The sequence below is a fragment of the Collinsella sp. AM20-15AC genome, assembly GCF_003471405.1.
Taxonomy (GTDB): Bacteria; Actinomycetota; Coriobacteriia; order Coriobacteriales; family Coriobacteriaceae; genus Collinsella.
This window is the reverse complement of the sequence record NZ_QRJA01000006.1, coordinates 1-57,671: the sequence shown is the minus strand read 5'-3', so window position 1 is coordinate 57,671 and position 57,671 is coordinate 1. Positions and strand designations below refer to the sequence as shown.

Below are 57,671 nucleotides of genomic sequence, written 5' to 3'. Positions count from 1 at the left end.
AGCAAGCGTCACGGTCTTGGTGCCGGGCTTTTGCACGCCACGCATCGTCATGCACATATGCTCGGCCTCCATCAACACAATCGCTCCCTGGGGAGCGAGATAATCCATGAGGGCATCGGCAACCTGTGCGCACAGTTGCTCCTGCAGCTGAAGACGGCGGGCATAAACCTCAACCGTGCGGGCGAGCTTGGAAAGCCCAGCCACCCGACCGTTAGGGATATAACCAATGGCGGCCTTGCCGTAAAACGGCAGCAGATGATGTTCGCACAGCGAGTAGAACGTGATGTCGCGCTCGATAACCAAATCGTTCGAAGCGACGGCAAAGGTTTTGGACAGGTGCTCCTCGGCACTCTGGTCCATGCCGCCGGCGATCTCACCATACATACGGGCAACGCGCGCCGGGGTCTCCAGCAGGCCCTCACGAGTTGGGTCCTCGCCTATGCCCTCAAGCAACAGCTTAATGGCGGCCTCGACTTTTTCCTGATCGACCATCTGGGCCTCACTTTTCCGATTTCACGTTCGCGCTATGGTACCACGCCCTCCGGCATCGACCACAAGCTACATAGTATGGGTCGAATAGACCGGATCATCACGCCAAAGTTCAACCGCATCACAAAGCGCAACGCCCTCGCGCTCAGCACGGGCGCGCGTGGCGTTCATATCGATCACGCGCTGGTTACTCGAGCCCCTAAAACGCAACGAGATATCGTACAGATCTTGAACAAACGGGCCGTCCACCAACATATCAAGACAGGTAAGGATACGGTCCGTGACCTCGGTATGGTGGCGTCCTCCCGGCATAAGCTCCTCGAGCACATCGCCGGTAAAACACCAAATGGTCTTTCCTGACCCCGCAGGATAAGCGGCACGAACACGCTCGACAAACTCAACGAGTCCCGCCTGATTCTCAGGTTCCATAGGCTCGCCGCCCAAAATCGTCAGACCATCGATAAAGGGATGGTCGAGGCTCTCGATAATCTTGTCCTCGACGGCGCGATCAAAGGGCTCGCCCGCGGCAAAGTCCCACGCGACAGAGTTAAAGCAATTCTTGCACCCACGACGGCACCCACTCACAAACAGAGAAGTACGAACGCCTTCCCCATCAGCAATGTCGAAATATTTAATGTTCGCGTAGTTCATAGGTAACTCTCCCGGGAGGCCGGGACATATCATCCCGTCCTCAAACATTCTCGGCCTTCGGCCTGCGAAACTGCGGGCGGGACGATATGTCCCGGCCTCATGCAAAGGGTAACTCAATGAACGAAGCGAACATCGAGTATAGGGTTCGAGGTCCAATAAAAACTGGGTTGCGGCTCAACCGCCATCGCAAGTAAATCGCAGCTGCAGCTCGAATTATTTCCGCTAAGAACTTCGAGGAGTGAGCAGACCGCGAGCCGCATCTCAGCTACGTCAACTTGGCTGAGCCGAGAGGGCCGCTTGGGCTTTTGCTCGATATGAGTTCCGCACGCAAAGAAGGCCACTTAATGTGGCCTTCGTCTTGCGCAGGACTGTCCGAAATAGCGAGCAAAAGCCCAAGCGGCCCTCTCGGCTCAGCCCCGGAGCGGTATTAGAGATGCAGCACGCGGTCGCGGATCTCCTCGGTTCGGCCCTGGTTCCAGAACTGGGTACCGATGTAGCCGCACGTACGACGGGCGACATTCATCTTCTCCTGGTCGCGGTTGCCGCAGTTGGGGCACTCCCACACCAGCTTACCGTCGTCCTCGACAATCTTGATCTCGCCATCGTAGCCGCACACCTGGCAGTAGTCGCTCTTGGTGTTGAGCTCGGCGTACATGATGTTGTCGTAGATGTACTGCATCACGCGGATGACAGCCTTGAGGTTGTCCTGCATGTTGGGAACCTCGACGTAGGAAATGGCACCGCCCGGCGAAAGCTGCTGGAACATGCCCTCGAACTTGAGCTTGTCGAATGCGTCGATCTCCTCGGACACGTGGACGTGGTAGCTGTTGGTGATGTAGCCCTTGTCCGTCACGCCCGGGATGATGCCAAAACGACGCTGCAGGCACTTGGCGAACTTGTAGGTCGTCGACTCAAGCGGGGTACCGTACAGCGAGAAGTCAATATCGCTTTCGGCCTTCCACTCGGCGCACTTGTCGTTCATGCGCTGCATGACGGCCATGGCAAAGGGCGTGCCCTCCTTCTCGGTGTGGCTGTGGCCCGTCATGTACTTGACGCACTCATACAGGCCGGCATACCCCAGGCTGATGGTGGAATAGCCGCCCACGAGCAGCTTATCGATCGTCTCGCCCTTCTTCAGACGCGCCAGGGCGCCGTACTGCCAAAGAATCGGCGCGGCATCCGAAAGCGTGCCCATCAGGCGCTCATGACGGCACAGCAGGGCACGATGGCACAGCTCAAGGCGCTCATCGAAGATCTTCCAGAACTTGTCCATGTCCTGATGCGAGCTCAGCGCGACATCGGGCAGGTTGATGGTCACAACACCTTGGTTGAAGCGACCATAGTACTTAGGCTTGGTCGGGTCATAGTTCAGCGCGTTGGCGACATTGTTAAAGCCGTTGCCCGAACGGTCGGGCGTCAGGAAACTACGGCAACCCATGCAGGTGTAGCAATCGCCGTTGCCGGCGGTCTCGCCCTTAGACAGCTTGAGCTCGCGCATCTTCTTCTCGGAGATGTAGTCGGGCACCATGCGCTTGGCGGTGCACTTGGCAGCCAGCTGGGTCAGGTAGAAGTACGGGGAGTTCTCGTGAACGTTATCGTCCTCGAGTACATAGATAAGCTTGGGGAATGCCGGGGTAATCCACACACCGGCTTCGTTCTTAACGCCCTCATAGCGCTGACGAAGCGTCTCCTCCACAATCATGGCAAGGTCGTGCTTCTCCTGCGCTGAGCGAGCCTCGTTGAGATACATAAAGACCGTCACAAACGGCGCCTGGCCGTTTGTGGTCATAAGGGTCACGACCTGATACTGAATCGTCTGGACGCCGCGACGGATCTCGTCACGCAGACGGTCCTCAACGACCTCACGGACCTTTTCGGCAGATGCCGAAACACCGAGCTCCTCGAGCTCGCGGGCAACCTCGCCGCGAATCTTTTGACGGCTCACCTCAACAAAGGGGGCGAGATGGGTCAGCGAAATAGACTGGCCGCCGTACTGGGAGGAAGCAACCTGGGCGATAATCTGCGTCGCGATGTTGCAGGCAGTCGAGAAGCTGTGCGGCTTCTCGATCAGCGTGCCCGAGATAACGGTGCCGTTCTGGAGCATGTCCTCCAGGTTCACCAGGTCGCAGTTATGCATGTGCTGGGCAAAGTAGTCAGAATCGTGGAAGTGGATCAGGCCCTCATTGTGGGCATCCACGATCTCCTGGGGCAGCAGCACACGCTGAGTCAGGTCCTTGGAAATCTCGCCGGCCATATAGTCACGCTGGACGGAATTGACGGTCGGGTTCTTGTTAGAGTTCTCCTGCTTGACCTCTTCGTTATTGCACTCGATCAGCGACAAAATCTTGTCGTCGGTCGTGTTCTTCTGGCGCTTCAGGCTCTGAACATAGCGATAGATGATGTAGTGGCGAGCAACCTCGTAGCAGTCGAGACGCATGATCTCGTCCTCGACCAAATCCTGGATCTCCTCGACCGAAACGGTGTGGCCCGCGTTCTCGCATGCCTCGGCGACGTTTTGTGCCGCGTAAACCACCTGGCGGTCGGTTAGACGAGAGCTCTCCTCGACCTCCAAGTTGGCGGCGCGGATGGCATTGACGATCTTATCGATGTCAAAGACAACCTCGGTGCCGCTGCGCTTGATGATCTTCATCCTCTTGCCTCTTTCGCGTCGTAGTCTCATTGCGCTTCAGAGCCAAACGATGCCCGGCAGGGCCTGTCCCTGTCTTGCGGCGCCGTCGCGCAATCTGTGTTCTCGATAAACCATAAGCCTCCATGCGGACATTCCCAGGAGCCGATCAAGCGGTTCAAGGACACGTTCAAAAGAGGCAGTTAAGGTCTTCGTTCTCTGTCCGCCATCTATCATACGACAAAGAGGCATCTATATCCTGTATTCTTTTTTTAGGTCAAACACAACATATAGTGTTTCAGCAGGTCAAAGCAATTGGTCATTTTGCAGACGCATTAAAAATGAGGGGTATTTGACAAGTCGGTAAAACGTTACCAACACGGCTACCTGCATGGCAGTTATAAAACCCCCTTAGTCAAGCCGCTGACAAATCCTACCAAAACCAAGCCGCTCACGCCAAAAGAATCCAAAAGATTATGCTTGACCAACATGTTGCGGTCGTGCCTTGCCGAGCCTCATGCAACCGCGGCACGAATCCTTGAAAGATATGTGTATGCAAACGGAGAAGACGAGAGTTTCCTCGGATGACTACTGAGAAGCATCCCGGAAGATCAAAAACTCGAAATTTGGTGACGTATTTGGCGACCCATTTGGCGACCAAAACAAAACAGCCCAGAGGCGATGCCTCTGAGCTGCGAACATTTGGTGGGCGTTAGAAGATTTGAACTTCTGACCTCTTCCGTGTCAGGGAAGCGCTCTCCCCCTGAGCTAAACGCCCAAATGGAGCGGACAACGGGGCTCGAACCCGCGACCCCAACCTTGGCAAGGTTGTGCTCTACCAACTGAGCCATGTCCGCCTGCGAGGATTTAATATACGGGATGATCCACCCAAATGCAAGAACTTTTTTTGAAAAGTTTTGCGACGCCCTCGCGAACCTCGCGAAGACATCAGCCGCCGCGGAAGGCGCAGGCAAACGCAAGCTCGCCGCAAGAGACCCCTACAACTCAGCGAGCATGATCCAGGCAGAGCTGTCCTGCGCGAGCTTACCGTCTGCAAGCGGTGATGAGGCGAGCAGGACCCTGCCCGCAGGCAGCTCCACGGGCGCTGCACCGAAGTTCGTCACACACGCCCAGCCGTTGTCGCGGCGATAGGCGATGACGCCGCCCTCAGCGCCCTCGGCACCATCCGCAAGGCCGGTGCGCCCGTCAAGATCGAGCCACGCAAGATCGTTGGCGCACCCGCGCAGCTTGCGCCGCAGCCAGAGGGCGTCACGATAGAGCGCAAGCATCGATGTCGGGTCCGCTTCTTCCCTATCGGCAGCGTAATCGGAAAACCATGCAGGCTGCGGCAGATGGGGCGCCGCATCGGCGTCCGCCGGTGAAAACCCAAACGATCCGCCCTGCGCGGGATCGTCCGCCGCCACCCACGGCAGGGGCACACGGCAGCCGTCGCGCCCCTTCTCGCGCTTCGGTCCGTGCGTATTGGTCGCAGTAGGATCTTCGAGTGCGGCCCACGGAATGTCAGCCACCTCAAAAAGGCCGAGCTCCTCACCCTGATACACGTATGCCGAGCCCGGAAGCGCCAGCTCGAGCAAAAGGGCCGCCCGCGCGCGGCGCTCGCCGAGTTCACGTTCCTCGTCATAAGACGACCCGTCGCGTAAGAGCCAGTCGAGCGCAATCTGGTGGTAGCGCGTCGCCTTGATCTGCGGCAGGGCATAGCGCGTCGCCACGCGCGGCACGTCGTGGTTGGAGAGCACCCAGGTCGAGGCGGAATCGGATTCTATAGCTGCCTTCAAGCCCTCCTCGATTGCAGCGTGCATGTCATCATAGGTCCAAGTGGCCTTGGCAAACTCAAAGTTGAATGTCTGGCCAAGCTCGCTGGGATGCGCGTAGAGATACTGGCGCTCGGGCAGCACCCACGCCTCGGCAACGGCGCTGCGTGGCGGATCATAGCGGTCGAACACGCGGCGCCACTCGCGATAGATCTCGTGGACCTCGTTGCGGTCCCACAGCGGATGGGTGCCGTCCTCAACCATGTCATCGCCCTCGGCGAGATGCCACCGGTCGAGGTCATCGCGGTCGAGATCCTTGGCGAGACCGTGCGCCACATCAATGCGAAAGCCATCGACGCCTCGATCGCTCCAAAACGCCAGGACGTCACAAAAGAACGCGTGAACCTCGGGGCACGACCAGTCAAAGTCCGGCTGCTCGGGCGTAAACATGTGCAGATACCACTGACCGTCCGCGACGCGCGTCCAGGCGGGGCCGCCAAAGTTGGCATTCCAATTGGTGGGAGGCAGCTCGCCGTGCTCGCCGCGACCATCGCGGAAGATATAACGGGCGCGCTCGGGCGATCCGGGGCCGGCGGCAAGAGCGGCTTTGAACCAGGGGTGCTGGTTGGACGAATGGTTGGGCACGATGTCGACGATGACCTTGATGTCGCGCGCATGAGCCGCAGCGATCATGTCATCGAAGTCATCAAGCGAGCCGAGACGTGGGTCGACATCGCAGTAGTCCGCCACATCATAGCCGCCATCGACAAGAGGCGAAGGGTAAAACGGGCTCAGCCAGATGGCCTCGATGCCCAGCTGCTCAAGATAGTCCATCTGCTGGGTAATGCCCGCGATATCGCCCAGACCCGAACCAGTCGAATCCTTAAACGAGCGCGGGTAGATCTGATAGATCGCGGCGTCGGACATCCATGAGCGCGACGAGGACTTTTCTGTAGCCATGGGATGAGTCTCCCTTGCAACGAGGTTTTGCGAGATGCCCACGATGATACGCCCAAAGCGGACATTCGCGGCAAACAACGCCACAGACACGCCCCAAAACGCTCGCTCCCCCTCGGGTTCGAGCCCAAGCGACGGGTACGAAAAAGCCCGGCTACCGTAGTAGTCGGGCTGCTGCGTTTGGAGCGGACAACGGGGCGTCTGCGTATTCGCTTCGCGGATCCGCACCGGCTTCGGCCGCCTGCCGGCGTCCTCGCCAGCTCGCTACAAACGCTCCGCGTTTGCTTAACGCTCGCTCCCTCTCGGGTTCGAGCCCAAGCGATGGGTACGAAAAAGCCCGGCTACCGTAGTAGTCGGGCTGCTGCGTTTGGAGCGGACAACGGGGCTCGAACCCGCGACCCCAACCTTGGCAAGGTTGTGCTCTACCAACTGAGCCATGTCCGCATATGTAAAACAAAACGGGCGCCGGAGCGCCCGGATGTTGCCTGGAGGCGAAGCCCGGATTCGAACCGGGGGTAAAGGCTTTGCAGGCCTCTGCCTTACCACTTGGCCACTTCGCCGAAAAAGGACCGCCTAAACGGTCCGGAAATGCAATGGAGCGGACAACGGGGCTCGAACCCGCGACCCCAACCTTGGCAAGGTTGTGCTCTACCAACTGAGCCATGTCCGCTTGCGGGTTATTAATTTACGCGAGTTGTCCAAAAGACGCAAGTACTTTTTTCAAAAAACTTGTCTGCCGCATGTTCTTAGTAGCTAAACGCGCTAAAGCGATTGGCTAGGCACACGATTCCAGCGCTCCGCTAAACAGCTTCACCATCTGCACGCGCGTGCCGGCGCCGTCCGTACGACGAGCAACCTCCACGTTATCGACGAGCATACGCATAAGCTTGATACCACGGCCGCGTTCCTCAGATGCAACCGGCTCGCTCGTTTCATCGATAGAATAGCCGGCACCTCGATCAAGCACCTCAACCACAACGCGATCGCCATAGGCCTGAACCGTCAGGACGCACCCGATACCGCCCGCATGGTCATAGGCATTACCCAGCGCCTCCCCCGACGCCAATGCGACATCGTAGCGCTCGTCACGGCGCAACGGAAGCGATTCAAGGAGTTCGGCGATGCGATGTCGGTAGTACGGAAGGTTCTCGATACCCTGACGGACCTCGACGCTCTTACTCCAGCGAGGCAGCTCCCCCACCGGAATAGCGGGAATAGACTCCCGTGCCGGCCCCGCGACATGAAGGATATCGACAAGACGAGCAATCTCCAAAAAGCGAACAACTTCACCTGATGCATTGACGAGCGAAAGCAAGCCTTCTCGCCTCATGAGCTCACGAGCGCGCGTAAGCAGGAATGCCAAGCCCGTCGAATCGATAAAGCTAACAGCCTGACAGTTGATGACGACGCGGCGCACGCCGCGGCCAATCAAAGCATCCAACCGCCGGCGCAGCGTAGGCACCGTGGCGATGTCGATATCGCCTGGTGGCGTCAAAACCGCTATGTCATTCCACTCATTCATACGACCATGGTTCCCCAAAAAAGCCCACTCGATGCATTCGTTTCCCCAACCGTGCGGATTCAGCCCGCCCAGCGTCGTCTATGAACGACCCCGTAAAAACTCAAGGGACACCAATGCAATGTCATCGTCCAGCGCCGATTCGGTAAATCGGTCAAGCTCGCCCAAGACCTTGCTGCAAATGCCCGACACGCCCTCACCCGAGACAGAGAGCAGAAGGTCGCGAAGGCGCTGCTCGCCAAAGAAAGCACCCGAGCGGTCACGTGCTTCGATTGTTCCGTCGGTGTACATAAATAGCATGTCACCAGGAGCGAACGTAAACACGCCTGTCTCGTACACCATGCTCTCAAAGGCACCGATTACCCCCGATTGGCATCCAAGCAGCTCGACCTCTCCCCCACGGGCCTCGTCGCCACCCAGCGGCATCGACTCTGGCCTGATGACCATGGTCGGAGGATGGCCCGCCGAACAATACGTTGCGCGTCCGGCTTTAAGGTCAATCTTGGCGATAAAGGCCGTCACGAACGTCTCGACCCTCGAAAAGCCCATGAGCATGCTGTTAAGGGAGCGTGCCATGCGGGCCGGTCCAGCGCCCTCCCAGGCATATGCCGTCAGGGCCGTCTTGACGAGCGCGGACATCGATGCAGCCTCAATGCCTTTGCCAGACACATCGCCCAGAATCATGACGGCGCAATCGTCGGGAAGACGGATGAGCGTATAGAAATCGCCGCCGACCAACGCCGAGTTCGTGGCCGACAGGTACACCGAATCGGCGGCGATTCCCGGAACATCCCCCAGTGAATTTCTCATGCCAATCTGGAGGGTCTGAGCGATATGGCGCTCCTCACGCTTTTGAGATTCGCCTTCATAGATCAGTTCAAAGTCATGAGCCAAGTGCACCAAGTAGTCATATTCAAGGTCATCAATCGGCTCTTGGCTACCATCACGAAGCAGCAGCGCACGCGTCGTCGGCCCCTTCGCAACAGAAGCAGGAACAATCGCGTCGTTACTGTGCTTGCCATCGCCCTCAGGGCGTGGGCGCCCCGCCTCGATGCCGGCGTCGACGTAGAGACCCTGGCAAGGCAGGCCATGCGCTCTAAGCCAGCCTCCCATAGGCATCGATTCGTCAACGCGAGTTATACGGACGTGTTTAAGGTCCTCGGCACTCGTGCCGCCCAAAACAGATGCCTCAAAGCCATCAGGGGCAGCCCCCAGACGTGCCGCTGGCGCCGTCGTGGAAAAGAAAAGCTTCTCGGGATCGTCCGGCAAAGCAACGCGACTGCCGCCTTCAAAATCTATGACGTAGGAATCCAGACTGGCGTCATACTCAACAGGGCAAAAATGGCAGTTGAGCATATTGCAGATCTCGGACGACACCGCCTGGGTAGCCGCGGCGGAATCGTCTAGAAAGGTAAACAACTCATCACGCAGCACATTGAGGGAACGACCAAGCTCGGCCGTGCGACGGGAGCGAAGGCTCGATGCCATGCCGACCAGCTGGATAGACAGGTAATCGCAAATGACCTCGAGCACATTAACGTCATAGGCGAGCGGTGCCTGGGGGCGTTTCCAACCAACTTCCAGCACGCCGAGGATCTGCGTACCGTAAAAAACGGGAAGACAGATTTCACTGCGGTACGGAGGCATATCCTGCATGCGCAACAGGTGCTTTGAACGATTATCCAGGTCCATGAACATACCGGAGGCGGCCTTATCGCCCTCAAGGTCCTGTTGGATCGACAAGCGACAGGCGCGCGACTCGCGAAGAACATACGTCGGAATGCCAGCGCCATACGGCAAAAACTCGGGCAGGTAGCTGTCGTACAGCTCCTTGGAAACACCGCGAAGCTTAAAGCCGCCGCTCTCAGAAAAATAGATAGCGGCACCCGAAGCATCGAGCGTTCCTACAAGCTGGTTCAAAACGGTATCAAGCAGGCTGGGTAACTCATCGGAGCCCACAGTGCTCATAATGACCGAGAGCGTCCCAGAGAGACGCTTGTTCGCCACTCTAAGCTCCGATAACGCACGCTTGAGCTGACGGTCGTGAGAATACTGTTCCTCGATACTGTGAAGCGCCACCAGGACACGTGGTGCGCGGCGCCCAAAGATGCGTGGAGGCGTTACGGAGCCCGCACGAACCAAGACGGGAATAAAAGAGCCGTCACTTAGCTTGAGCATCAGTTCGTTCTCGGAGCCATCAGTATCAAATGGCAGACGATGTTCCGTCGCACGTTCAAAAGCGGACGAGTACAGGACGTCTTTAACATCTCCACCGATGACGTCGGCGCGTTCCTCGCACATCAAACCAAGTAAGCGGTTATTCACATGCAGAATGGTTCCGTCGAGCTCGCAGATGATGACAGCATCGCTCGTGATCTCGACTAGTTGGGCAACGTCTGCCCACTCGTTGCGTTCAAGCGTTTCCATCGTGGACCCCACCGTCTATCGGTAACAAAAAAGCCTCCGAAGAGGCTTCTCAAATGCGATGGTGTCGGAGGCGGGACTTGAACCCGCATGACCAAAAAGCGGTCACTAGCACCTCAAGCTAGCGCGTCTGCCAATTCCGCCACTCCGACATGCTATGTTGTTGATCCGCGGTTCGCTTTGTTAGACCCGCGCGTTCAACGAGGAAGATAATAACCTATGATTCGAGAACTGTGCAAGCACTTTTTTCAAAAAAGTTTACGAATTTGTAAATGCGCAGGTAGATCTGTATGTCCGGTTCGGAATGGGGGCAGCTTCCCAGCGCGTCCTCGGGCATGCGGTACATTTTGATCCGCGCTTCGCGCTACAAAATGTACCGCCCCCTGCGGAATGCGCTGGGAAGCTGCCCCCATTCCGAACCTGCGTTAACATGCTCCAGGCAAAGTTCCTAAACATATTCTGGGGCTGATAAGAATTTAGTGGCTCGGCTTTGCCGAGCCCTTGTATAAGGAGGCCGGAGCTAAAGCTCCGGCCTCGCTCAATTTCCTATTAGATTAAGTGAGCGATCGAGGAATCGCACTCCCCTGCCGAGTTGCCGCAGGGCCCGCCCTGGCGTTGCTTTTCAGAACATCCCGCAGGACGCAAGAAACCCCCGCCGCGCGAAGTGCGCAGCGGGGGTTTCTTGCATGTCCGAGGACGTTCTGAAAAGCAACGCCAGGGCGGGCCCGGACAAACAACCGACTACAGGTCGATGTGCGATTCCTTGATCGGGAACGGCTCCGCGAAGTGGCACGCGCAGCAGTGGCCCGGCGCGACTTCCTTAAACTCAGGCAGCTTCTCGGAGCAGATACCCTGCGCGATCGGGCAGCGCGTGTGGAAACGGCAGCCGGTCGGCGGATCCAGCGGCGACGGCGGATCGCCGGCAAGGATGATGCGCTTACGAGTCTTTTGGATATCAGGATCGGGAACCGGCACGGCAGACAGCAGCGACTGCGTGTACGGATGGTGAGGCTCGCTATAGAGCGTCTTCCAGTCCGAAACCTCGACCATCTTACCCAGATACATAACGGCAACGCGATCAGAGATGTGCTGCACGACGGACAAGTCGTGGGCGATAAACAGATATGCGGTACCGAACTTGTCCTGGAGCTCCTTAAGAAGGTTCAGAACCTGGGCCTGAATGGATACGTCAAGTGCAGAGACGGGCTCGTCGCAGATGATCAGCTTGGGCTTCAACGCAAAAGCGCGGGCAATACCGACACGCTGACGCTGGCCGCCCGAGAACTCGTGCGGATAGCGGTTGATGTGCTCGGGGTTCAGACCGACAACGTCGAGAAGCTCGCGGACGCGCTCGATACGCTCTTCCTTGGTACCCACACCATGAATGGTCATGGGCTCGGAAACGATCTCGCCGATGGTCATACGAGGGTTCAGCGATGCATAAGGATCCTGGAAGATAAACTGCATCTCACGACGCATGTCCTTGATCTCATGCTTGCTCATCTCGGCAACATCTTTGCCCTGGAAGAACACCTTACCGGCAGTCGGCTTGGTCAGACGCATGATGGTGCGGCCCGTGGTGGACTTACCGCAACCAGACTCGCCGACCAGGCCAAAGGTCTCGCCCGGATAAATCTCGAACGAAATGTCATTCACAGCAGAGACGACACGCTTGGAAAAACGCTTGGCGAACATGCCGGACTCAGCGGGAAACTCCTTAGAGAGGTGCTCGACCTTCAGCAGCGGAGTACGCTCGTTGGTATCTGCCATTACGCCTCGCCTCCCTTCTTGGAATCCTTACGCGTGCGGGACGTCTCAGGAGCGTTCTTGAGGAACTCGGGGTCACCGGAGTAGTGGCAAGCAGAGTAATGACCAGACTCGGTGACAACGCGCTCGGGGCGCTGCTTGCGGCACTTGTCCGTCGCATAGGGGCAGCGAGGAGAGAAGACGCAGCCCTCAGGCAGGTTCATGAGCGAAGGCGGGTTGCCGTGAATCGGCGTCAGCGGCTTCTTCTCTTCAATGGCCTGCTCCGGGATGGAGCGGATAAGGCCCCAGGTGTAGGGGTGGCGGCTCTCGTAGAAGATTTCCTCAGCAGTACCGAACTCGACGGGACGGCCGGCGTACATAACCATGATCTTATCGGCCATATCGGCGACGACGCCCAGGTCATGGGTAATCATGATGATGGCGTTGCCGTTCTTCTCCTGCATCTCCTGCATGAGCTCGATAATCTGAGCCTGAATGGTAACGTCCAGAGCCGTCGTGGGCTCGTCGGCAATCAGAATATCGGGGTCGCAGGCAAGAGCCATAGCGATCATGACACGCTGACGCATACCGCCGGAGAACTGGTGCGGATACTCGTTGACGCGCTTCTCGGGCTCGGGGATACCAACAAGGTCCAAAAGCTCGGTGGCGCGCTTGAGCGCCTCCTGCTTGGAGTAGCCACGGTGCAGACGAAGGCCCTCGCCCACCTGCTTACCGATCTTATAGACCGGGTTAAGGGAGGTCATAGGATCCTGGAAAATCATCGCGATATCGTTGCCGCGAATGTGTTGCATCTCTTCCTCGGTCATCTCGAGGATGGAACGACCGCGATAGCGAACGTCACCGTCCTCAATCTTTCCCGGAGGCATCGAGATAAGGCCCATGATGGTCATGGCGGTCACGGACTTACCAGAGCCGGACTCACCGACGACACCCAGGGTCTCACCGCGATCGAGCGTGTACGACACACCATCGACGGCGCGAACGACGCCATCCTCGGTGTGGAAATACATCTTAAGGTCATCGACCTCGAGCAGATGCTGGCCCTCGGGAACCGGCTGGTCCTTCAGGTCCACATAGTTCTTGTTCTTCTTCATCCTTATGCGTCCTTCATCTTGACGTCGAGGGCGTCGCGCAGACCGTCACCCAGCAGGGTGAAGGCGAGCACCGTCGAGAGAATTGCCAGACCGGGCATGATCATCATCCAGGGAGCAGTCAGAAGATACTGCTGGCCGTCCTGAATCATGGAGCCCCACGAAGGCGTGGGCGGGATAACGCCCATGCCGAGGAAGGACAGAGCGGACTCGGTCAGAATAGCGCCACCAATGTTCATGGTCGCATAGACCACGATAGAAGCAACGGAGTTCGGGAAGATATGGCGCATAACGATACGCGCATCGGATGCACCCATAGCGCGAGCGGCGTCAACATAGTCGTTCTCTTTGACCGTCAGGATCGCGGATCGGAAGACGCGCGCAATCGAAGGCCAGCCGAGAATGCCGATGGCGATAAAGACATTCTGAAGACCACGACCGATAACGGCAATCATGGCAACAACGAACAGCACGTACGGGAACGCCAGGAAGATGTCCGCACAGCGCATGATGATCGTATCCCAGATGCCGCCATAGAAACCGGCCAGGGCGCCCATGACCAGACCGATCACCGTGGAGATGGCGGTGGCCATAATACCGACGGAAAGCGAAACGCGCGCGCCGTAGATAACACGGACGAGAATGTCACGACCAAGAGAGTCGGTGCCAAACGGGTGCTCGGCACACGGAGCCAGCAGCGACGTCTGGGCCATGGTGGTCGAGTCAGAAGCCGTAGGAGAGCCGAGCCAGGGCTTAGCCCACAGATCGGCGGTCAGGGCGACCACAACAACGATGATGATCCAGCAGACACCGATAACGGCGAGCTTGTTCTTACGAAGACGCTTAAAAGCGTCGCCCCACAGCGTGCGGGACTTGGCGGGAGCAGATGCGGCCTTGGTGGCGGTAGCCTGCTCCTGAGACTGAGAATCAGTTTCCTGCATGAGACGTACCTCCCTTAGGCCTTATCCGACGGACCGCCAAGGCGGATGCGCGGGTCGAGGAATGCATAGCTAATGTCGACGAGCAGGTTGATCACCATAACGACGACAACAATGAGCGTAACGCCGCCCATAACGATGGGCCAGTCGCGCATGCTAATGGCGCGGTAGACCTCGAAGCCGATGCCGGGCCAGTTAAAGACCGTCTCGGTCAGGATGGCGCCCGAAAGCATGCCGCCGAAGTCGACACCAATATAGGTAACGACGGGGATGAGTGCATTCTTAAGCGCATGCTTGATAATGATCGCGCGATTGGAGAGACCCTTGGCCTTTGCCGTACGGATGTAATCCTGGTTCATGACGTCAAGCAGCTGCGAGCGCATAATGCGGGCGGCATAAGCGGTCGAAACCGAAGCCAGCGTAATGGTCGGAAGCACATAGTGCATCCAATCCTGATACTGAGAGCTGGAACCGCCGGCACCCGAGATCGGCATGGAGAATGCACCGCCCGTGGCGTCCTTGAGAATGACGCCAAAGAACAGCTGCAGCAACATACCGAGCCAGAAGGCCGGGACGGCAACGAGAATCGACGTGGTGAGCGTTACCAATATATCCCAGAAGGAATAACGCTTAACCGCCGAAATGATACCCGCACCGATACCCATGATTGCCTCGAGCACGATGGCGCACGCGGCAAGTTTGACCGTATACGGATACTTCTGGGCAAAGATTTCCGTAACCGGCAGCTTGCGCTGGTACGAATTGCCCAGATCGCCATGAAGCAGGCCGTTCATGTAATACAAGTAACGGTCCACGAGCGACGTTTGAACGGGGTCGCCGTTCTCGTCAAGGATCGCGTTGCCGTCCTCGTCCGTCTGGACCAGGTGATAGCGAACGCGAAGCTGAAGCTCCACCTCGGGGGACAGAGCCTTGTCTCCACCGATCAGCTTGATCGGATCTCCCGGCACGATATTCTGGAGGGCGAACAGAATCAGCGTAACGCCCAAAAACACCGGGATGAACTGAAGCACACGTTTAACGATGTACTTACCCATACCACTCCCCTATCTAGGGATTAACCTAAATGGGATGCCGATCGCCAGACCGGCATCCCAAAATTACCATCAGCCAGTTTACCCCAGGTTAGGGAGAACTGTATGTTTCCCATGAGGTCTACGTAAATACTTGACCCTCACGGAAGCTGCAAAACCCTTAGGCGAGCTCGGCGGTACCCAGATCGGCGTGCTTCTGCGGATCAACATAGAGATGCTTGACGCGGTCAGAGCCAGCGATGGTGTGCGTGTAGAACATCACCGGGATAACCGGGCAGTCAGCAGCGACCATGGCGTCGGCCTCCCGCATCTTGGCGATGCGCTCCTCGTCATCAACCGTGGTGCGGGCCTCGTCGACCTTGGCATCGAACTCGGGGTTGCTGTAACCGGAGCGGTTGTCGCCACCGAGGGAGTCGGAGTGGAACAGCGGGTACAGGAAGTTGTCCATGATCGGGTAATCGGCGATCCAGCCCAGACGGCCGAACTGATAGTTGAAGTTCTGATACTGCTCGAGCAGGGCAGACCACTCAGGGGTATCGGAGACAGCGGTAACGCCAACCTTGGCGAGGTCGCCGATGATGGACTCCATGATCTCCTTGTGACCACCGTCCTGGTTGTAGGAAAGGGTCACGCTAATGCCACGATCGCCGTTAGCGCCAGCGGGAGCGACCTTGTCGAGGTACTCGTTAGCCTTGTCGACGTCATAGGCGCAGAACTCCCATGCGCCCTCCTTGTAGCCGGCGATTCCCGGAGGAACAATACCGTCGGCGGGGGTACGGGTACCCTTGAAGATGGTCTTGCAGATGGCCTCACGGTTGATGGCCAGGGAGATGCCCTTGCGCAGGTCAGCGTTATTGAACGGCTCGGCCGTGGTGTTGCAGGTCAGATAGTACGTGGAAGGCTCGGCACCGAGCAGCATATGCTCGCCGTCACCCATGGTGTAGCCGTCCTTGGACTCGCCACGGTCCTTCTTGGCGGCGTCGATCTGAGCAACGGGAACGTCGCAGACATCGAGGTTACCGGCCTGGAACTCCTTGTAAGCGGTCTCCATGTCCTTGATGACCTGGAAGTGGATGCCATCGATCTTGGCCTTGTCGCCATAGTAATCGTCAAACTTCTTGAGGTTGATCTCCTGGCCATCCTCCCACTTACCGTCCATCATGAACGGGCCGTTACCGACCGGGGCAAGGTAGAAGCTCTTGACATCGGACTCGGCGCACTCGGGAACCGGGGACAGAGCCGGGTGAGAGGCGACGAAGGGGAAGTCGGCGTAAGCGGAAGACAGCTTGACGACGAGGGTCTCATCGTCGGGGCAAGTAACACCGCTGAGCTCGGTAGCGTTGCCGGCAAGCAGATCGTCATAGCCCTCAACCATGGAAAGGTGATAGGAGACCTCGGAAGGACCATACTCGGTGGCGATGGCCGACTTGGTGTTGACTAGACGCTCCCAACCGAGCTTGAAGGACTTGGAGGTAACGTCGTCACCGTTGTGGAACTTAGCCTTCTTGATCTTGAAGGTGAACTCGGTGGCGTCGTCGTTAGCCTCAAAGGACTCGCAAGCCAGCGGAACGATCTCGCCCTTCTCGGGGTCGTACTCCGTCAGAGCGTCGAAGAGCTGGTACTCGACCTGAGTGCCCTGATCCTCCTGGACGTTGTAGGGGTCGATGCAGACCGGGTTGTTGATGTAGAAGTTCAGCGTCGAACCGGAGTCAGATCCGGAAGCGTCGCCGCCCTTCTTGCCGCATGCGGCAAGAAAAGCCATGGAGCTCGCAGCGAGGGTGCCGCCAACAAAGGCGCGACGACCCATAACGGGCTGGTGGAACATAGAATCAGCCATGCCATCCTCCTTATGAGATAGGACAAAGTGAATTCGGCCGGGCAACGTCGAGACAGCCCGATCGAACCATTCAAACGCGGTCCGCCGTTATGGCTGGTTATGCAGTGCGGACCAACGTTTCGCAATACAGTAGCGCATTTTATGCACAATATGGCGCTAATTCCGGTTAACGGTCGAGAATTTCTTTAGTTAGGCGAAGTATGTGGGGATATTTTGACTCTATTACAAGTCTGTAAACAAAAAGGGCCCCGCACATGCGGGACCCTTTACAAACGTATATACGCCGATGCTTAGTAGCCGACGATGCCCTGCGGGAAGAAGAACATGCACAGAACGACACACACAGCAAAAACGACGGCCATAATTACCGTCAGGCGATCGAGGTTCTGCTCCATGACGCCCGTGGCAGAGCTGGAGTTATACAGCGAGCTAGCGATCATATCCGAAACGCCGGTACCCTTACCGGAGTGCATCAGGACGAGAATCGTCAGCGCCACGGCAGAGATAGCCCAAACGACAAACAGAAGAATCTGGAACGGACCCATAGATAAGCTCCTTAATAGAACAATTCAAACTCCAGTACTGTACCACAACCCCCAACACTCCCCCGTCTGCCATTTGGGGACGGGGTAGAAATGGCAGAAATACCAAAAAGGGGGTTGCCCGAATTTGGGCAACCCCCTCGCATGAAAACGCTTGGAGTTTTCACTTAGGCCTCGGTGGCGAGCACGCGGCCCGTCATCTCGGCGGAAGGCTCAATACCAGCCATGGTGAGCATGGTCGGAGCGATATCGGAGAGACGGCCGTCCTCGATACCGGTGAGCTGTGCCTTCTCATTAACGATGATGAACGGCACGCGGTTGGTGGTATGGGCCGTAAACGGATGCTTGGAACCGTCGGAAGCAACGTCAAACATGTGATCGGCGTTGCCATGGTCGGCGGTAATCAGCGCAAAGCCGCCCTTAGCGAGAATCGCCGGGACAACCTTGGACAGGGCATCGTCAACAGCCTCGACGGCCTTAACGGCGGCGTCGAACACGCCGGTGTGACCAACCATGTCGCAGTTCGCGAAGTTCACGATGTAGAAATCAGCGCGATCCTCGTTAATAGCGGCGACGAGCTTCTCGGTAACCTCGGGAGCACTCATCTCGGGCTGCAGATCGTAGGTAGCAACCTTGGGGGAAGCGACGAGCACGCGCTCCTCGCCCTCCTTGGGCTCCTCGATGCCGCCGTTGAGGAAGAACGTCACATGGGCGTACTTCTCGGTCTCGGCGGTGTGCAGCTGCTTCAGGCCATTGGCGGCGATAACGTCGGCCAGAACGTTCTCGGGGAACGTCTTGGGGAAGGCGACCTCGACGTCAAACGTCGGATCGTACTCGGTCATCGTCACAAAGTGCGAAAGCTTAATCTGCTCGCGCTCAAAGCCGTCGAACTCCTTGTCCGTGAACACGCGAGTCATCTGACGAGCGCGGTCGGGACGGAAGTTGAAGAAGATGGCCGCGTCGCCCTCGTGAATGCCCTCGTTGTGGGCAGCGAAGGGCTCGACGAACTCGTCGCCGCGCGGATCCTTCTCGTAGTAGGCCTTGATACCGGCAACGGGGTCGGTATCGGCATCGGACGCGTTGACCATGACGTCGTAGGCACGCTGGATGCGCTCCCAGCGGTTGTCGCGGTCCATGGCCCAATAGCGGCCCGAAACGGTGGCAACGCGAGCGTCGCAACCGGTCTCCTCGGAGATCTTAGCCAGGAAAGCGCAGAACTCGCTCATGTAGCCGGCACCGGACTGCGGGTCGACGTCGCGGCCATCCATGAAGGCGTGGACGCGAACGGTCTTGACGCCATGCTGGGCAGCCATCTTGACCAGAGCCTCGACGTGGTTCATGTGAGAATGAACACCGCCAGGGCTCATAAGGCCCATGAGGTGCAGGGTCTTGCCTTCGGCCTTGACGTCGTCCATAGCCTTGACGAAGACCTCGTTCTTGGCGATGGAGCCGTCCTTGATGGCGTTGTTGATGCGCGAAAGCTCCTGGAACACGATGCGGCCGGCACCGATGTTGAGGTGACCCACCTCGGAGTTGCCCATCTGGCCGTCGGGAAGGCCCACGTCCTCGCCCGAAGCACCGAGCGTGGTGTGAGGATACTTCTCGTACAGGCTATCAAGGAAGGGCGTCTTGGCAGCGGCGACGGCGTTCTCGCCATCAGCCGGAGCAAGGCCGCAGCCATCCATGATGATCAGGAGTGCAGGAAGATGACGCTGTGCCATATGTCCTACTCGCCTGCCTTGACGACCATAGAGGCGAAGTCGGCAGCCTTGAGCGAAGCGCCGCCCACGAGGGCGCCGTCAACGTCGGGCTTGGCGACGAGCTCGGCAATGTTGCCGGGCTTAGCGGAACCACCGTACAGGACGCGGATACCGTCGGCGAGCTCCTCGCCAAACATCTCCTTGAGGGTCTCACGGATAGCGCCGCAGACCTCCTGGGCGTCCTCAGCGGTAGCGGTCTTTCCGGTGCCGATGGCCCAGATGGGCTCGTAGGCGACGACGACCTGCTTGGGGCAGGTGATCTCAAGACCAGCAAGGCCAGCCTTGACCTGGTTCACGACGTGCTCGACATAGGTGCCAGCCTCGCGGACCTCGAGGGACTCGCCGCAGCAGAAGACGGGAACAAGACCGGCGGCAACGAGGGCCTTGGCCTTCTTGTTCTGGTCCTCGTCGGTCTCGTGGAAATAGTCGCGACGCTCGGAGTGGCCGATGATGCAGTAGGTGCAGCCAGCGGACTTGAGCATGTCGCAAGAGGACTCACCGGTGAAGGCACCCTTGGCCTCCCAGTACACGTTCTGTGCACCGAGGGCGATGGGGGCAGCCTGAATGCGGTCATGAACCGTGGTGATGTCAATGGTCGGAGGGCAGACGAGCACCTCGACGCCAGCCGGAACCTCGGGCAGAGCCTGAGCCAGCTCGTCGGCGAGCTTGGCGGCCTCGGCGACGTCGTTGTTCATCTTCCAGTTACCAGCGATGAGAAGGGTGCGATTAGGCATCGAGAAGCGCCTCCACTCCGGGCAGGGCCTTACCCTCGACGAGCTCCATGGAAGCGCCACCACCGGTGGAGATCCAGCTCATCTTGTCGGCCAGGTTGAACTTGTTGACAGCTGCGACAGAGTCGCCACCGCCGATGATCGAGGTGCAGTCGGCCTCGGCAACAGCCTCGGCGATAGCCTGGGTGCCGTGAGCGAAGTTATCGAACTCGAAGACGCCCATGGGGCCGTTCCAGAACACGGTCTTGGCGCCCTTGACAGCCTCGGCGTAGAGCTCCTCGGTCTTGGGGCCGATGTCCATGCCCTCACGATCGTCGGGGATAGCGTCGGAAGCGACAACCTCGGGGACAGCGTCCTCGCCAAAGTGATCGGCAACGCGGTTGTCGATGGGGAGCAGGATCTTGACGCCCTTCTCCTCGGCCTTCTTGAGCATCTCGCCGGCGCGCTCGACCCAGTCCTCTTCCTTGAGGGACTGACCGACGGTCAGGCCCTGAGCCAGGAAGAAGGTGTAGGCCATGCCGCCACCGATGATCAGGGTGTCAGCGGAGTCGATGAGGTGATCGAGAACGCCGATCTTGGAGGAAACCTTGGAACCGCCGACGATAGCGACGAAGGGGCGCTCGGGCTCGGCGAAGATGCCGGTCAGCGTGTCGACCTCCTTCTCGAGCAGGAAGCCGGCGACGGCAGGCAGGTAAGCGGCGGGGCCCACGACGGAACCCTGGGCGCGGTGAGCGGTGCCGAAAGCATCGAGAACGAAGACGTCACCATAGGAAGCGAGCTTCTTGGCGATCTCGGGATCGTTCTTCTTCTCACGCTTGTCGAAACGGACGTTCTCGAGAACGAGGACCTTGCCCGGCTCGACGGAGGCAACAGCCTCGGCGGCCTTCTCGCCGTAGGTGTCGGCGACAAAGGCAACATCGAGACCAGAGAGCTCAGCGAGCTTCTTGGCGACAGGCTCAAGGGAGAGCTCGGGCTGGAAGCCGGTGCCATCGGGACGGCCGAGGTGGCTCATGAGGATGACGCGAGCGTTGTGCTCAACGAGGTAGTTGATGGTGGGCAGGGCAGCCTTGATGCGGGTGGTGTCGCCAACGACGCCATCCTTGATAGGCACGTTGAAGTCAACGCGGACGAGAACGCGCTTGCCGTCGACATCGATGTCGCGGACGGTCTTCTTGGTAAAGGCCATGTTTGCTTCTACCTTTCGTACGTGTCTGCCTCCCATTACGGCAGACGATTTCCTATAAAAAGGGCGCGACCCTAGGGTGTAAGCCCTATGAGGCCGCGCCCTTCTTTAGACGCTCAACGAGCTATTCGCTAAAAGCTAAATTAAGCAACGAACTTCTCGAAGTACTTGATGGTGCGGACCATCTGAGAGGTGTAGGAGTTCTCGTTGTCGTACCAAGAGGTGACCTGAACGAGGGTCTGGCCGTTGCCGAGGTCAGAGCACATGGTCTGAGTGGCGTCGAAGATGGAGCCGTGGGTCTCGCCGATGATGTCGGTGGAGACGATGTCGTCCTCGTTGTAACCGAAGGTCTCGGAGATGGTGGAAGCGTAGGCCTTCATAGCGGCGTTGACCTCGTCGACGGTGACCTTCTTGTCAACGACAGCGTAGAGGTTGGTGATGGAGCCGGTCGGCGTCGGGACGCGCTGGGCGGCACCGATGAGCTTACCGTTGAGCTCGGGGAGAACCAGGCCGATAGCCTTGGCAGCACCGGTGGTGTTGGGGACGATGTTGACGGCGCAGGCGCGGCTACGACGCTTGTTGCCCTTGCGCTGCGGGCCGTCGAGCGGCATCTGGTCGCCGGTCCAGGCGTGAATGGTGGTCATGATGCCGGACACGATGGGAGCGAAGTCGTTCAGACCCTTGGCCATCGGGGCGAGGCAGTTGGTGGTGCAGGAAGCAGCAGAGATGATGTTGTCCTCAGCGGTCAGCGTCTCGTGGTTGACGTTGTACACGATGGTGGGCAGATCGCTGCCGGCCGGAGCGGAGATGACGACCTTCTTGGCGCCAGCGTTGATGTGGGCCTGAGCCTTAGCCTTGCTGGTGTAGAAGCCGGTGCACTCGAGAACGACGTCGACGTCGAGGTCGCCCCAAGGCAGGTTGTTGGCGTCGGCCTCCTTGTAGATCTTGATCTCCTTGCCGTCAACGGTGATGGAATCCTCGCCAGCAACGACCTCGTGATCGCGAGCGTAGTTGCCCTGCGTGGAGTCGTACTTCAGCAGGTAAGCGAGCATATCGGGAGAGGTGAGGTCGTTGATAGCGACGATCTCGGAGCCCTCATGACCGAACATCTGACGGAAAGCCAGACGACCGATGCGACCGAAGCCGTTAATAGCAACCTTTACTGCCATTGTGTCTCCTTTCGTAAGGCCCCCGCAAGCTACAGCGCCTGCCGTTGAGGCCCACAAACTAACCACTCGCCTAATATACCTTTTTTTGGACTTGAATTTCACGAGAATGCTCGAAATTGAAAATCAAATTTACGTTAAAACGTTTTAAAGAATAAAACAGCAGTTAAATCCGTATATACGCCGATACTTTAAACTACCTGTTTGCTTCAATGAGCTTTTCAAGCCTCAAAACTCGATGGTAGAGGGCCGACTTTGACAAGGGAGGGTCAGCCATCTCCCCCAAATCACGCAGCGACAGATCGGGATAGCGCTCGCGCAGGTCGCAAAAGACCGCCAAGGCATCCGGAAGCGCATCGCGAAGGCCACGCTGCTCGAGCTCATCGATAAGCGCAAGCTGATGCTGGGCGGCACCCGCACTTCTGGTCTGGTTGGCGAGCTCGGCATTCACGCGACGGTTCACATCGTTCTTAACCAACTTGACCGCGCGCGCCTCCTCAATCTCGGCAACGCTGCGCTTGGCACCAATCAGCTTTAAAAGATGTTCGATCTCCTCGGCGCTCTTAATGTAGACAGCAAAGGACCCGCGCCGCGCGTTAACGCGCGCATGGACCCCAATCTGCTCCAATAGATCGCAAAGTCCCCGGGCATACTGCTCGCCCTGCACCGCGATCTCCAAATGAAAGTCGCCGCGGGGATCGGCCACGAAACCGCCCGCAATGAGCGCGCCGCGGATGTAGGCAAGCCTGCAGCAGGGACGGGCAACGATGTGCCGGGGAACACCGGCGACGAGCCCTCCCCTGCGGTCGAGAATGCCCAGCAGCACCAGAGCCTTGTCCAGGTCAGGTTGATCGGGCAGGGTAATGAGATAGTTACGGACCTTATGCAAGACCGATTTGCGGACGGTGAATTCCGTTTTGAGCTTAAGGATGCGATGCGTCAGCGTGATCATCGTGCGCGCGACGGCGCCCGTCTCGGTCGCCACCGTCAAACGATACCGCCCGGAGCCGGCCAGCGAAAGTGTACCGCTCACACGCGTCAGGGCGGCAAGCGTCGACAAATCGCAGTATTCACATTCGGGTTCGCAGCGCGCGAGCTCGTCACGCACCTCGGCGGTAAACGACATGCAGGCCTATGCTTTCGTGTTCGCGCGTGACAGGTCGCGATGGGAAATGCTCACGTGATACTGGGCACCTTCCAAATAACGTGCCGTGGCCTCGGCGATGGCAACGCTGCGGTGTTGACCGCCCGTGCAACCGATGGCAATAGAAAGTTGCGGCTTGCCCTCCGCGATATAGCCGGGCATGACCGTATCGAGCAGCTGCGTCCAGGCCTTCCAGAACTCCTGGGTCTTGGGATGGTCTAAGACAAAATCGGAGACCTTCTTATCGAGGCCGGTCATCGTGCGCATCTCGGGATCGTAGAACGGATTAGGCAGGAAGCGGACGTCGATCATAATGTCCGCCTCGACGGGCATGCCGTGCTTAAAGCCAAACGAGAACACGTGAACGTCCATGAGCTGCTGGTCGGACAGCTCGGAAAATGCCATACGTAGCTTGTTGCGCAGCGCAGAGGTGCGCAGACGGCTCGTGTCGATAATCATATCGGCTCGGTCGCGCACACCCTGCAGCTGAAGGCGCTCGCGCTGAATGGCATCGGCCGTAGTCTCCCCCGGCTTGGCAATGGGATGACGGCGGCGATTTTCGCTATAACGACGGATCAGCACCTCGTCAGAAGCCTCCAGGAACACGATGTCGCAGCTCATCTCGCGCTCTTCGAGCGCGGCGACCGCATCGAGCAACTCGTCAAACAGTCCCTGGCTACGCAAATCGCAGGTAACGGCGAGATGCCTGCCCACGCCCGTATTGATGCCGACGAGCTCGGCAAGCTGGGCGATGAGACGCGGAGGCAGGTTATCGATGCAAAAATAGCCCATGTCCTCGAACACGTGCATGGCCTGTGTGCGGCCCGATCCGGACATTCCGGTGATGATGACGATATCGGGGATGCGCTCCGAGCGCTCCGCCGCATCCATGGCATCTCCCTTTTGCATGTGCTGCCTCCCGAAAACAAGCGCGGGACCCAGCAACCCGGATCCCGCGCGGTCAATTGCCTATATTGAGTATACCGCCCCGAGCGGATACGAGGTCTGTCTTACGCCTCAAGCGCAGCCTTGAACCAACTTGTAATACTCGTGGGGTGCGTGATGGCGGTGCCGACGACAACGGCCCAGGCGCCAGCATCGATCGCGGCGCGAGCCTCCTCGGGCGTATGCACGCGACCCTCACAAATGATGGGAAGGCCGGGGAATTCCTCAGTCGCCTGACGCAGGAGCGGCAGGTCGGGGCCATCGGCCATGGTGCAGTCGATGGCGGCGACGCCGTGAGAAAGCGTGGTGGATACCAGGTCAAAGCCCATATCAACAGCACGGCGAATATCCTCGATGGTGGCACAATCCGCCATCAGGAGCACACCCTCCTCGTGCAGCGGACGGAAGGTATCCTCGACCGTCTTGCCATCGGGGCGCGGACGATCGGTGGCGTCGATCGCCACGATATCGGCACCGGCAGCGACGCAGGCGCGAGCGTGACGCAGCGTCGGCGTGATGTAAACGCCCTCGTGCCCATCCTTCCACAGGCCGATGACGGGAACCTCACAGCGACCCTTAATGGCGGCAATGTCGGCAAGGCCCTGGCAGCGAATGGCGGCAGCGCCGCCGAGTTCGCAAGCGCGAGATATTTGAGCCATGGTCTCGGGCGTACGGAGCGGCTCGCCCATATACGCCTGAACGCTCACGACGAGCTTGCCCTTCAGGGATTGAATCAATGGATCGACGGTCATAAGGCTGCAACCTTTCTCAGAACAGCCTCCCGAGGCGTGTTGTCTCGGGAGGCTCCTACAGCAGATACGTTTACTTTAACGAGGCAAGAAGATGCTCAGCGGCACCGATGAGCGGAGCATCGCCCTCCAGAGAACCGATGAGGATCGGTGTGTTCTGAAGCGGATCGAGCGCCTGGCTGGCATAGCCCTCGTGCACCGAATCCTTCCACGTCTGCGAACGCCAATCGGGACCTTGGTGAATCACGCCGCCCGAAAGCACGATGACCTCTGGATCCAGAATGTTGGCAAGCGAGCCCAAGCTGGCGCCCAGCGCAAAGCCGGCGTCATGGATGACCTCGGTCGCCTTTGCGTCGCCCGCGCGGCACAGGTCGTTCACATCGCGACCGACCGAAGGACGGCTGGGGTCGACGCGGCCAAAGCGCTCATCGTACATACGACCAATGGAAGTGCCCGAAGCAACAGACTCAAGATGGCCGGAACGCCCGCAGGCGCAGGGAATGCCGGCGGCAGCCGAGCACTCGATGTGGCCCATATGACCGGCAGCACCATGGAAGCCCTGCATCACGCGGCCGTTCTCGACATATGCGCCGCCGATGCCCGTACCGATTCCCAGGCACAAGACGGAGAACTTGCCCTTGCCGACGCCCCAGTGGGCCTCGCCCAGAGCATGAGCCTGCACGTCGCCCACAACGGCAACGGGAAGACCAAGGTCCTCGCGCAGACGCGGCCCCAACTGAACGCCAGACCAGCCGGGCATAATCTCGTTGGCATACGCGATGGCGCCCGTCTTGGGGTCGACGACGCCTGCGGCGCCAATGCCGACACCAAGAACCTCGACATCGGGGTTCGCTTCGATGGCGGCCTTAATAGACGCCTCGATGCGCTGGAAAACTGCCTCGCCGCCTTCTTGGGCCTCGGTGGGAACCTCGGCTTCAAAGACCGGATGGGGCACGCTGCCATCAGCCGGGTACTCCATGATGGCAGTCGCAATTTTAGTTCCGCCGATATCGACAGAGCAGACGTACTTGTTCTCCATGTCGCTCTCCTTCGGAGATAAAAACAACTACAGGAAATGCGCCGTCAGGCTAGCCGTCACAGCGCAGTAAAGGTTTTCCAGGTGTCTGAGATCGCCGAGAAACCGTGTGGCCATTGACCTAATGGGTCATGGCCACACGGTTGAACGGCGAGGTCGGGTGCCTGGGGAAGCTTTACAGGAGACCGTTGTCCTGGAGGACCTTCCTAATCGCCTCGACGTTCTCGCCGGTCATGGCCTTCACCGGGCGCGGCATGGTCGGGCTGTCGAAGATACCCATGAGGTTCATAGCGGTCTTGAAGGCGCCGACGCCACCGGCATAGCCCTGGACGCCCGAGGTGACGTCCCAGATGTGCGAAATCTCATTGAGGCGATCCTGCTCGGCCTTGACGGTAGCCCAGTCGCCGGCCTGAGCGGCCTTCCACTGGCGCACGTAGCCCTCGGGCTCAACGTTGGCAAGGCCCGGGACAGAGCCGTCGGCGCCACCGAGGTAAGCGCCGTCGACAACGACCTCGTGACCGGTGAGGATGCTCATCGAATGGCCATTCTTCTCGTTCTCCTGAACGAGGTAGCGGAACGAGATGTCATCACCCGAGGAATCCTTGACGCCAGCAAGGACGCCCTCGGCGCCGAGCTTGGCAAGGAGCTTCCAGGGGAGCTTGGTGTGAACGCACACGGGAATGTCATAGGCAAAGATGGGCAGATCGAGCTCCTCGTGCAGAATGCGGAAGTGCTCCTCGACCTCGGTCATGCCCTGCAGGGCATAGAACGGGCAGGTGGCGACGAGGGCATCGGCACCCAGCTCCTGAGCGACCTTACCGTGCTCAATCATGCGCTCGGTCTCGGTATCGATGATGCCGACCAGAACAGGCACGCGGTGATCGACGATGCGCACGGCCTCGGCGATAATCTGGCGACGGCGCTCGTCGGTGGAGAAGACGACCTCGCCCGAGGATCCCAGGAAGAACAGGCCATCGACGCCGGCATCGATCATGCGGTTGATGCTGCGCTCAAAGGAGACAACATCGAGCTGGTGATCTTCGGTATCGGGAACAACGACGGGAGGGATAACGCCGGTGAATTTCTGAGTTGCCACAAGAATCTCCTTAGTTGTCTGGCGGGCGGCCCTATGCCACCCACTCTTGTTGGCAGTGTCCAGGCCGTCTAGGCCAAAGAACACGGGTAGAACGTTTGGTTAAAAAAGTCGATGACTTCGTTTTCGAACGCATTGATGCGCTCATGAGCGTATTTGGCATAGATGATATGCCTCCGGTCACACTCAAGACCGTTGAATACGGCAAACTGGCCCTTGGGATCGCTCACGGCATCCATGAGCGATGTGCCCATGAGCACCGATCCACGCACCCGAGACGACAACGCCTCGAGGCCACCGGGAATTGGATTGGCAACCGCCGTGCAGGCGAGGCCCCGCTCGTCCAGAGCAGAAACCGCCAGCGCGACTCCGCCGCCAAGGCCCTCGCCCCATGCAAAGATGCGGTCGGGGTCCACGCCATCAAGATTGCGCGCCACCTTCGCCATCGCGCAACCCCAACGGACGCGCTTGACAAAAGCAGGAGAGGCAATCCCCTGCTGCAGCTCGGTGGATCCAATCGCCTCATCGTCCAGCGCTAAAACGGCATATCCCATGGCGGCAAACCTCGTCATGTGATGCCATCCCCGCACGGGTCGGTCGATGTCGTGAAACATCAGACATAGCGGCACAAGCTCGGATGCTCGGGCGCGACCGGCAGGCTCGATCAAACGCGCGTGGACCACATCGCCACTAAGCTCAAAGGAAACCTCGGAGTAGCGGGCATACGGATTGGCGAAATCGATCGCCGTAATACTCGGCCCGCAAACCTCAAGGTCCGAAGCGGCTATCTCTAATTCGGAAACATCCGCAGAAGCATCACCGCGCCAATCCCGGAAATCAGCGAGCCTTGACGAGACCGTTCCGGGAATCCCCACAAGGTCGGAGACAATCAGCTCATTGACATTGCTCTCGCACTTAGACATGAGCCTCCCCTCCCTTGCAGAAAAACGGAATGATCAGATCGTCAAAATCCTGAATCTCCTCGTGGCCAAAGCCTTCAAAGAACTCATGACGCTTTTCACAGGTCAGGTTGTTATAGACCGCAAACTGCGTCGCTGGCGGACAGACGGTATCGGCTGTGCCGGTGCCAAACAGCACGGGGCATTTGACCATAGGGGCAAAGTTCTTGGAATCGAAGTACGCCAGCTTGGCATAGGCTTCGTCGATACGAGTCGAGTCCTCGTCAAACCAGCGAGACCAATAGCGCAGGCCCTCGTAGGCAATGTCGTCGGCATCCAAATCCCAGACCAGGCGGAAATCCGACAGGAAGGGATAGAGGATGGCGGCGCGATTGATAAGCTCGCTGTTAAGTGCACAGGTCGCAATGCCCAAACCGCCGCCCTGCGACGCGCCGTTCACAAACACACGGGCAAGATCGATGCCCTCGAGCTCGCGAACGATGCGGCACAGGATGCGAATATCTTGGTGCAAGCGGACATAGTAGAGGTTGGCCGGATCGCCGTCGATACCGGCGACGATATGGCCCGCGACCGTTGTGCCCTCAAATCCACCAATGTCCTCGGAGGGACCTCCTTGGCCGGGGCAGTCGAGGGCGATGAGTGCCATGCCCATGCCCGCAAACGACGCCTGCTCAAACCAGCTGCGGCTTGCACCCGGATACCCATGGAACTGAAGTACCAATGGCACGGGCTCGTCCGAGACGGGTTTAAGGTACTTGGCATGCAGGCGAGCGCCACACATGCCGGTATACCAGAGGTCGAAAAGCTGGCAGGTCACGGCATCGGTGACCGACGCCGTCTCGATCGCATAGTCAAGCCCGACGGCGTCGGCCTCGGCCATGCGGTCCTTCCAAAAGAGATCGAAATCTGATGGACGGGGCATGGCGCCCCGATACCCACCAAATTGCTGTTGTAGCTCCTGAGCACTTGGCATGGCTCGTGAACCCAACCTTTCGAAATCGCAACGGAGGTGCGCCCGGCAAGGGAACGGGGCGCACGGGAGGGAAAGCGAGACTACTCGCCGAGCTTGGGATGCAGCAGCGACGGCGCAGCGCCGAGCAGCATCTTGGTGTAGGGGTCCTGGGGGTGCTGGAAGACCTGCTTGGCCTCGCCCTGCTCGACGATCTTGCCGCCATTCATAACGATGATGTCGTCAGAGATATAGCGGACCGTCTGGATGTCATGGCTGATGAACACCATGGCCAGGCCGAGCTCCTTCTTAAGGTCGGTCAGCAGGTTCAGAATCTGCGCGCGGACCGAAACGTCCAGAGCCGAGGTGGGCTCGTCGGCGATGATGGCATCGGGGTTCAGCGACAGGGCGCGGGCAATTGCGACGCGCTGGCGCTGGCCGCCCGAAAGCTGGCCGGGAAGAACCTCGGCGGCGGAGCTGGGCAGACCGGTGAGCTCCAGGAGCTCCTTGACGCGCTTCTCCTGCTCGGCCTCGGTACCCAGGTTGTGGACGCGCATGGGGTCGAGCAGCTGCTCGCGAACGACCATGCGGGGGTTGAGCGCCGTGGCCGGGTTCTGGAACACGACCGAGATGACGCGACCCATGTGGCGACGGTCCTCGGCGGTACGTTTGGTAACGTCCTTGCCCTTAAAGTAGACCTTGCCGCTCGTGGGGGCCTGCAGGCCGCACATGACGTTGGCGGTGGTGGACTTACCGCAACCGGACTCGCCAACGATGCCGATCGTCTGGCCGGGCATGAGCTTAATCGTTACACCCTGGACGGCGTGAACCAGGTTGGGGTGCAGAATCGAGCCGGTACGGGTCCTAAAGGTGACGTGGACGTCATCAAGGAAGATGATCGGCTCGACGCCGTTGACTGCGGTCTCGCTCATCTACATCACCTCCGCGTGAGGGGTCAAACCATTTGCCTTGAGCACCTCGTCGGGGAGCTCGGAATAGAAGTGCTCGGTGCCGGGCACGCGCTTGAAGACCGGACGGGTGTCCAGGCCAATGCGCGGATGGCTCGAGCGGGGCGCGAAGCGATCGCCCTTGGGGAAATCGCGCGGGCTCGGAACGGCGCCGGGCACCTGGTGCAGACGGCCCGAACCGCTCTCGATGGACAGAACGGAGCCCAGAAGACCGCGGGTGTACTCGTGGATCGGGTTAGTGAGCAGCTCCTTGGTGGGTGCCTGCTCGATGACCTGACCGGCGTACATAACCGTGATGTTATGGGCGACCTCGGCGACCAGCGCCAGGTCATGCGAGACGAAGATCATGGCAAAGCCGAGCTTGGCCTGAAGGTCGTTGAGCAGCTTGATGACCTGCTTCTGGACGGTAACGTCCAGAGCGGTCGTGGGCTCGTCGCAGATGACCAGCTTGGGGTCGCGGGTAAGGGCCATAGCGATCAGAACACGCTGACGCTGGCCACCAGAAAGCTCATGCGGATAGCTCTCGAGCGTACGCTTGGGATCAAGGCCGACGAGCTCCAGGAGCTCCTCGGCGCTGCGGGTGCCGCCGCGCTTGGTGAGCTGCTTCATCTGGGCAGAGATGAGCATGGAGGGGTTGAGCGAGGACAGGGCGTCCTGATAGACCATAGCGATATCGGTACCGCGCAGGCCGAACCACTCCTTCTTGCTCATCTTGAGCAGGTCGCGGCCCTCCCAGAGGACCTGGCCGGAAAGGTGCTCGTCATCGTCGGTCAGGCCCATGATGGCCAGCGTGGTGATGGACTTACCGCAACCGGACTCGCCCACCAGGCCCATGGTCTGACCAGGACGGACGTCAAAGCTGACATGGTCGACGACGTTGATATCGCCGTGATGCTCAAACTGAATGCAGAAGTCACGGACCGAGAGAATCGGTTCGACAGACTCGTCGGGCACATGGCGATCGTCACGCTTGAGCTCGACATCGCGCAGGGCGCCAAGGCGAGCGGAGAGGGACTGGGCCTGCTCCTTGTAGGCGCGAACGGGGTCGGAGACCAGCAGGTCGGCCTCGCGACGCTTGGAGGAATCGGTCGGATCCAGGGCGGCGGAGGGAGCAGCGGCCATGGCGTCGGTAATGCCCTCGGAGAGGATGTTGAGCGCCAGGCAGGTGATCATGATGGCCAGGCCCGGGAACAGCGCCTGCCACCAACGGCCGGCGAGCACGCCGCCGCGGGCGTCGGCGAGGATGTTGCCCCAGGTAGCGGTGGGCTCCTGGATACCAGCGCCGATGAAGGTCAGCGAGGCCTCGAAGATGATGGCGTCGGCGACCAGGGTAACGGTGAAGACCATGATCGGGGCGATGCAGTTACGCAGAACATGCTTGATCAAAATCCACGGAGCCTTGGCGCCGGAAACGATGACCGCGCGGACATAGTCCTCGCCGTACTCGGACACGATGTTGGCGCGCACGATACGGGCAATCTGCGGAGTGTACATAAAGCCGATGGCGAAGATGATCGACGGCACGGAGTTGCCCAGGATGGAGACGAAGACGGCCGCGAGGGCGATGCCCGGGATGGACATGATGATGTCCAGGATACGCATGATCGTCTCGGAAACGGCCTTGCGCGAAACCGCCGCAAGGGCGCCCACGACCGAGCCGCAGACCAGAGCCATGGCAGTGGCGCCAAAGCCGATAATCAGCGAGTAACGACCACCGTAGAGCATGCGCGACAGAATGTCGCGACCCTTATCGTCGGTACCGAAGATAAATCCGTTGCCGGGAGCCTGGCGAGCCGTAAAAATCTCGACCGGGCTATAGGGGGCAAGAAGGGGCGCCAGAATCGCAGTCAGGGCGACCAGCACCAACACGACGGCGGCAATCTTAGAAGACAGCGTCATCTTCTTCCAGCCACCGAGCTTGAGCCCCTTGGAGGCAGCCTTCTCGAGCTGCTCGGTTTGCTTCTCTCGAATCTTTACCATAATCTACACCGTCCTGATGCGCGGGTTGATGAGCAGGTAGAGCATGTCAACCACGATGTTGATGATGATGAAGGCAAGAGCAACGACGATAACGACGCCCTGAACCAGGTTCGCCTCGTTGCCCTGAACGCCCTGCAGAATCGCGGTGCCCATGCCGGGGAGGTTGAAGATAACCTCGATGACGACGGCGCCGCCCATGAGGTAACCGATCTTAAGACCGAGGGTGGTGACCGGGGTGATCAGCGCATTGCGAAGAACGTTGATGCCGACGACGACCTTCTCGGGAACGCCGGCGCCGCGAGCCATACGGACATAATCCTTATCGAGCTCCTCGACCATGGCGGTACGCACGATACGAGTCATCTGGCCCGTCAGCGGAAATGCCAAGGCGATAGCGGGCATGATCATACGTCCCAGATAGCCAGCCGGATTCGTGGTGAAGTGAGGCAGAGCACCCGATGCCGGAAGCACCTTAAGGTAGGAAGAGAACAGCAGGATCAACAGAACGGCAAGCCAGAACGACGGGGTTGCCAAGCCGGCGATGGAAAAGACGCGGATCACTTGGTCCGGCCATTTGTCGCGATACAGTGCCGCGATGACGCCGAGTAAAAACGAAACGACCGCACCGATGGCAAGGCCGATGAAGGTCAGCTGCATCGTGACGGGCAGGGCCGTGGAGATGCGCTTGGCAACGGAGTTGCGAGCAGCACCATAGGTGCCCATGTCGCCATGGATCAAATCGCCCATATAGCGCACGTAGCGCACAGGCCAGGGGTCGTCCAGACCATACTTCTCATGGTACTCGGCAACCGCCTCGGGCGAGGCACCGTCACCCAACGCCGTGTAGGCGGGGTCGGTCTTGGAGAACGACATAAGGAAGAACACCAGGACGGTGACGCCCAATGCCATGATCGGCAGCGCCACAAGACGCCTTCCAATCAAACGTAGCAAGTTGTTCACGTTCTCTCCCCTTTCTTTTGTCGGTAGGACCAACTGGTATATGAGTACGGATACTCATTACAAGACCCGAGCGACATCGAGGTCGCCCGGGTCTTTGTTTCAACTATGAGGATACGGTCCCAACGACCGACATCCTGCATACAGACTCAAGCGAGTCTTACGCCTTGACGGTCGCAACGCCCCTGAAGGACATGCTCGTCGTACCGATGCCCTTGAAGCCATCGAGGGCCTCGCCGTTGGGCGCAGTGGACGGATCGTCCCAGGAAGCGGAGACGGTCTTGACGTGGACAACGGGGTACAGAACGGCATTGTCGGCAATGATGTCGAAGCACTCGTTCCACTTCTTCTGCTGCTCGTCGCCCTCGGCGGCAAGAGCCTCGTCCATGAGACCGTGGAGCTTCTGCCACTCAGCGGACTCCTTCCACGGGCAACGGGTCTGCATCCAGACGTTGTCGCCGTACCACCAGTTGAGCAGCAGGTCGGGGTCGGCGCCGAAGCAGGAAGGATCGCCAGGGGCAAGGAGGATATCGTAGGCCTCGCCGCCGTCGATGGCAGCGTAGGTGGCCGGCGAGGTATCGGTCTGGATGGTGACATCGAAGCCGAGAGCGTCGAGGTCGTTCTTGACCTGGGCGGCCATACCCTTAATCTGCTCGTTGTCGGTGGTGCGCAGGGTGATGGCACCCGGGGTGATGCCAGACTCCTCGATGAGCTTCTTAGCCTTCTTGGCGTCGGTCTTGTACACCGTGGAAGCCTCATGATAGTTGGTGAAGCTCTTGGGCAGGTAGCAGCTGGCAGCGGTGGCAAGGCCGGCGAAGGTGTTGCTGACCATCTTCTCGGTGTCGAGCGCATACATGACAGCCTGACGGACCTTGACGTTGTTCCAAGGCTCCTTGGCGACGTTGAACATGATGAAGCGGGTGCCGAAACCCTGAACGTTATCGATCTTGCAGCCGGCACTCTCGAGCTGGTCGACGGCGTCAGCGGTAACGAGCTCCATAACGAGCGTGGAGCCCTCCTGCTGAGCGGTAACGCGAGCGGTGGGGTCGGTCAGGATGCTGTACTGGATCTTCTTATCCTCGGCAGCATACTCACCGTTGTACTCGGGGTTGGGAACCAGGGTGATCTCAGTATCGGAGATAGAGTCGTACATCCAGGGGCCGGAGCCGATCGGCTGCTTGGCGCGATCCTCCTCGGTCTGGGTGGCCGGGGTAACGCGGACGATGGCCAGACGATCCTTGAGCAGGGAGAAGTTGGGGACCTTGGTCTTGACCGTCACGGTGCTGGCGTCCTTGGCCTCGATGGACTCGAAGGGCTGGAAGAACGGAGCATAGGTAGCGGAAGCGGCGCAAGCGGTGTAGGAGGCAACGACATCGTCAGCGGTGACCTCGGTGCCATCGGAAAACTTGGCGCCCTTGCGGATGGTGACCTCGAAAGTGGTGTCGTCCACAGACTTGGGATCGTCGGTGGCGAGCTCGTTGAAGGTGCTGTAGTCGTGGTAATCGATGCCGTAGAGGCCCTCGACGACGTGCCAGTTAGCACCCAGGCCCACAGCGGAGCCGGTGCTGGCGGGATCGAAGCTGGACGGAGCGTAAGCGGAACCAGCGGTGATCACGCCGCCGCCACGGTTGGCGGAATCGGTGGAACCGGAAGCGGAACCCTCGTCGCTAGAGCTGCCACCGCAGCCGGTGAGACCAAGCCCTGCGACAGCAGCGACGCTGCCGGTGAGGCCGAGGAACGAACGCCTGGACATACCCTTGTTGATGATGGCCATGTCTTCTCCTATCAATAGAGAATCTTACCCGGGAGCGCCTAGACGTGCCCCCGCGCAACTTGCGGACGATATATACCTTACCTACCGACGAACCCAACTGAGGTGCCGCGCTCGGCGACCGATACATACATACGCTTGAACGGTATTTGCTACCGTTCACCGAATTCATTGACAAACGATTCGCCAGACAGTATGTATCGACGAGGTGAGATATCAGTCTTCGTCAACCCGCAGGATAGCAGGGTTGTTCACCATGGCTAGTCAAACGTTTTAGCGTTAATTAAACCCGAAATCGGCTGGTAATCGCCGTGAAATAAATGATTGAAAATCACGCAATCATGTATATCAGTTGTTTAGAGGCGTGTTTAGTTTTCGGATTGCTTTGCCGCCGCCTCGGCGCGCTCGGCATTCCATGCAACGAGCGCCTCGTGAACCGCTTTGGCGACATCGGCAGGAATGCCTCGAACTTCCGCGATCTCTTGCTCGCTCGCCGCGCGCAAACGCTTCATCGAGCCAAAATGGCGCATAAGGGCACGTTTTCTGGTGGGTCCCACGCCTGGAACGTCATCGAGTACCGAAACCGTCATGGCTTTATCGCGCAATTCGCGATGGAACGTGATGGCAAAACGGTGCGATTCATCGCGCACCTGTTTAATTAGATAGAGCGACGCGGACCCGGTCGGCAGCACGACGGGAGTCTCGTCCCAAGGCACGAAAACCTCCTCATCGGCCTTTGCCAAGCCACAAACTGGTATATCGAGCCCAAGAGCCTCAAGTTGCTTGATCGCAGCGGTCAATTGCGGCTTACCGCCATCGACAACGAGCAAATCGGGGCGCGAGCCAAAGCGCTCGTCGGCCATGCGCTCGGGAGCATAACGTCGTCCCAAAACCTCGGACATCGACACGAAGTCGTTTGCCTCGTCCAATTCGGCCTGAATTTTAAAACGACGATACTGACTCTTGTCGGCGCGCCCGTTGGTAAACACCACCATCGAGGCGACCGTGAAGGTGCCATGCAGTGTAGAGATATCGAAGCACTCGATACGCAACGGCGGCGATGGCAGCGCCAACGCACTTTCGAGCTCCAGGAGCGCTTGATTGGTGCGGTCGTCAGCGTACCCCGTTCGCATCATGTAGCGCATGAGAGCATGGCGCGCATTTTTGGATGCCATATCGAGCAGACGGTGCTTTTCGCCACGCTGCGGCCTATGGAGATGGCAGGAACGCTCACGCTTGCCCGCAAGCCACTCCCCCAGCGCCTCCGCATCCTCAAGCTCGACGGAAAGGTTGACCTCAGCTGGAATATCAGCCGTCTCGTCGTAATAGCGCTTAAGAAAGCCCGACTGGAGCTCTTCCTCGTCAACATCAAGACCCTTGTCGAGAATGAACTCGCAGGTGCGAACTGTTCGGCCCTCGCGAACGACGAAGACGCAAGCGGCGGAGATGGTCTCCTCGCGATAGAAACCGATGACATCTATATCGACACTGGAGGGAAAAACGACTTGCTGACGATCGTCCAGACCCCTGATGACCTCCAAACGACGTTTGACGCGTGCCGCGCGCTCAAAGTCGAGCGCCTCAGCGGCATCCATCATCTCGGAGGTCAGCTCATCGACGACATCCTTGCGATGGCCCGACAAAAAGCGCTCGACACGCTTGACGTTCTTGGCATAGTCTGCCGGGGAAATCGCGCCGACACACGCACCCGGGCCGCGCTCGACATGGTAGTCAAAGCAGGGGCGCCCGTTTTGCGCGCAAATCATATTGACGATGTCTTCCTCGCCCTTGTGGGACTCGACGATACGGCGACAACGACGCCACTCCGCACAGGATGCGGAGCAGATGGGGATAACCTTGCGCAGCGTATCTATCGTCTCACGTGCCGCGCGGCTATCGGTATAAGGTCCAAAATAGCGCGTTCCCGGCTTATGACGCTCACGCGTGTATTTGATAGCGGGATACAGGTCGCCCTTTGTAATGGCGATAAAGGGGTAGCTCTTGTCATCCTTGAGGTCGACGTTAAAGTACGGATGGTACTGACCAATCAAATTGCGCTCGAGCACCAACGCCTCGTGCTCGGTCTCCACCACGATATAGTCAAAGCTCGCCACCAGCTGCATCATAAGCGGGATCTTCTGGCGCTCGTCCTGCAGCGTCACGTACTGACGCATACGGGCGCGCAGGTTTTTCGCCTTGCCCACGTAGATGACATCGCCCTTGGCGTCTTTCCAAAGGTAGCAGCCGGGCTGCGTGGGAACGCGCGAAACCTGCTCGGCAAGCGTTGGAATGTTGTCGTGACCGGCCACGCGCACCTACTTGCGACGAATCAGCGCCGAGACCTCGGGCATCTTAAGGACGACGGCAAGGCCAAAGGTAACAGCAAGCGAGACGACACCCGCAACGCAAACGTAGCCAAGAGTAATCAGAATCGAGCCGCCAAGTGCCCCGACAAAGTGCTCAAGCGCCCACATGACGCCGGCGCCTGCGGCAGCACCCAGGCCACCGAACAAAAGGCCAAAGAAACCGCCATGCAGGATAGATTTAACCTGAAGACCACGCAGACGACGACGCAGCCACCACAGCGAGCAACCGACCAAGATCACGTAGTCGACGACATACGAAAGCGCGATTGCCGGCATACCGAAGCCCAGCACAACGCCAAACAGCAGAACCGAGCCGGCCTGGCCGATGGCGGAATACAGACAATAGCGGCTATAGGGCTTCATGTCGAGCAAGGCAGAGAAGCTCTTCTGCATCAGCACGACCACGCCGTAGAGCGGCAGGGAAAGTGCCAGGTAGATAAGAAACTCCGACACCAGCGCCACACCGGACTCATCGAACTTGCCAGCGCAGTAGATCATGTTGAGCGGACGCGCGAAGACAATCAGGTACAGCGCGAATGGAATCAGGAAGAACAGCATCTGGGCGACGCCACGCGAAATGCCCGTGCGGACGCTGTCGTAATCCTTCTCCTGTGCGTCGTGAGAGAGCTCGGTATAGAGCGCCGTCGAAAGCGAGGCGGCAATCAGCGCGTAGGGCAGCGTGTACCACAGGCGCGCATAGGCGATGACGGAAGGACCAGTCTCGGGCTGGACCACCAGCGCAGCAGCGTTGGTGATAGAAGTCGAGACAAACATGCACACCGTGGCGAGCAGCGTCGGGATACCGAGCGCAATCGTCTGGCGCAGTGCGGGGTCCTTAAAGTCGATATGGATATGGGGATGCACGCCGTGCTTGCCAAGCGCGGGGATCTGACATGCCATCTGAACAAAGACACCGAGGGTCGTACCGGCCGCAATCAAGATGATGCCGGCACGTTCGCCAAACTGTGCGGACACGGGCGCAAAGCCCATAAAGCTCGCAATGACGATCACATTGTTGAGGACCGGGGCAAACGTCGACCAGAAGTAGTCGCGGTGTGCGTTGAGGACGCCCGAAAACACCGAGCCCAAACCATAAAACAGAATCTGGATGGCAAAGAAACGGAACATGAACGCAGCGGTATCCATGCTGCCGCCGTCACCCGAAAGGAACGATTGCGTCCAGATAAAGCCCGGGGCGAACACGGTCCCCAGCAACGAAATGCCACCCAGCACCAATAGCAGAATACCGAGCAGGTTGCCCACGTACTCGTTAGAGGCCTCGCGACCCTGCTCACGCCTCACGCCCATGTACACGGGCAAAAACGCCGTCACGAGCATGCCGCCCATCACGAGTTCGTAGAGCATATTGGGCAGGTTGTTGGCGACCTGATAGGAAGACGAGAGCAGCGACATGCCGATAGCGGCCGCCATTGCCCACGTGCGGATAAAACCGGTGACGCGAGACACGATGGTCAGGATGGTCATAAGCCCGGCGGAACGACCAACCGTGGAGTAGTCCGACGAGCCCATGTCGTCAGTGTCGTCTCGCGACGAAGAAGCTTCGGATGAGGGTGTCTGAGGCGCAGATTCTTTTGCAAAATGAGCTCCGCACTTCAATTCTTCCTGCGGCATCGCTCAGTCCTCTCTCGTAATCGGGGCGACCGTCGCCCCGCAAAATGCAATTAAATCATCAGGTGCAAGCTCAAGCTGATAACCACGCTTGCCTCCCGAAATAAAAATGGTATCCCAAAGGACACATGTCTCATCAATGAGCGTCCGGTAGCGTTTTTTCATACCGACCGGACTGCAGCCGCCGCGAACGTAGCCAGTCGCCGCAAGCAAATCCTTCACATGCATCATGGCCAAGGACTTCTCCCCCGCGGCACGCGCGGCGGACTTTAGATCGAGCTCGTCGGCAACAGGGATGCAGCACACGACGTGGTCGTTGGACGGCGTCACGCAGACCAAGGTCTTAAATCCTTGTCCGGGCTCCTCGCCAAGCTGCTCCGAAATCGCGACCCCCAGGCCCGCCGACTCATCACCATCGTCTTCGTACGTATGTAGAACATAGGAAATGCCGGCGCTTTCCAGCTCGCGCATCGCATTGGTTTTTGGCGTCTTTACAGCCTTTGCCATGGCATATCCTTTCCCTCGCATTCGGACGCAAGGATTAAGTATATGTCCAATTCGGCTGCATACGTCACTTCGACACAGCAAGCGCCATCGAATCACAAGGAGTCGATGGCGCCCATAAACTGAATCGCCTATTTATTGAGCATCAAGTTGAGCCTGACGCTCCCGGTCACGCCTGAGCAACGGCGCCAAAAACTTGCCCGTATAACTCTGCGGACAGTCCGCAACCTGCTCCGGTGTGCCCGAAACCACGACGGTTCCGCCGCCGTTACCGCCCTCGGGGCCCATATCGATCAGGCGGTCGGCAACCTTGATGACATCAAGGTTGTGTTCAATCACCAGCACCGTGTTGCCCGCATCGACCAAGCGCTGCAGCACATCGAGCAGTTGGCGGACGTCCTCAAAATGAAGGCCGGTCGTCGGCTCATCCAAAATATAGAACGTCTTGCCCGTCTGGCGTCGATGAAGCTCCTTGGCGAGCTTCACACGCTGCGCCTCGCCGCCCGAGAGCGTCGTAGCGGGCTGGCCCAGGCTCACGTAGCCCAAGCCTACATCGTACAGCGTCTGGAGCTTGCGCTTAATCTGCGGGATATTCCCAAAGAAGGCCAGTGCCTCGGTGACGCTCATGTCGAGCACGTCCGAGATGGTCTTACCACGGTAGGTGACCTCAAGCGTCTCGCGGTTATAGCGTTTGCCGCCGCAGACCTCACAGGGGACATAGATATCGGGAAGGAAGTGCATCTCGATCTTAATTTGTCCGTCGCCCTTGCATGCTTCGCAGCGACCGCCGCTCACGTTAAAGGAGAAACGTCCCGGCGAGTAGCCGCGCGCCTTCGACTCCGGCGTACTCGCAAACAGCGCGCGAAGATCATCCCACAGGCCAATGTACGTAGCAGGGTTGGAACGCGGCGTGCGGCCAATCGGCGACTGGTCGATATCGATAACCTTATCGATACACTCGATGCCCTCGATTTTCTTATACGGACCCACAGGGCGCGTCGAACGGTGAATGGCATTCGTAAGGGCAGGTGCGATAGTGTCGGTAACCAGGGAGCTCTTACCCGATCCCGACACGCCGGTAACGACCGTAAGCGTACCAAACTCGATCTTGGCGGTAACGTTTTTGAGGTTGTTGGCGCGGGCGCCCGTGATCTTAAGGCAGCCGCGACCGGGCTTGCGGCGCTCATCGGGAACCCGGATCATTCGTTTGCCGGTCAGATAAGCGCCCGTCATCGACTCGGGACACGCCATAATATCGGCAGGCGTTCCCGCCGCGACTACGTGTCCGCCGTTCACGCCCGCGCCGGGGCCCATGTCGATCACATAGTCGGCAGCACGAATCGTATCCTCATCATGCTCGACGACGATGACGGTATTGCCGATATCGCGTAGGCGCTCAAGCGTCTTGATCAGGCGCTCGTTATCGCGCTGATGGAGGCCAATCGATGGCTCGTCCAAAATGTACAGGACACCCATGAGGCCGGCGCCGATCTGCGTTGCCAGGCGAATGCGCTGGGCCTCGCCTCCGGAAAGCGTCGCCGAGGCACGATCGAGGGTCAGATAGTCGAGTCCGACATCGACCAGAAAACGCAGGCGCTCCAGGATTTCCTTGACGATGCGTCCGCCGATAAACTGTTGGCGCTCGGTGAGTTCCAGGCCCTCAAAAAACTCGAGCGACTCACGGCACGACAGACAACAAACCTCGTAAATGGACTTGCCGCCCACGGTGACGGCGAGCATCTCGGGGCGCAAACGAGCGCCGTGGCAGCTCGAGCACGGCTCCTCGCGGATGTACTTCTCCAAGCGCGCCTTGGTGTTCTCATTCGTCGTCTCGGTATAGCGCTCGTACAGGATATTGCGCACACCCGAGAACTTGGTGTCCCACTGGCTGCGGCGCCCATCGAGCTTTTGATAGTCGACCGAAATCTTCTGGTCGCCCATGCCGTCTAAAAACGCGCGACACACCCGCGGAGGCAGATCCTCCCACGGCGTATCGACGCTCACCTTAAAGTGTTTGCAGACCGCAGCGAAAATCTGCGGATAGTAGTTAGAGTTGCCAAACAGGCTGCCAAAGACCCCGTCGGCGATCGACTTCGAGGGGTCTTCGATTAGGGCCTCGGCATCGACCGTCTTCTTAAAGCCCAGGCCATCGCACTCGGGGCACGCGCCATAGGGCGCGTTGAACGAGAAATCACGCGGCTGCAGGTCATCGATGGAGTGTCCATGCTCCGGGCACGCTAACGCCAGCGAATACTCCAGCAACTCGCCTTCGGTCCCCTCGGGAGCGTCGCGGTCGGGCAGCAAGTATACGTTCACATTGCCGTGCGCCAGCGCAGTCGCCTGTTCAACGGACTCGGCAATACGGCCCAGCGAGTTCTCGCGAATCACGATGCGGTCGACCACGACCTCGATATCGTGCTTGAATTTCTTATCCAAATCGATAGGGGCATCAAGCGAGCGAACCTCGCCGTCGACACGCACGCGGCTAAAGCCTTCGGCGCGAAGGTCCTCAAACAGCTTGGTGTACTCGCCTTTTCGCCCGCGCACCACCGGTGCCAGCACAAACGCGCGGCGGCCCTCCCCCGCCGCCAGGACCTTATCGGCGACCTGGTCGGTCGTCTGGCGCTCAATGACGCGGCCGCATTCGGGACAGTGCGGGGTGCCCACACGGGCGAACAGCAGACGCAGATAGTCATAAATCTCGGTTACGGTGCCAACCGTCGAGCGAGGGTTTTTAGATGTCGTCTTTTGGTCGATCGACACCGCCGGCGAAAGGCCGTCGATTGAATCCAAGTCGGGTTTGTCCATCTGGCCCAAGAACTGGCGCGCATAACTCGAAAGGCTCTCGACGTATCGACGCTGGCCCTCGGCATAGATAGTGTCGAATGCCAGCGAACTCTTGCCCGAGCCAGAAAGACCGGTAATGACCACGAGTTGGTCACGCGGAATGGAAACATCGATATCACGGAGGTTGTGCTCACGAGCGCCGCGAATAACGATAGAGGAATCAGACATGGAAGCTCCTTGCCTCCTATTGCATCGAATCATACTGCCGATGAGTTTAGCGCACTCGACGCGCACAGATGTTCGTAATACAAGATTCGCAGACCTTTAGCTTTGCGTATCGGGCGCTTTGTTTCTCGAAATGCCGTGGAAAGGTTACAGTAATCTAATACTGAACTTAATTTGCTGTACCAGAGGAACGTCCATGACCGAAGATATCCCCCTTGAAATCACTTCGAGCGACATGGCCAATCTGCCCATATTCATCGCCGTCCTTATCGTGGCCGCCGTCGTCGTGCGCGTGTATTTTTCAATCAAACGCAACGAAAAGCCACCCATTGCCCGCGTCTTTTGGTGCGCGACGCTCCTCATCCCGCTCGGCGTGGTAGCTGCATGGATTACGAATCAATCGCTCGTAAATGAGGGCAGCTCCCTATGGGTCCTTTCTTATTCGGCGCTCGGTGCTGCCGCCGTCATGCTTCTTGTCGAGCCCTTGGTTTCGGGACTTATCGACCAAACCGACCTTGCGACGGGAACGGTTGCCTGTATTTGCCGCGACATCCTTGTCATCGCCGCTGTTTCAGCGCTCTCGTTCGTTTCAATCGAAATTGCCTGCAACGAAACGTTCTATCGCATTCCCGCCAACTCATTCGGGTTTTCCGTCGGGTTGCTCGCGACGGTTCTGCTCTCCCTTTATTTGCTGGGACAGCGTCATGGAGGCGTCATGGTCCTCGTGCCCGTCGTCTGTTGCGTCCTTGGCATTGCCGAGCACTTCGTCATAACGTTTAAAGGCGAAGCCATCCTGCCAAGCGATATCTTGGCCCTTGGCACCGCAATGGAAGTGAGCGAGGGATACGAGTTTACCTTTACCGCCGGAATCGTAACCTCTCTCGCCCTGCTGGAGATTTCCCTGGGGCTTCTTTCGCTCATCCGACCGCGAAAGCTCCGTACGCCCACCCATGTCTTCCCCGCTATCGCCGCTAACCTCTGTGCTTTTCTGCTAGTGACCGTTGTGGGGCTCTCAGGCTTTTCCAACATCGACTTGGAGCAGGCGCTGGATTTTGGATTTGACCGTTGGCAGCCCATCACCACGTATGCGTCTCAGGGTTTTATCACTTCGTTCACCGAAATGGTCAACGAGTTGCCCATTGAGAAGCCCGAAGACTATACGCCCGATGAGGCGCAGAGCATCGAGCAGGAGCTCGCCGCCGTCTACGACAGCACATATGGCTCGAGCGAACAGCGCGCGGCGGCCGTTGCCCAGTTCAATGAAATCAAGCCGACGATTGTTGCCGTCATGAATGAGAGTTTTAGCGACCTTTCGTGCTTTGAGCAGCTCCAGACGGCCGGGTACACCGGCCCCGCATTCTACAACTCGCTTCCCGACGCACTTGTTCGCGGCACCATGCTCGCTTCGGTCGCCGGTGGCGGAACGGCGAACTCCGAATTCGAATTTTTGACCGGAGCGACAACGGCCTTTGTCGGATTAGGCAAAATCCCCTATCAGCTGTATCAGATGAATGGCGTCAACAGCCTGGCAAAGGACCTTAAAGAGCTTGGGTATACCGCTACCGCTATGCACCCGCAAAACCCCGTCAACTACCATCGAGATAAAATCTATCAGCAGCTGGGCTTTGGAGACTTTCTTTCAATCGGCGATTTCGAAGGTGCGCCCTATTACCATGCCGGCGTATGCGACTACGCCACCTACGACAAGATACTCGACCTGCTTAGAACCGACGAAGCGCCGCAGTTCATCTTTGACGTCACGATGCAAAATCACGGCGGCTACGACTATGGCACCGTTCCCGCCGAAGAGCTGACAAACTATTGGGTCGAGGGAGCCAGCGAAGGCGCCAATAGCGCGCTCAACACCTATCTCACCTGCATCAACGCATCCGACCGGGACCTCGAGTACTTTATCAACGAGCTCCGCAACATCGGCAGACCGGTTGTTCTTGTCTTTTTTGGCGACCATCAGCCGAGCGCCGCAACGACTCTCAACGACGAGCTGTACCCTCAGGAAGATACGGCAAGCCACGCCTTCCGTATCTATCAGTCGACATATCTCGTCTGGGCTAACTATGAGATCGCCGGCAATACCGAGCTCAACGTCTACGACACCGTCGGGGCAAACGAGATTGCAGCCATTACCCTTAATAAGATCGGCGCTCCGCTCACCAATTACCAAAAGGCCCTGCTTGCAACAAGGTCAGATGTGCCCACCATCAATGTCGCCGGCTATCTCGGTGCCGACGGGCTGCGCTACGACTTGGAATCGAAAGACAGCCCCTACGCCTCGACGATCGACAAGCTGCAGCGCATGCAATACCTCGAGTTCGCCAGCAAAGTTCAGTAAGCCCGCCCATTCGCTTGGGCCCATCGTATTGCAAGCACGCTCGGCCCAAACGCATCGCAAATGACTCCCGCTCGCAAACGAGGGTACAATGACGCTCGTGTCACATCGCGGGGCCCCGGCCCCAGCATATACAAAGGAGTCATACATGGGTTGCGAACACGCACAGGCCGCCGGCGGACAAACGTCGCCGTCGCAATTTGAGGAGAACACGCTGTCCGAGGTCAAGCGCGTCATCGCCGTGCTTTCCGGCAAGGGCGGTGTCGGCAAGTCATTTGTCACCGGTGCCATCGCCACCGAGCTTGCCCGTCACGGCCACAAAGTCGGCGTCCTCGATGCCGACATCACCGGTCCCTCTATCCCCAAGATGTTCGGTATGAGTGGACGCCACGTCCATGCCCTTGGCAACCTTATGCTGCCCGAAATCTCCGAGCACGGCGTCAAGGTCATGAGCTCCAACCTGCTGCTCCAAAACGAGACCGACCCCGTCCTTTGGCGCGGTCCGGTCATCGCAGGCGCCATTAGGCAGTTCTGGAGCGAGACCTCGTGGGGCCCCATCGACTACCTACTGGTCGACATGCCTCCGGGAACAGGCGACGTCGCGCTCACCGTCTTCCAGTCGCTGCCGGTCGACGGCATCGTCATCGTCACGAGCCCGCAGGATCTGGTCTCGATGATCGTCGCCAAGGCGGTCAACATGGCCGAGAAGATGAACGTCCCCATTCTGGGCATTGTCGAGAACATGAGCTATATTGAGTGCCCCGACTGCGGCAAGAAAATCGAGGTCTTTGGCAAGAGCAAGCTCCCCGAGGTCGCAGAGCGCTATAACCTCGACATCTTGGGCCAGCTTCCCATTAATCCGGCACTCGCCGAGGCCTGCGATAAGGGCGAGGTCGAGACCGCGCTGCCCGATGGCATGTTGCCCAAGGCAGTCTCTGCCGTCGAGGCTATTACCCCGCACGAAACAGACGAGGCCTAAGTGAACGCGAGCGCCCTCTATGACGTCTTGGTAATCGGCGGCGGGGCTTCAGGCCTCGCCGCCGCCATTACGGCCGCACGCGCTGGCAAAAGCGTCTGCATCGTTGAGCGCGATGTCGCCTGCGGCCTCAAGCTCCTTGCGACCGGTAACGGCCGTTGCAACCTCTCCAACGAATCGATTGATCCTCAGCGGTATAACCACCCCGCATTCGTCGAATCCGTCATGGGCCCCCAGCCCGAACAAGAGCTTATGGGTTTCTTCTCCTCGCTGGGCATCATGACAACCTCCGAGGAAGGCCGGCTGTACCCGCGCTCCCTTCGCGCCGAATCGGTGCGCGACGCACTTCTCAACGCTTGCGACCGCCTAGGTATCACCTTAATCTGCGGAGCCAACGTTGCCTCGGCGCACAAAGCTTCCGAAGGCTGGACACTCCAAATAGACCGTCCAGCGCGGGCGCTCAAGGCAAAAAAGCACGATAACCGAAAATCGGAGCTCCGCTCGCTTCGGAAATCGCTCGCCGATGTCCCTCGCAAGAACGAGGCCCTGCAGGCACATGCCGTAATTATCGCTACGGGCGGCAACCCCACCGGTATCGCCGATACGTTTCGCCTCCCCCTCACTTCGCTGCGCCCCATCCTCTGCCCCGTATCGGCAACGGTCGTTGGCGATCGGGCGGCACTCAAGACGTTGGATGGCCTGCGCGTCCGTGCCCGCTTGACGCTCGCCCACAATCATAATGAGCTCTGGCACGAAGACGGTGAAGTGCTGTTTCGAACCTTCGGTATCTCAGGCGTCGCTGTCTTCAACCTCTCTCGTCGTATCCAGCACGGCAATACGATCCTGCTCGACGTTTTCCCCGACCTCTCCAAAGACGAGTTGCTCGATATGCTCAACCGGCGCGTTGAGCTGCTCGGCGGCTTTTCGCCCCGCGATCCCCGTTGGCTCGACGGCATGCTCGCCCCGCAACTCTCCCGCGTCGTCTGCACAACGTTCGAGCAGTGCCATCCAGGCTCCAACGATGTCATCCACCTGGTCTCGATCCTCAAACACTTTAAGTTGCTCGTCGAGGGAACAGCCGAGGAGCGCTCAGCGCAGGTCACGCGTGGTGGCATATCTGTCGAGAGCATCTCAATACCCAGCCTACGCGCGCACAGCGTTGTCGACGCCCCGCTTTACGTCTGCGGTGAAGCGCTCGACATCGACGCCGATTGCGGAGGCTTTAACCTTGCGTGGGCCTGGATCTCGGGCATTCGCGCTGCAAGCAGCCTGTAGCCGCGCAGTCTATAATCAAAAACGCATTCGGGCCGTCTGGGATACCGGACGGCCTCTTTCTTGCCTCTAAGGAGACCTCGATGATTGAAATCACCCAAGTCAACGCGTCGCTCAATGAAGCCGGCGATGAAAATGCCTGTCTCATTGTTGGCAAGCGAGTCGCCAAGCGCGTCCTACGTTGCAAGGACTCCGAGATCAAGTCCATCGAGCTCCACCGCAAGTCAATCGACGCTCGCAAAAAACGAGACGTCCATTTTATCCTGAGCTTTCGTGTTGAGCTGACTAGTCCCCACCTCGAGCGAGAAGCGGTCGACAGCGTTGCCGAGCGTGACCGCTCACGCGTACGCGCGATAGAAGACGATGAGCCTTCATTCCCCTCCCCCGCCTCCGACGCACCTCAAGAACGCCCTGTCGTTGTCGGCGCCGGATGCGCCGGCCTTTTCGCTGCGCTTACGCTCGCCGAAGCAGGTCTTAAGCCCTTGCTCATCGAGCGCGGCGACCCGGCATTTCGCCGCTCGCAGGCGATCGACCTCTTTCTAAAGGAGCGCATCCTCGACCCCGAGAGCAATATCCAGTTTGGCCTGGGCGGCGCGGGGACTTTCTCGGACGGCAAGCTCAATACGGGAACCAAAAATCCCGCCCATCGCCTTATCCTCGAAACCTTCGTCGAGGCGGGTGCGCCCCGCGATATTCTGTGGGATGCCAAGCCGCACATTGGCTCCGACATCCTTCCCAAGGTTGTCACCGCTATATCCCAGCGCATCGAGCAGCTCGGAGGTGTCGTCCGTTATCGAACAAAGCTCGTCGACATACACATCGACGCGTCTGGCGCCATCACCGGTATTGATGTCCAATCGTTCCAAGACGCCGCTTGCGAGCCAATCGAGACAAAGCACCTCATCCTCGCCTGCGGGCATTCTGCTCGCGATATTTTTGAGCTCCTTAAGGACCACAACGTGGCCCTCGCACAAAAGACCTTTGCCATGGGCGTTCGCATCGAGCATCCGCAGTGCGACATCGACCGAGCCCAATATGGAGCCTCGGCGGGACATCCAGCGCTCGGGGCGGCCCCTTACAAGCTCGTCGCCCATCTTCCCAACGGCCGCAGCGTGTTCTCGTTTTGCATGTGCCCCGGCGGACAGGTTGTTGCCGCCTCTTCAGAACCGTGCCATCTGTGCGTCAACGGGGCCAGTCTCAATGCCCGCGACGGGCGCAACGCAAATGCCGCCCTGCTCGTTAACGTCACGCCTGAGGACCTTCCCAACGATGACCCGCTCGCCGGCATCGAGCTCCAGCGTACCTGCGAGGCGGCCGCCTATCGCCTGGGCGGTTCCAACTGGAACGCACCGGCACAGCTCGTCGGAGATTTCCTCGCAGGACGCGCCAGCAAGACACCCGGAAAGGTTAAGCCCACATATCCGCTCGGTGTGACCTGGACGGCAATTGACGAAGCTCTGCCGCAGCATATCGTCGAGTCGCTCCGCCTGGGACTTCCCCTACTCGGAAAAAAGCTACGAGGCTACGACCGCCCCGATGCCGTTCTTACCGGCGTGGAGACTCGTTCGAGCTCACCGGTCACTGTCACCCGAGACCGATCGTGCCATGCCGTGTCGACCCCGGGCCTCTACCCTTGTGGTGAGGGAGCTGGATATGCCGGCGGCATCATGAGCGCCGCCACCGACGGCATTCGTTGTGCCGAAGCCCTGATCGCAGACCTCTAACGCACGAATTCCAGCGCGCAAAAGACACAGGCCCCAAGCTCCACAGGGAACTCGGGGCCTGTTCACTATTTCTTAAACCGTGCACCCTGGCGTTTTCTGCCCGATGCGAACGTGGAACCCTTGCGGGCCTGCGAACGTAAACGCTCAATCGTCTCGTCCTCAGACGCACCCTCGAGCATCGCCCGAATCTGAACGACGGCATCGCGCAGGCGCGCCGCCTCCTCAAAGTCCATGGCGGCAGAAGCGTTACGCATATCCTCTTCCATGGTTTCGACGATCCGCACAAGCTCGTCATGCGGCAGTTCTTCCAACTGCTCCGCAAGTGTCTGCTCGGGCGCCACCGTTTCCGGCACGCCACCCTCGCCCGACTCATCGGGCGTATAGAATGCACCATGTCCAAGAGAGTCGCCCTTCGAGCGCCCCTTGGAACCCACGGTTTTTTCGGCCTCGGCAATAAAACTTGAGATGTCGTTGATGGCCTTGCGCACCGTCTTTGGCACAATGCCATGCTCTTCGTTATATGCCATCTGAATCTCGCGACGGCGCTGCGTCTCCTCGATGGCCTCTTTCATCGAATCGGTCACAACGTCCGCATACATGATGACTTCGCCATCGGCGTTACGGGCCGCGCGGCCAATCGTCTGAATCAGCGAACGGCGGTTGCGCAAGAAGCCTTCCTTATCGGCATCGAGAATTGCCACCAGTGAGACCTCGGGAAGGTCTAGGCCCTCGCGAAGCAGGTTGATGCCAACGAGAACATCGATCTTGCCCTCGCGCAGCGTTCGCAGGATCTCGACACGGTCCATCGTCGCTGTATCGGAGTGCATGTAATTGACCTTAATGCCGGCATCAAGCAGATGGTCGGTCAGGTCCTCGGCCATGCGCTTGGTGAGCGTGGTCACCAGCACGCGCTCCTTGCGGGCAACGCGCTCGCGAATCTCGTCCTCAAGATCGTCAATCTGCCCACGAACCGGACGCACATCGATCTTGGGGTCGAGCAGACCGGTCGGACGAATAATCTGCTCCACGTCGTTTTGGCTCACCCGCAGCTCGTAGTCGCCCGGTGTGGCCGAAACATAGATAAACTGGGGTATCCTTGCCTCAAACTCATCGAAACGAAGCGGGCGATTATCGAGTGCCGAGGGCAGGCGAAAACCGTGTTCCACCAGCGTTACCTTACGCGAGCGGTCACCTTCGTGCATACCGCGAATCTGCGGCACCGTCACATGGCTCTCATCGATGATGCAGAGCATGTCCTTAGGAAAGTAATCGATCAGGGTAAACGGCGGCTCACCCGGCTTGCGACCGTCCAGATGACGCGAGTAGTTCTCGATGCCGTTGCAAAAGCCCATCGTCTCGAGCATCTCAAGATCATAATCGGTGCGCTGCTGCAGACGCTGCGCCTCGAGCAACTTGTCAGTCGCCTTGAGCTCCGCCACGCGCTTCTCGCACTCTTCGCTGATCGATTTCAGAGCCGCCTTGACCTTCGGCTTCTCGGTCACGTAGTGCGATGCCGGCCATACAGGGATGGCCTCGTACTCACGAAGCATCTCTCCGGTGACCTCATCGATCTCGGCAATCAGCTCGACCTCGTCGCCAAAGAACTCAAACCGCAACGGATGCTCGGCATAAGGCGGATACACGTCGACAACATCGCCGCGCACGCGGAACGTGCCGCGTGCCAGGTCATAGTCATTGCGATCATATTGAATGTCGATAAGTGCATGGATAAAGTCATCGCGCTCGAGCGGCACCTTCTTGTCGACGTTTGGAGCCAGACCCGCATAGTCCTCAGGAGAGCCAATGCCATAGATACACGAGACCGATGCGACAACGATCACATCGCGTCGAGAGAGCAGTGACGCGGTCGCCTGATGGCGCAGCATCTCGACCTCTTCGTTAATCGAGGAGTCTTTCTCGATATATGTATCGCTTTGCGGCACATACGCCTCGGGCTGATAGTAGTCGTAGTACGAGACAAAGTAGACCACAGCGTTGTTGGGAAAGAACTCTTTGAGCTCGCTCGCAAGCTGAGCGGCGAGCGTTTTATTGGGAGCCATGACCAGCGTCGGCTTCCCCAGGGCCTCGATGGTTTTAGCCATCGTAAAGGTCTTGCCCGAACCAGTCACGCCCAGCAAAACCTGATAGCGATCTCCGTCCCTCACACCCTGCACAAGCGACTCAATGGCCTTAGGCTGAGAACCTGCAGGCTCATAAGGAGATAAAACTTTAAATGGCACCTCAGAGCCCTCAACGCCAAAACGTTTGAGCTCTCCTCCAACACGTTCAACTTCAAATTCCGCCATGGATACTCCTAACTCATATATCTGCAGTATACGCAGGCGGCAGGCATAGTCCTATACGAACCGATCGGGATAGAGGGTCTTATACCGAACCCAGGCATTATTGACACGAATCAGATAAGCCTGAGTTTCAGGGAAGGTAATCGCATTATGGAGTGACGTGTTCTGCTGCGCCCATCCGTCAACATTGCCCATACCGGCGTTATAGGCGGCAATGGCACTATCCGTCGACCCGTTGAAATAGGTCAGAAGATACGAGAGGTATGCACAGCCAAACTCGATATTGGTAGCCGGATCGTTAAGGTTGTCGACCGAATACTCGTCACCGTCGACAAGGCCCTTGGCGATCATATCCTGAGCAGTCACAGGCATCAGCTGCATCAATCCCTGAGCACCCTGATTCGATTCGGCCTCGGGATCCCAATTCGATTCCGACTTAATGACAGCGCACACCAGATACGGATCCAGATTATGCGAAATACTGGATTGCTTTACATATGCCTCGTAGTCAATCGGATACAGCGGCTTAAAGAAGGCGGCAGGAGCACACGAGTAAACGAATGAGATAAGGCCGAAGGCAAAAACGGCAGCCAGCGGAATAAGGCGATACCACGCAAAGAAACGTGTCTTAGGCATCGGCATCCTCCTTATTCGCAGTGTCTATAAACCCATGGCATGCAAGCCATGAGTCAAGCTGCTCAAAGAGCGAATTATCGCCTGCGGCATTATCAATCACCGTTGTAGCGAGATTGCACAGCGCAGACTCATCGGGCTGGCAAGCAGAACGGGCATCGAAATCAGATGGCTCCATGCCACGCTGAATAGCACGCTCGCGACGAACTGACAAAGGGGCGCTGATGACCAGAATTTCATCAGCCAAGCCAAATGCATCCTCAAAACCAGTCGGAGCAGAAACCTCGACCACCGCAAAGGGATAACGGGGGGACGAAACCGTGCAACAAACCGGATCAAGAATCCTCAGTGACAGCTGCTCAATGAGAACGGGGTGCACAATGCTATTGAGCCTCGCGACCGCATCAGGAGAAACAAAAGCTCGAGAAGCGAGTATGTTACGGCGAACGCCGCCCTCCTCGTCCAAAATATCCCAGCCAAATTCTTCCGCGAGGGCATTGACGATATCGGAGCCTGGCACATACAGCGATTTGGCAAGTTCGTCCAGATCGATGAGCATGGCGCCATGAGATTCGAGATAGCGGCAGGCAGTCGACTTACCCGAAGCAATATTGCCCAAGACAAAAACGGTAAACATCAAGTCCTCCCTAACGCCAATGGGAGTTATTATCGCGCAAATACAAAAGAAGGACTCAAAATACAGCCAAACAGTAAGACAAGCTAAAAGAAGGCGAGTTCTTGTATTACAGCTCTCTATAAAACGGAAAAAAGGGGGAGGCCGCGAGGCCTCCCCCTTCTTCAAGTCATCATACGGCTCGGTGCCGTCCACCGGTCAGCGGCGCCCTGGCCTCCCACGGGCTGGCCCCGCAGTACTCTCGGCGCGATGGGGCTTAGCTTCCGGGTTCGGAACGGGACCGGGCGTGCCCCCCATGCTCTGGCCGCTGACCGGTGGGCGGCGCCCACCGTTACGGTGTCCTGGGTCTCATCTACGTGCCCTGGGGGCCGCATGGCGCATAGGAAAGGTGACTCGGGGGCATCCTCGTGCCCGGACCGCGCATGAGCGCTGTGTCCCGCGGGCCGCGAGGTGCGGTTCCGGAAGAGCTCGGGCGATTAGTGCGGCTCGGCTGAGGACGTCGCCGCCCTTGCACCTGCCGTCTATCGACCAGGTAGTCTACCTGGGCCCTTACCGGAAGGAGAACTAATCCCTGGAACGGCTTCCCGCTTAGATGCCTTCAGCGGTTATCCGCGCCGCACGCGGCTACCCGGCCGTGCCGTTGGTCGACAACCGGTTCACCGGAGGTGCGTCCACCCCGGTCCTCTCGTACTGGGGGCAGCCTCCATCGATTCTCCTGCGCCCACGGAGGATAGGGACCGAACTGTCTCACGACGTTCTGAACCCAGCTCGCGTACCGCTTTAAACGGCGAACAGCCGTACCCTTGGGACCTGCTCCAGCCCCAGGATGCGATGAGCCGACATCGAGGTGCCAAACCTTGCCGTCGATGTGGACTCTTGGGCAAGATCAGCCTGTTATCCCCGGAGTACCTTTTATCCGTTGAGCGACGGCCCACCCACTCGGGGCCGCCGGATCACTAGAGCCTGCTTTCGCACCTGCTCGGCTTGTGGGCCTCGCAGTCAAGCCCGCTTGTACTCTTGCATTCAAAAGGACGGTTGCCGACCGTCCCGAGCGGACCTTCGCGCGCCTCCGTTACCCTTTAGGAGGCGACCGCCCCAGTCAAACTGCCCGCCTGGCACGGTCCCCGAGCCGGTTGACGGCCTCGGGTTAGGACGCCGGTCGCGCGAGGGCAGTATTCCAAGGGCGGCTCCCCGGGGGCTGGCGCCTCCGGATCGATGCCTCCTGCCTATCCTCTACACGCGGGACCAGCGGCCAATGCCAAGCTGCAGTGAAGGTTCACGGGGTCTCTCCGTCCTTCCGCGGGTAAGTCGCATCTTCACGACCAGTGCAATTTCACCGGGTCCATGGTCGAGACAGCGCCCAAGTCGTTGCGCCTTTCGTGCAGGTCGGAACTTACCCGACAAGGAATTTCGCTACCTTAGGACCGTTATAGTTACGGCCGCCGTTTACCGGGGCTTGGCTTCGGGGCTTCGCGCGATGCGCTAACTCCTCCGCGTGACCTTCCGGCACCGGGCAGGCGTCAGACCCTATACGTCGCCTTGCGGCTTCTGCAGAGTCCTGTGTTTTTGGTAAACAGTCGCTTGGGCCTCTCCACTGCGGCCCGCCTCCGCTCCCGGAGCAAGTCCGTTCACGTACGCGCGGGCACCCCTTCTCCCGAAGTTACGGGGCCATTGTGCCGAGTTCCTTGACCATGGTTGACCCGATCGCCTCGGTATGTTCTACCCACCCACCTGTGTCGGTTTGCGGTACGGGCGCGCACGCGCCTGCCTAGGGGTTTTTCTAGGGACCTCGGGCTCACTCGCTTCGCTTGATCGCTTCGTCCGGAGCCTCGCCCTCGTGCGGACCGGATTTCCCTGGTCCGCGGGCCGCGCTCCATCACGGGGACGTCCAGAACCCCGCCGAGCCACCCCCATCCGTCGCCCCGTCGGTCGTAGCGCCGCGTGCGCGGTGCAGGAATGTCTGCCTGCTGCGCGTCGGCTACGCCTCCCGGCCTCGCCTTAGCCCCCGACTGACCCTGGGAGGATTAGCCTTGCCCAGGAAACCTCGGGTTCACGGCGGACGAGTTACTCTCTCGTCTCTCGCTACTCATGCCAGCATTCTCACTCCCATGCGCTCCACCGCCGGTCGCCCGGCGGCTTCACCGCCCATGGGAAGCTCCCCTACCGATTCTACTTAGGTAAAATCCCGCCGCTTCGGTGTCCAGCTTAGCCCCGTGTATTGTCGGCGCATGTCCACTCGACCAGTGAGCTGTTACGCACTCTTTGAATGCATGGCTGCTTCTAAGCCAACATCCTGGTTGTCTGGGCGGACGCACATCCTTTGCCACTCGGCTGGAACTTGGGGACCTTAGCGGGCGGTCCGGGCTGTTTCCCTCTCGAGCACACAGCTTAGCCCACATGCTCTGACTGCCGCGCTCTGGGCCGCCGGCATTCGGAGTTCGGTTGGATTCGGTAGGCGGCGAAGCCCCCTCGTCCATCCGGTGCTCTACCTCCGGCGGTGAACGCGCGACGCTAGCCCTAAAGCTATTTCGGGGAGAACGAGATATCTCCGGGTTTGATTGGCCTTTCACCCCTATCCGCAGGTCATCGCCGCCGTTTTCAACCGACGTGCGTTCGGCCCTCCACGGGGTCTTACCCCCGCTTCAGCCTGCCCACGGATAGCTCACCCGGCTTCGCGTCCGCGGCGCGGGACTCAAGTCGCCCTGTTAAGGCTCGCTTTCGCTCCGGCTCCCTTTCGGTTAACCTCGCCCCGCGCCAGCGACTCGCTGGCTCATTCTACAAAAGGCACGCCGTCACACCCCGAAGGGTGCTCCGACTGCTCGTGGGCGCACGGTTTCAGGTACTGTTTCACTCCCCTCCCGGGGTGCTTTTCACCTTTCCCTCACGGTACTGGTGCGCTATCGGTCACAGGGTAGTACTCAGGCTTGGATGGTGGTCCACCCAGGTTCGGACCGGGTTTCACGTGCCCGGCCCTACTCAGGGACCGCGTCGCGCCGTCCGGTCTGGGTTCGCGTACGGGGCTGTCACCCGCTGCGGCCGGCCCTCCCATGCCGTTCCGCTCCCCAGCCGGACCTGCGCCCGGGGGCGGCAGCCCCCGGATGCGCGGCCCTGCAACCCCGTCGGCGGAACCCCTGCCGGGTATGCCCGCTCGACGGTTTGGCCATCGGTCCCCTTTCGCTCGCCGCTACTCGGGGAGTCTCGAGATTGATTTCCTCTCCTCCGGGTACTTAGATGTTTCAGTTCCCCGGGTTGTCCTCCCCACCCCTATGTGCTCGGGGTGGGGATATGCACACTGCTGTGCATGGGTTCGCCCATTCGGAGACCCCCGGGTCGAAGGATGTGTGCTCCTCGCCGGGGATTATCGCAGCTTGCCGCGTCCTTCATCGGCTCCCTGTGCCAAGGCATCCGCCGTGCGCCCGTGGTATCTTGCGGGACCGCATCGGGCCCGCGGGATATCCACGTGTCGCTAATTAAGTTAAATTAATCGATATCATGAATAGCGCTCGTATGTCGCAATTCGGGTAATCTCATACCGCGGCACAGTAGTTGACTGTGCTCGCGATCAGATGCTCCTCACTCATATATAAGTGAATTCTTCTTGTTTGGATCGGATGAATGATTGCTATCATTCTGTCTGATAAATCGCAGAAAAGAATCGAGTCTGGAAGAATGATCTTCCATCTCTCTCCTATCGCTATGCGGCTCTCAAGGTACGCGGGTGCGACCCCGGGGACCGGGTGCTGCGGGGACATATCCTGGCGGACATCTACCGGACGGGCTCCTGCCCTCTATTCGAGTTAAAGTGTTTTCTCTCTAAGAATGTATCTCCCTAGAAAGGAGGTGATCCAGCCGCACCTTCCGGTACGGCTACCTTGTTACGACTTCACCCCCCTCACCCTCCACACCTTCGGCGCCTCCCCCCTTGCGGTTGGGCCGGCGACTTCGGGTGCAGACGACTCGGGTGGTGTGACGGGCGGTGTGTACAAGGCCCGGGAACGCATTCACCGCGGCATGCTGATCCGCGATTACTAGCAACTCCGACTTCATGGGGGCGGGTTGCAGCCCCCAATCCGAACTGGGGCCGGCTTTCCGGGATCCGCTCCCCCTCGCGGGGTGGCATCCCTCTGTACCGGCCATTGTAGCACGTGTGCAGCCCAGGGCATAAGGGGCATGATGACTTGACGTCGTCCCCGCCCTCCTCCGCCTTGACGGCGGCGGTCCCGCGTGGGTTCCCGGCATCACCCGATGGCAACACGCGGCGGGGGTTGCGCTCGTTGCGGGACTTAACCCAACATCTCACGACACGAGCTGACGACAGCCATGCACCACCTGTATGGGCTCCTCTCGGCCACGGGGTCTCCCCCGCTTCACCCATATGTCAAGCCCTGGTAAGGTTCTTCGCGTTGCTTCGAATTAAGCCACATGCTCCGCTGCTTGTGCGGGCCCCCGTCAATTCCTTTGAGTTTTAGCCTTGCGGCCGTACTCCCCAGGCGGGACGCTTAATGCGTTGGCTGCGGCACGGGGGGATCGTCCCCCCACACCTAGCGTCCATCGTTTACGGCTGGGACTACCAGGGTATCTAATCCTGTTCGCTCCCCCAGCTTTCGCGCCTCAGCGTCGGTCTCGGCCCAGAGGGCCGCCTTCGCCACCGGTGTTCCACCCGATATCTGCGCATTCCACCGCTACACCGGGTGTTCCACCCTCCCCTACCGGACCCAAGCCGCGGAGGTTCCGGGGGCTTCGGGGGGTTGAGCCCCCCGCTTCGACCCCCGGCCTGCCGGGCCGCCTACGCGCGCTTTACGCCCAATGAATCCGGATAACGCTCGCCCCCTACGTATTACCGCGGCTGCTGGCACGTAGTTAGCCGGGGCTTCTTCTGCAGGTACAGTCTTGACTCTTCCCTGCTGAAAGCGGTTTACGACCCGAAGGCCTCCGTCCCGCACGCGGCGTCGCTGCGTCAGGGTTCCCCCCATTGCGCAAGATTCCCCACTGCTGCCTCCCGTAGGAGTCTGGGCCGTGTCTCAGTCCCAATCTGGCCGGTCGGTCTCTCAACCCGGCTACCCGTTGTCGGCACGGTGGGCCGTCACCCCGCCGTCTACCTGATGGGCCGCGGAGCCATCCCCTCCCGTCGGGGCTTTAGCCGGGGTGCCATGCGGCACCCCGGGGTATCCGGTATTACCCGTCCTTTCGGGCGGCTATCCCGGGGGAGGGGGCAGGTTCTCCACGTGTTACTCAGCCGTTCGCCACTCGCTTC

Annotated in this window: 38 protein-coding genes, 6 tRNA genes and 3 rRNA genes (1 of these 47 running past the window's edge); 4 read left to right on the top strand and 43 right to left on the bottom strand. The window is 59.1% G+C overall.

The annotated features are described in order from the left end of the window. The 37 genes from folE to uvrA form a co-directional block, all read right to left on the bottom strand. Positions 1–492: the 5' portion of a GTP cyclohydrolase I FolE gene (folE, locus tag DW233_RS03190; protein ID WP_022094399.1), read on the bottom strand. It extends 66 nt beyond the left edge of the window; only the first 492 of its 558 coding nucleotides appear in the window; the start codon lies at positions 490–492; the stop codon falls past the left edge of the window. 66 nt (positions 493–558) lie between these two features. Further along, positions 559–1,140, bottom strand: coding sequence for an anaerobic ribonucleoside-triphosphate reductase activating protein (gene nrdG / locus DW233_RS03185; RefSeq protein ID WP_117773763.1), 582 nt, complete (start codon positions 1,138–1,140; stop codon positions 559–561). A gap of 427 nt (positions 1,141–1,567) precedes the next feature. Then, positions 1,568–3,790: an anaerobic ribonucleoside-triphosphate reductase gene (gene nrdD / locus DW233_RS03180; RefSeq protein WP_099431452.1), complete on the bottom strand. Its 2,223-nt coding sequence runs from the start codon at positions 3,788–3,790 to the stop codon at positions 1,568–1,570. 679 nt (positions 3,791–4,469) lie between these two features. After that, positions 4,470–4,544: transfer RNA gene (locus DW233_RS03175), tRNA-Val, on the bottom strand. 3 nt (positions 4,545–4,547) lie between these two features. After that, a tRNA-Gly gene (locus tag DW233_RS03170) sits at positions 4,548–4,623 on the bottom strand. Between the two features lie 141 nt (positions 4,624–4,764). Then, a complete protein-coding gene (locus DW233_RS03165; RefSeq protein WP_233547923.1) occupies positions 4,765–6,498 on the bottom strand; it encodes a glycoside hydrolase family 13 protein in 1,734 nt (577 codons plus the stop codon). A 365-nt stretch (positions 6,499–6,863) separates the two neighbouring features. Next, positions 6,864–6,939: transfer RNA gene (locus tag DW233_RS03160), tRNA-Gly, on the bottom strand. A gap of 42 nt (positions 6,940–6,981) precedes the next feature. Next, positions 6,982–7,055, bottom strand: a tRNA-Cys gene (locus DW233_RS03155). 34 nt (positions 7,056–7,089) lie between these two features. Further along, positions 7,090–7,165 (bottom strand) — tRNA-Gly (locus DW233_RS03150). A gap of 105 nt (positions 7,166–7,270) precedes the next feature. Beyond that, entirely contained in the window at positions 7,271–8,017 is a 747-nt protein-coding gene (locus DW233_RS03145) for an anti-sigma factor antagonist (protein ID WP_118266667.1), read from the bottom strand. A 78-nt stretch (positions 8,018–8,095) separates the two neighbouring features. Continuing rightward, positions 8,096–10,441, bottom strand: coding sequence for a GAF domain-containing SpoIIE family protein phosphatase (locus DW233_RS03140; RefSeq protein WP_118266666.1), 2,346 nt, complete (start codon positions 10,439–10,441; stop codon positions 8,096–8,098). A gap of 59 nt (positions 10,442–10,500) precedes the next feature. Then, positions 10,501–10,590: transfer RNA gene (locus DW233_RS03135), tRNA-Leu, on the bottom strand. Positions 10,591–11,179: 589 nt separating this feature from the next. Then, entirely contained in the window at positions 11,180–12,208 is a 1,029-nt protein-coding gene (locus DW233_RS03130; RefSeq protein WP_022094888.1) for an ABC transporter ATP-binding protein, read from the bottom strand. Further along, positions 12,208–13,299: an ABC transporter ATP-binding protein gene (locus DW233_RS03125; RefSeq protein ID WP_118266664.1), complete on the bottom strand. Its 1,092-nt coding sequence runs from the start codon at positions 13,297–13,299 to the stop codon at positions 12,208–12,210. Before DW233_RS03125 ends, DW233_RS03130 begins: the two co-directional genes overlap by 1 nt. Positions 13,300–13,301: 2 nt before the next feature. Continuing rightward, complete coding sequence (locus DW233_RS03120; RefSeq protein ID WP_118266662.1) at positions 13,302–14,237, bottom strand: ABC transporter permease; 936 nt, start codon at positions 14,235–14,237, stop codon at positions 13,302–13,304. A gap of 14 nt (positions 14,238–14,251) precedes the next feature. Then, on the bottom strand, positions 14,252–15,289 hold the full coding sequence (locus DW233_RS03115) for an ABC transporter permease (RefSeq protein ID WP_117758574.1): 1,038 nt from the start codon (positions 15,287–15,289) through the stop codon (positions 14,252–14,254). Between the two features lie 157 nt (positions 15,290–15,446). Next, positions 15,447–17,123 (bottom strand): ABC transporter substrate-binding protein, encoded by a 1,677-nt coding sequence (locus tag DW233_RS03110; RefSeq protein ID WP_117758575.1) that lies wholly within the window; start codon positions 17,121–17,123, stop codon positions 15,447–15,449. Positions 17,124–17,413: 290 nt separating this feature from the next. After that, positions 17,414–17,668, bottom strand: a complete 255-nt coding sequence (gene secG, locus DW233_RS03105; RefSeq protein ID WP_117776111.1) for a preprotein translocase subunit SecG — start codon at positions 17,666–17,668, stop codon at positions 17,414–17,416. 164 nt (positions 17,669–17,832) lie between these two features. Continuing rightward, entirely contained in the window at positions 17,833–19,386 is a 1,554-nt protein-coding gene (gpmI, locus tag DW233_RS03100) for a 2,3-bisphosphoglycerate-independent phosphoglycerate mutase (RefSeq protein ID WP_118266661.1), read from the bottom strand. Positions 19,387–19,391: 5 nt separating this feature from the next. Further along, positions 19,392–20,159, bottom strand: a complete 768-nt coding sequence (tpiA, locus tag DW233_RS03095; RefSeq protein ID WP_089572945.1) for a triose-phosphate isomerase — start codon at positions 20,157–20,159, stop codon at positions 19,392–19,394. Continuing rightward, on the bottom strand, positions 20,152–21,342 hold the full coding sequence (pgk, locus tag DW233_RS03090; protein WP_089572943.1) for a phosphoglycerate kinase: 1,191 nt from the start codon (positions 21,340–21,342) through the stop codon (positions 20,152–20,154). Before pgk ends, tpiA begins: the two co-directional genes overlap by 8 nt. Before the next feature lie 140 nt (positions 21,343–21,482). Then, positions 21,483–22,508, bottom strand: a complete 1,026-nt coding sequence (gene gap, locus DW233_RS03085) for a type I glyceraldehyde-3-phosphate dehydrogenase (RefSeq protein WP_099431436.1) — start codon at positions 22,506–22,508, stop codon at positions 21,483–21,485. A gap of 193 nt (positions 22,509–22,701) precedes the next feature. Then, positions 22,702–23,631: a DNA-binding protein WhiA gene (gene whiA, locus DW233_RS03080; RefSeq protein ID WP_118266659.1), complete on the bottom strand. Its 930-nt coding sequence runs from the start codon at positions 23,629–23,631 to the stop codon at positions 22,702–22,704. Positions 23,632–23,637: 6 nt separating this feature from the next. Then, positions 23,638–24,558: an RNase adapter RapZ gene (gene rapZ / locus DW233_RS03075; protein WP_022094878.1), complete on the bottom strand. Its 921-nt coding sequence runs from the start codon at positions 24,556–24,558 to the stop codon at positions 23,638–23,640. 101 nt (positions 24,559–24,659) lie between these two features. Continuing rightward, positions 24,660–25,346 carry an N-acetylmannosamine-6-phosphate 2-epimerase gene (locus tag DW233_RS03070; RefSeq protein ID WP_118266657.1) on the bottom strand — a complete coding sequence of 229 codons (687 nt, stop codon included), beginning with the start codon at positions 25,344–25,346 and terminating at the stop codon, positions 24,660–24,662. A gap of 70 nt (positions 25,347–25,416) precedes the next feature. Next, positions 25,417–26,382 carry an ROK family protein gene (locus DW233_RS03065; RefSeq protein WP_118266656.1) on the bottom strand — a complete coding sequence of 322 codons (966 nt, stop codon included), beginning with the start codon at positions 26,380–26,382 and terminating at the stop codon, positions 25,417–25,419. Positions 26,383–26,554: 172 nt separating this feature from the next. Then, positions 26,555–27,475 carry a dihydrodipicolinate synthase family protein gene (locus DW233_RS03060; RefSeq protein ID WP_118266654.1) on the bottom strand — a complete coding sequence of 307 codons (921 nt, stop codon included), beginning with the start codon at positions 27,473–27,475 and terminating at the stop codon, positions 26,555–26,557. Positions 27,476–27,543: 68 nt separating this feature from the next. Further along, a complete protein-coding gene (locus DW233_RS03055) occupies positions 27,544–28,395 on the bottom strand; it encodes an acetylxylan esterase (protein ID WP_118266652.1) in 852 nt (283 codons plus the stop codon). Then, positions 28,388–29,365, bottom strand: coding sequence for an acetylxylan esterase (locus DW233_RS03050; RefSeq protein ID WP_117647499.1), 978 nt, complete (start codon positions 29,363–29,365; stop codon positions 28,388–28,390). Before DW233_RS03050 ends, DW233_RS03055 begins: the two co-directional genes overlap by 8 nt. 80 nt (positions 29,366–29,445) lie before the next feature. Next, positions 29,446–30,273 carry an ABC transporter ATP-binding protein gene (locus DW233_RS03045; RefSeq protein WP_006236159.1) on the bottom strand — a complete coding sequence of 276 codons (828 nt, stop codon included), beginning with the start codon at positions 30,271–30,273 and terminating at the stop codon, positions 29,446–29,448. After that, complete coding sequence (locus DW233_RS03040; protein WP_118266651.1) at positions 30,274–32,289, bottom strand: dipeptide/oligopeptide/nickel ABC transporter permease/ATP-binding protein; 2,016 nt, start codon at positions 32,287–32,289, stop codon at positions 30,274–30,276. A gap of 3 nt (positions 32,290–32,292) precedes the next feature. Continuing rightward, the gene (locus DW233_RS03035) at positions 32,293–33,249 is read right to left on the bottom strand and encodes an ABC transporter permease (protein WP_055251823.1); all 957 of its coding nucleotides are present in this window, start codon (positions 33,247–33,249) and stop codon (positions 32,293–32,295) included. A 157-nt stretch (positions 33,250–33,406) separates the two neighbouring features. After that, entirely contained in the window at positions 33,407–35,020 is a 1,614-nt protein-coding gene (locus DW233_RS03030; RefSeq protein WP_035138897.1) for an ABC transporter substrate-binding protein, read from the bottom strand. Between the two features lie 365 nt (positions 35,021–35,385). Further along, positions 35,386–37,326, bottom strand: coding sequence for an excinuclease ABC subunit UvrC (uvrC, locus tag DW233_RS03025; protein ID WP_370448031.1), 1,941 nt, complete (start codon positions 37,324–37,326; stop codon positions 35,386–35,388). 6 nt (positions 37,327–37,332) lie between these two features. Beyond that, positions 37,333–38,913 (bottom strand): murein biosynthesis integral membrane protein MurJ, encoded by a 1,581-nt coding sequence (gene murJ / locus DW233_RS03020; protein ID WP_118266647.1) that lies wholly within the window; start codon positions 38,911–38,913, stop codon positions 37,333–37,335. A gap of 105 nt (positions 38,914–39,018) precedes the next feature. Beyond that, positions 39,019–39,519 carry a Cys-tRNA(Pro) deacylase gene (gene ybaK / locus DW233_RS03015; protein WP_089573609.1) on the bottom strand — a complete coding sequence of 167 codons (501 nt, stop codon included), beginning with the start codon at positions 39,517–39,519 and terminating at the stop codon, positions 39,019–39,021. 132 nt (positions 39,520–39,651) lie between these two features. Next, positions 39,652–42,531 carry an excinuclease ABC subunit UvrA gene (gene uvrA / locus DW233_RS03010; protein ID WP_117645696.1) on the bottom strand — a complete coding sequence of 960 codons (2,880 nt, stop codon included), beginning with the start codon at positions 42,529–42,531 and terminating at the stop codon, positions 39,652–39,654. Between the two features lie 193 nt (positions 42,532–42,724). Here uvrA and DW233_RS03005 point away from each other — a divergent pair, with 193 nt between their 5' ends. The 4 genes from DW233_RS03005 to DW233_RS02990 all read left to right on the top strand — a co-directional run bounded on the left by DW233_RS03005 (position 42,725) and on the right by DW233_RS02990 (position 48,847). After that, positions 42,725–44,878, top strand: coding sequence for an LTA synthase family protein (locus tag DW233_RS03005; RefSeq protein ID WP_158567792.1), 2,154 nt, complete (start codon positions 42,725–42,727; stop codon positions 44,876–44,878). 145 nt (positions 44,879–45,023) lie between these two features. Next, positions 45,024–45,854 carry an Mrp/NBP35 family ATP-binding protein gene (locus tag DW233_RS03000; protein WP_022094864.1) on the top strand — a complete coding sequence of 277 codons (831 nt, stop codon included), beginning with the start codon at positions 45,024–45,026 and terminating at the stop codon, positions 45,852–45,854. Beyond that, positions 45,855–47,126 carry an NAD(P)/FAD-dependent oxidoreductase gene (locus DW233_RS02995; protein WP_118266643.1) on the top strand — a complete coding sequence of 424 codons (1,272 nt, stop codon included), beginning with the start codon at positions 45,855–45,857 and terminating at the stop codon, positions 47,124–47,126. Positions 47,127–47,206: 80 nt separating this feature from the next. Then, positions 47,207–48,847: an NAD(P)/FAD-dependent oxidoreductase gene (locus DW233_RS02990; protein WP_118266642.1), complete on the top strand. Its 1,641-nt coding sequence runs from the start codon at positions 47,207–47,209 to the stop codon at positions 48,845–48,847. A gap of 65 nt (positions 48,848–48,912) precedes the next feature. On the opposite strand, the gene uvrB is transcribed toward DW233_RS02990, so the two are convergent. The 6 genes from uvrB to DW233_RS02960 all read right to left on the bottom strand — a co-directional run. After that, positions 48,913–51,153, bottom strand: coding sequence for an excinuclease ABC subunit UvrB (uvrB, locus tag DW233_RS02985; RefSeq protein ID WP_118266640.1), 2,241 nt, complete (start codon positions 51,151–51,153; stop codon positions 48,913–48,915). Between the two features lie 51 nt (positions 51,154–51,204). Next, positions 51,205–51,786, bottom strand: a complete 582-nt coding sequence (locus DW233_RS02980) for a lytic transglycosylase domain-containing protein (RefSeq protein ID WP_118227172.1) — start codon at positions 51,784–51,786, stop codon at positions 51,205–51,207. Beyond that, positions 51,779–52,420: a dephospho-CoA kinase gene (gene coaE, locus DW233_RS02975; protein ID WP_117635947.1), complete on the bottom strand. Its 642-nt coding sequence runs from the start codon at positions 52,418–52,420 to the stop codon at positions 51,779–51,781. The genes DW233_RS02980 and coaE overlap by 8 nt, the downstream gene beginning before the upstream one ends. 193 nt (positions 52,421–52,613) lie before the next feature. Next, positions 52,614–52,729 (bottom strand): 5S ribosomal RNA (gene rrf / locus DW233_RS02970). 144 nt (positions 52,730–52,873) lie between these two features. Beyond that, positions 52,874–55,849, bottom strand: a 23S ribosomal RNA gene (locus tag DW233_RS02965). A gap of 401 nt (positions 55,850–56,250) precedes the next feature. Continuing rightward, positions 56,251–57,671, bottom strand: a 16S ribosomal RNA gene (locus DW233_RS02960); the annotation flags it as partial.

What these genes read in the sequence shown, in the direction of transcription:
- DW233_RS03000 (WP_022094864.1), top strand. Translation starts at nt 45,024, where the DNA reads ATGGGTTGCGAACACGCACAGGCCGCCGGCGGACAAACGTCGCCGTCG.
- gap (WP_099431436.1), bottom strand. Translation starts at nt 22,508, where the DNA reads ATGGCAGTAAAGGTTGCTATTAACGGCTTCGGTCGCATCGGTCGTCTG.
- coaE (WP_117635947.1), bottom strand. Translation starts at nt 52,420, where the DNA reads ATGTTTACCGTTTTTGTCTTGGGCAATATTGCTTCGGGTAAGTCGACT.
- murJ (WP_118266647.1), bottom strand. Translation starts at nt 38,913, where the DNA reads ATGGGCTCGTCGGACTACTCCACGGTTGGTCGTTCCGCCGGGCTTATG.
- DW233_RS03030 (WP_035138897.1), bottom strand. Translation starts at nt 35,020, where the DNA reads ATGGCCATCATCAACAAGGGTATGTCCAGGCGTTCGTTCCTCGGCCTC.
- nrdG (WP_117773763.1), bottom strand. Translation starts at nt 1,140, where the DNA reads ATGAACTACGCGAACATTAAATATTTCGACATTGCTGATGGGGAAGGC.
- DW233_RS03070 (WP_118266657.1), bottom strand. Translation starts at nt 25,346, where the DNA reads ATGACCGTCGATCCATTGATTCAATCCCTGAAGGGCAAGCTCGTCGTG.
- DW233_RS03120 (WP_118266662.1), bottom strand. Translation starts at nt 14,237, where the DNA reads ATGCAGGAAACTGATTCTCAGTCTCAGGAGCAGGCTACCGCCACCAAG.
- DW233_RS03050 (WP_117647499.1), bottom strand. Translation starts at nt 29,365, where the DNA reads ATGCCAAGTGCTCAGGAGCTACAACAGCAATTTGGTGGGTATCGGGGC.
- DW233_RS03165 (WP_233547923.1), bottom strand. Translation starts at nt 6,498, where the DNA reads ATGGCTACAGAAAAGTCCTCGTCGCGCTCATGGATGTCCGACGCCGCG.
- DW233_RS03065 (WP_118266656.1), bottom strand. Translation starts at nt 26,382, where the DNA reads ATGGAGAACAAGTACGTCTGCTCTGTCGATATCGGCGGAACTAAAATT.
- DW233_RS03125 (WP_118266664.1), bottom strand. Translation starts at nt 13,299, where the DNA reads ATGAAGAAGAACAAGAACTATGTGGACCTGAAGGACCAGCCGGTTCCC.
- pgk (WP_089572943.1), bottom strand. Translation starts at nt 21,342, where the DNA reads ATGGCCTTTACCAAGAAGACCGTCCGCGACATCGATGTCGACGGCAAG.
- uvrA (WP_117645696.1), bottom strand. Translation starts at nt 42,531, where the DNA reads ATGTCTGATTCCTCTATCGTTATTCGCGGCGCTCGTGAGCACAACCTC.
- DW233_RS03055 (WP_118266652.1), bottom strand. Translation starts at nt 28,395, where the DNA reads ATGTCTAAGTGCGAGAGCAATGTCAATGAGCTGATTGTCTCCGACCTT.
- ybaK (WP_089573609.1), bottom strand. Translation starts at nt 39,519, where the DNA reads ATGGCAAAGGCTGTAAAGACGCCAAAAACCAATGCGATGCGCGAGCTG.
- DW233_RS03045 (WP_006236159.1), bottom strand. Translation starts at nt 30,273, where the DNA reads ATGAGCGAGACCGCAGTCAACGGCGTCGAGCCGATCATCTTCCTTGAT.
- DW233_RS03130 (WP_022094888.1), bottom strand. Translation starts at nt 12,208, where the DNA reads ATGGCAGATACCAACGAGCGTACTCCGCTGCTGAAGGTCGAGCACCTC.
- uvrB (WP_118266640.1), bottom strand. Translation starts at nt 51,153, where the DNA reads ATGGCGGAATTTGAAGTTGAACGTGTTGGAGGAGAGCTCAAACGTTTT.
- gpmI (WP_118266661.1), bottom strand. Translation starts at nt 19,386, where the DNA reads ATGGCACAGCGTCATCTTCCTGCACTCCTGATCATCATGGATGGCTGC.
- whiA (WP_118266659.1), bottom strand. Translation starts at nt 23,631, where the DNA reads ATGTCGTTTACCGCCGAGGTGCGTGACGAGCTCGCGCGCTGCGAACCC.
- DW233_RS03115 (WP_117758574.1), bottom strand. Translation starts at nt 15,289, where the DNA reads ATGGGTAAGTACATCGTTAAACGTGTGCTTCAGTTCATCCCGGTGTTT.
- rapZ (WP_022094878.1), bottom strand. Translation starts at nt 24,558, where the DNA reads ATGCAAAAGGGAGATGCCATGGATGCGGCGGAGCGCTCGGAGCGCATC.
- tpiA (WP_089572945.1), bottom strand. Translation starts at nt 20,159, where the DNA reads ATGCCTAATCGCACCCTTCTCATCGCTGGTAACTGGAAGATGAACAAC.
- DW233_RS02990 (WP_118266642.1), top strand. Translation starts at nt 47,207, where the DNA reads ATGATTGAAATCACCCAAGTCAACGCGTCGCTCAATGAAGCCGGCGAT.
- DW233_RS03005 (WP_158567792.1), top strand. Translation starts at nt 42,725, where the DNA reads ATGACCGAAGATATCCCCCTTGAAATCACTTCGAGCGACATGGCCAAT.
- DW233_RS03145 (WP_118266667.1), bottom strand. Translation starts at nt 8,017, where the DNA reads ATGAATGAGTGGAATGACATAGCGGTTTTGACGCCACCAGGCGATATC.
- DW233_RS03110 (WP_117758575.1), bottom strand. Translation starts at nt 17,123, where the DNA reads ATGGCTGATTCTATGTTCCACCAGCCCGTTATGGGTCGTCGCGCCTTT.
- secG (WP_117776111.1), bottom strand. Translation starts at nt 17,668, where the DNA reads ATGGGTCCGTTCCAGATTCTTCTGTTTGTCGTTTGGGCTATCTCTGCC.
- DW233_RS02980 (WP_118227172.1), bottom strand. Translation starts at nt 51,786, where the DNA reads ATGCCTAAGACACGTTTCTTTGCGTGGTATCGCCTTATTCCGCTGGCT.
- DW233_RS03140 (WP_118266666.1), bottom strand. Translation starts at nt 10,441, where the DNA reads ATGGAAACGCTTGAACGCAACGAGTGGGCAGACGTTGCCCAACTAGTC.
- DW233_RS03040 (WP_118266651.1), bottom strand. Translation starts at nt 32,289, where the DNA reads ATGGTAAAGATTCGAGAGAAGCAAACCGAGCAGCTCGAGAAGGCTGCC.
- nrdD (WP_099431452.1), bottom strand. Translation starts at nt 3,790, where the DNA reads ATGAAGATCATCAAGCGCAGCGGCACCGAGGTTGTCTTTGACATCGAT.